Here is a 57,671-nt window from a genome sequence, read left to right as displayed (position 1 = left end):
ATGTAATGTCACTCATTTTTTATTACAAATATTTTGAAAAATCCTAACAAAGGAATTTTACCATGACAGATCTCCTACCGCTGTGGCAAAGATGCGCGTTTAATACTGAACGACTTTTAATTAAAAGTGTTAAGTCCCAAATATTAGACGATGACAGTAAACGACTATACACACTTAAAGTTTTAGAGTTACTAACGCCAGCTGTGACTAGTTCTCTACCTAGTGAGTGGCAAAACATAACAAGCTACAAAGGGGCAAGTAATTGGTGGAAACAGAGAATTGAAGAAAGCAGTTTTCTATCCATCCAACTAAAACCAAACAATAAGATTATTGGCTTTGTTTTTCTCTATGACGATGAGACGAAAAGAGGACAATTGGATTTACATATCAGCTATCTATTAGGTGAATCTTATTGGGCTAGAGGATATGGAAGTGAATTAATTAAAGGCCTAGTTAATTGGGCATAGTTAGATAAGCACATCCACTCTCTAATTGGAGGTGTTGAAGTCAATAATATTGGGTCAATTAAGGTAATGGAAAAAAATGGATTTATTCGTTCAAAGCTGGATAGCCCTGATAAAAACGTTATATTTTTAGAGCATGTAATTAATAAGAGCAGATATTAAGAGAACATTTATTGTCCCCTTTTGTCCCTTTCTGAAAACACCATTCAAATTAAACCATTGAATTACATAGGCATTATATAATCAATCGCATCCATCAAGCATCGGGGCCACAGAAAAGCGTCTATTCAAAGTAAAATCCTCAGGTAATTAATAACAGTTAGGGCTAAATAAAAGCCCCACATTTTACATAAATGCAGGGCTTCCATCAATCTTAAGCATTCAAATCAAAAAACATCGATCACAAACTTATGAAAACACCTGCAACCCGAAGTAATGAGCAATGCCATCTAATATATTCGTAACGGCAACTGATGTAAGAATCAATCCCATGATCCGACTAATAATGCTCGCGCCGCTATCACCTATTAACTTATGAACATGAGTCGCTAGCAATAATAAAACTAACACCACCGCAAGTACTGCAAGCATGACAGCTGAAGTAATTGATTGTTCGACCCATGTATACTCATTATTACGTGTCATAAGCACAGCCCCGAGCATTGCCCCAGGACTAGCAATTGACGGAATTGCCAAAGGAAATATAGCCGTTGCCGTACTATCTCTCACACTTTTGATTTCGGTTTCAGGCTTACTTTCACCAAAAATCATAGATAGTGCAAACAAAAGTAGGACAATACCACCTGCAATCTGAAAAGCGGACAGTGGAATTTTGATTGCATTTAAAAGCAGCTCTCCCGCCAGAACAAAAAACAACAACACTACTGCAGAAACCGCAACAGCCTTGTAAGCTACTTTACGCTTAAACTGCTCACAGTCGCCACGCGTAGTAGCAATAAAAACAGGAACAGTGCCAATTGGATCGATAACCGCAAAAAAGAAGATAAATATCGCTAATAATTCATTCATTGCTAGACTTCCTAGAATAAAACTGTCTAATAAAAACGCTGCAAGTACAACACAGTATGTTAGTATATCACGGTAGCGTAAGGATAAGAGAATGATGAATATAGAGTCACTCGTTAGTAAAGCAAAACAAGTATGCGACAATCGTGGCGCCCGATTTACACCGATCCGTGAAAAAGTATTTCGCCTACTGGCTAGCGCCCAAGGCGGCGTTGGGGCTTATGATTTATTAGAACAACTTAAAATCACTGAGTCAGGGGCTAAACCTGCGACGATATATCGTGCATTAGACTTTTTAGCAGAACTAGGCTTTATCCACAAAATTGAAAGTACTAACGCATTTATGCTGTGTCATCATTTTGACCACATTCATCCTGTACAACTTTTAATATGTGATAAGTGCGGTTTTGTCAAAGAGTTACACTCAACTGTGATTTCACACGAACTTAACAGTCTTGCCGCCGAAAGCGAATTTACTGTATCAGGGCAAACAATAGAAGCCCATGGTATTTGTGGTTCATGTAAGGAATAATTAAGTGCAGAGCTCAAATTAGCCGCTACACTTTAATTTATAACAGCAGTATAAACTGCCAACTCAAGGGATAAGTAACAATGAATGTAGAGTTCATCAATCCTTTTTTAACGTCTCTGTTAAATGTACTAGGTACAATGGCTCAAACCGAATTAAAACCGGGTAAGCCTAGAATTAAAAAAGATGAAGTTGCCTGTGGTGATGTTTCAGGTTTAATAGGTATGGTAGGCCCGCAAACTAAAGGTTCATTTTCTATTACCTTTGATGAAAGCTTAGCGCTGACTATTATGGAACGTATGCTAGGTGAGCGCCCTGACTCAATTGACGAAGAAGTAACTGACATGGTTGGTGAAATAACCAACATGGTTACCGGTGGTGCAAAAAACCTACTGGGTGAAAAAGGTTATGACTTTGACATGGCCACACCTATAGTTGTATCTGGTAAAGGCCATACTATTACGCATAAAAGTGATGGTGCAAAAATACTCATCCCATTCACCTCTGATGCAGGTAATGCAAATATTGAAGTCAGTTTCGATAAAATATGAGTTGGTTACAAAAACAACTGGTTTTGAAGCCTCGCTCTCGAGGCTTTCATATTATTGATAATGAAATACTCACTCAACTCCCTGAAATCTCCCATTATAAAATTGGCTTACTCCACCTTTTTATTCAACACACTTCTGCCAGCTTAACGATTAATGAAAATGCTGATCCTACCGTACGTATGGATATGGAGAGTCATTTCAATAAGTTTGTACCCCAGTGCCAACCTTATTATCGTCATGATTATGAAGGCGATGACGATATGCCAGCACATATCAAAAGTAGTACCTTAGGGTGTGAGCTTACAATTCCTATTAATCAAGGATGTTTACAATTGGGGACATGGCAAGGCATTTATTTAGGTGAGCATCGCGACCATGGCGGCACAAGAAGACTTATAGCGACACTGCAAGGGCAAGTTTAAAGCCATCAGCCATCAGCCATCAAGAAAAGCATGCAGTTCTGTAAGGTTTAAGATAATTTACTTAATAGAGTATTTTGATTTGTTTAATAAAGATTGGAGCGGTACACGAGGCTCGAACTCGTGACCTCGACCTTGGCAAGGTCGCGCTCTACCAACTGAGCTAGTACCGCTTTATAAATTGTATTTTTAAAAATAATTCAACTTCTTATGGTTAGAAATTGGAGCGGTACACGAGGCTCGAACTCGTGACCTCGACCTTGGCAAGGTCGCGCTCTACCAACTGAGCTAGTACCGCATTAATTTTTAAATCACTCTAATTTCTTTGGTTAGAAATTGGAGCGGTACACGAGGCTCGAACTCGTGACCTCGACCTTGGCAAGGTCGCGCTCTACCAACTGAGCTAGTACCGCATTAATTTTTAAATCGCTCCAATTTCTTTGGTTAGAAATTGGAGCGGCACACGAGGCTCGAACTCGTGACCTCGACCTTGGCAAGGTCGCGCTCTACCAACTGAGCTAGTGCCGCATTTAAATAGTCAGTAATTCGTCCGTTGTCACGCGACTAGTCGCAGTGAACGTTCAGGCAACTGAGCTAGTGCCGTACTACATGTTTATTTCAAGCAACTTAAACACAGTAACCCCGCAGGGGTTATCGTCTTAAGCGGGGCGGGATTCTACAATAATTCCATGTGTTTGCAAGTGTTTTTTACAATTTAAAGAATTTTTCTTGATAGACTTTTAATTCCATAATGGAATCTTTAATATCATCAAGAGCAAGGTGTGAGCCTTTTTTGTTCACTTGCGCTAAAACTTCAGGTTTCCAGCGTCGTGCGAGCTCTTTAATTGTACTGACGTCTAAATTGCGGTAATGAAAGTAATCTTCCAGTTCGCGCATGTATTTATTCATAAAGCGTCTATCTTGCCCTATCGAGTTACCACACATAGGTGAGGCACCTGCTGGAACCCACAACTTTAAAAATGCCAATGTTTGCTCAACGGCATCTTGCTCTGTGAATTTACTCGTCTTACAACGAGCTGTTAGACCTGATTGACCGTGCTGGTTAGTGCACCATTCATCCATACCATCGAGCAACTCATCACTTTGATGAATTGCAATAGTTGGACCTTCGGCCAAGATGTTTAGCTCACTGTCGGTGACAACGGTGGCGATTTCGAGTATTTTGTCTGTACTTGGTTCTAGACCTGTCATTTCGAGGTCGAGCCAAATCAGATTTGATTTATGAAAAGACATAATTACCTTGCGGTGCTTTCCTTTAGATCTAACGCATTTAGATATATCATATTAGTATCATCAGTCGACCTAAAGCTTTTTTTTCAAAAAGCACGACATTTAACTAAGTTATGGGCCAAAAGTGGCAAAACAGAAGAAATTAAGTAAAGGTCAATCCCGTAGGATTAAGGCCAATCATGAAAAACGCTTATCTAATGCAGATTCTGCACCAGCCAAAAGTAAGGCTGATAAGTGGCAAACCGATAATTTAGGTGCGCCTGAAAATGCTGTAGTGATCAGTCGTTTTGGTCAACATGCCGATATTGAAACCGATGACGGTGACGTATTGCGCTGTAATATTCGCCGTACTGTTAAAGGTATTGTTTGTGGCGATGAAGTGCAATTTCGTCGCGCTAAAGTAAGTGAAGGTGATTTAGCCGGCGTTATTGAAGCAATGCATGAACGCCGTTCGCAGCTTACACGCCCTGATTTTTACGATGGTGTAAAAGTCATTGCCGCCAACATCGATCAAATTTTGATGGTGTCAGCAGTATTACCTGAATTTACCCCCAGTATTATCGACCGCTACCTTATTGCCTGTGAAGACATGGGCATAGAGCCTATTTTAGTGCTCAATAAAATAGACTTAATTGATGAGCAAGGGCTTGCCAATATTAATAAAATTTTGGATATTTATAGAGCACTTGATTACCAAGTGTTACTGGTTAGTAATATTACAGGCAAAGGTATTGATGAGCTCAAAGATACTCTGGTCGATAAAAATAGCATTTTTGTTGGTCAAAGTGGTGTCGGTAAATCAACGCTCGTGAACACGGTATTACCTAATGCCGAAATACTTACCAAAGAAGTCTCTGAGAACAGCGGCCTTGGTCAACACACAACAACTGTGTCACGACTTCACCACTTACCTTCTGGCGGTAACTTAATTGATTCTCCTGGTATTCGTGAATTTGGCTTGTGGCATTTAGATGTAGAACGCGTTACTTGGTGTTTTAAAGAGTTTCGTGAGTTTATTGGTGGTTGTCGCTTTAGGGATTGTAAACATTTGAATGATCCTGGCTGTATAATTCGCCAAGCAATCGATGAAGGTGATATTTCACAGCTACGTTTTGATAGCTACCACAGAATTTTAGAAACTATGGCCGATGGCCGCGCCGGAGCGCGTGCTCCTCGTATTTAATTTTTAGGAAGAAACTTGTGAGTTTAGATAAATTCAAAATCGCAATGCAGTACGCAATGCCAAAACATTTTGTATCTCGTATGGTAGGCAAGTTAGCCGCGGCTAAAGCTGGTGCATTAACCACTACTTTGATCAAATTGTTTATTAAACAATATAAAATAGATATGAACGAAGCGCAGTATAGCGATCCGGCTCACTATAAAACCTTTAATGAGTTTTTTACTCGCCCATTAAAAGAAGGTGTGCGCCCATTAACAACCGATGATAGCATCATTACTCATCCCGTTGATGGTGCAATTAGCCAGCTAGGCGCTATCGTAGACGGTCAGCTTATTCAAGCTAAAGGACATGATTACAGCTTACAAGCGCTACTAGGTGGCTCTGAGCAGGATACAGCACCATTTTTAGGTGGCGAGTTCGCAACGATTTACCTTGCTCCGAAAGACTATCATCGTATTCATATGCCGATTGATGGCACCTTGAGCAAAATGATTTACGTTCCGGGTGATTTATTCTCAGTAAACCCACTGACCGCGCAAAATGTGCCTAACTTATTTGCACGTAATGAGCGTGTAGTGGCGATTTTTGATACTGAAATTGGCCCTCTTGCTATGGTGCTAGTGGGCGCAACAATTGTTGCCAGCATCGAAACCATTTGGGCTGGTACAGTTACCCCACCAGCAGGTAAAGATGTCTTTAGCTGGAATTACCCAACCTCAGGTGACAACAGCATTACCTTGAAAAAAGGCGATGAAATGGGCCGCTTTAAATTAGGCTCAACCGTTATTTTAGCCTGGGGTGCTAATAAAGCAGGTATTTTAGATGATCAAAAGCCGGAAACGGTAACGCGTATGGGCACACCATTTGCCGAGATTAATTGTTAATTATTAATTATTAATCTTAAATAAAAACGCGGAAGACTAATTCAGTCATTCCGCGTTCTATTATTTCAAGCCTCTTCACAGCCACACTCTGCACACTGCGGCGCTTTACTTAATTTAAACTGCTGCTGCACTAAACCTAAGCCATCAAAGCGAACAAATTTACTTCCCTGATGATGACCTAAAATTACATTAACCGCTAATAATGCCTGCATTGAACCAATCACACCTAATAACGGACTTAACACACCAGCATTACTGCAGTTAAGCGTCTGCTCATCAGCGGTTCGTGGAAACACACAACCGTAACATGGGCTGTGTTGATCACGAAAATCAAAACACATTAGCTGTCCATCGGTTGCGATTGCTGCACCAGAAACCAAAGGGATAGCGAGCTTTAAACAAAAATGATTAACCACATAACGAGTATTAAAGTTATCACTGCAATCAAGCACTAGGGTTGCGTCTGTAAAAATCTGCTCGGCATTTTCAGCACTAAGCTGAATGTTTAAGGTGTTAATCGTAATTTGATTATTTAAGCTACTCAGTACTTTACCCGCCGCACTGACTTTCTGTTGCCCAAGGTGATTTACTTTATAAAGCACTTGGCGCTGTAAATTTGAAAGCTCAACGTTATCATCATCCAATAAAGTAAGCTTGCCAACGCCAGCAGCAGCTAAATACAACAAGGCAGGACTGCCTAAACCACCAGCGCCAACCACCACAACGTGAGCTGCCTTGAGCTTTAACTGCCCTTCAAGGCCAACTTCTTTAAGCATTAAATGGCGACTGTAACGCAACTGCTCTTTGTCAGATAAAGCGCCCTCGATTACCTCAGCCATCGCTGTTAATCGCCATTTGTAATTCTGCTATCGCCTGTTGATAATCACTTGCCTCTGTAATGGCTCTAACAACAGCCACACTGCCCACGCCAGTTGCTGCAACCTCACTCGCGCGTGCTAAATCAATGCCACCGATCGCCACTGTTGGGTAATCGCTCATTAACGGCACAAAGTGTTTTAGTTTTTCAAGACCTTGTATTTGCCCTGTCATATCTTTAGTGGTGGTTGGGTATATTGCCCCAAACGCCATATAACTAGGACGATAATTATGAGCACGAAGCATTTCATAAAACCCATGCGTCGAAAGTCCCAAACGCAGCCCAGCTTCTTTAATGGCGACTAAATTAGCCTCAAGCAAATCTTCTTGACCTAAATGTACACCGTACGCGCCATGCTTAATTGCTAACTGCCAGTGATCGTTTATATATACATGACCATCGTATTTTTTACCCAGCATCACCGCAGCAGCCACGGCATCATCAAGCTCACGCTCTGTACCTTGCTTCATTCTTAGCTGGACGGTTTTAATACCTTGCGCCAGGCATTTCTCTAACCAATCAACAGTATCAACAACAGCATATAAACCAAGCTGTTTGCTCTCACAAGCAGGAAAACCAGCAGCCATAGTAAATTCATTTGGCGCATCAAAGTCTAATTCGTCAGCAAGCCAACTCCCGGCTTCAATCACTTGTGGGTAATCATCAAGGTTTTCAGGGAAACACGTTTGTGCCACAGGGCCAATCCCTTCACCATAACGTACTGCGGCTTTTAAGCCTTGGTTGATATACGCTTTTGCTAAAATAAAGGCATCTTTTAAGGGGTATTGTTTTGCTAAACACGCCGCAATAACAGAGGCCATACTACAGCCAGTCCCATGGCTATGTGGTGTTTGAATTTTTTCATTGCCGAGCCAATACTCACTCCCCCCATCGGTGCTGCCATCGATACAATAATCAATACAATAACCGCTCGGGTAATCCCAATGACCGCCCTTGATCACCACGGCTTTTGCGCCCCAGCTTTGTAACTTTGCTGCGGCTTCTCTTACGGCGCTTGGTCCAATTAAATACACACCCGTTAACAGCTGCGTTTCGTGCGTATTCGGGGTGATCACATCTACCAGCGGCAATAAACATTCTTTAATTGCACTAACGGTGTCTTCTTCGGTAAGTAAATCACCACTGCTGGCAATCGCAACGGGGTCATACACTACTAAAGGCGGCACAGGCCAAGTACTTTGATAATGCTTAATATGTTCACTGACAAGTTGAATTTGCTGTACATTTGCTAACATGCCGATTTTAATTACTGCGGCTTTCATATCATGCTCAAGCGCAAGTAACTGCGATTCAATAACCTCTGTAGAAATAGGATTTAGTGCTTCAACGCCTAAACTATTTTGTGCAGTGAGTGCGGTAATTGCTGTACAGCCATGCACACCAAAGCTTTGCATCGCTTTAATATCAGCCTGAATACCTGCACCGCCACCTGAATCTGAGCCTGCAATTGTCCAAACAACCTGTTTCATAAACACATTTATCCTAAATTTTATCTTGATGCCAAAATGGCATACCCATTGTTGGTGTTGAGGGAGCCGCAACCTCTTTTTCAGGCATTGCTTTAGCCAAATAACCAAAACGTCCAGCTTCAACCGCAGCTTTAAATGCACAACTCATAGTGACAGGACAACCCGCCCCCGCAATGGCTGAATTTAATAATACCGCATCATACCCCATTTCGAGTGCTTGGCAGGCATGTGAGGGGAGACCAAGGCCCGCATCAACTATTAAAGTCAGCTCTGGCAATCGTTCTCGAATAGTTTTTAAATTATATTGATTTAACAACCCTTTACCTGTGCCTATTGGCGCACCCCATGGCATTAACACTTCACACCCGGCCTGCGCTAAGCGCTGGCATAGCACTAAATCATCCGTGCAATACGGTAGCACTTTGAATCCTTCAGCTAAAAGGATTTTAGTCGCTTCAAGCAGTGCAAAGGGATCGGGTTGCAGGTTGTATTCGTCGCCGATTAACTCTAATTTAATCCAATCGGTGGCAAACACTTCTCGGCACATTTGCGCCAATGTAACCGCTTCTTTAACACTGTGGCAACCTGCGGTGTTAGGTAATATTTTTAAGCCAGTGTCTTTTATTAATTGCCAAAAATCATCCCCCGCAGCAGCACTTTGCTGGCGGCGTAAAGACACAGTGACAATCTGCGAACCAGACGCCTCAATCGACTCAGCCATAATCGCCGGTGAGGGATACAGTGCAGAGCCAATTAATAATCGACTATTAATCTGTTCGCCATAAATATTAAAACTGTCGTCGATACAATCTTTCATACTATCCCCCTTGAATTGGCGAGAGTAACTCAAGGCTATCACCTTCATTCAATTGTGTATCTGCACATAAGCTACGCGCGATAAAAACCCCATTTAATGCCACTGCAAATGGCTCTTTCGCGCCAAATTGGCTAAGCGCATCGAGTAACGTGTGCTTATCACTTAATACAAATGGCTGTCCATTTATCATTATATTCATAGTTTTATTCATCTTATTCGATTTTAGCTACGGCATCAGCCACTAGACTTGGCGCTAATAAATAACCATGGCGATACAGGCCATTAATGCTGATCACCTTACCTTGCTTGCTTACTTGTGGGCGGTTATCGCTAAATGCTGGGCGTAAACCAGTTTGAATATTTAACAGTCTCGCTTCAGCAAAACCACTGTGAACGGTGTATGCAGCAGAAAGTAACTCAAGCGTTGAACGCACTGTGGCTGGACCATTATCTTGTGATTCAATTTCGGTCGCGCCAATAACATATTCATGCTTAGGTTTAGGTGCAATATAAATGGGATAACGTGGATGCATTAGTCGTATGGGCCGAGTAAGTTTAACCTCAGGCGCATATAAACGCGCAACTTCACCACGGACTCCACGTAATTTACAACTGACGCTTTTTGCCCCAAGCCCTCGACAATCAATTATATAGTCAAACGCGCCTTGTATACTTTCTGAACTTATATCAATTGTTTTACCAAATTCAAAACTCACGCCTCGTGCTTGTAGTGTTTTATAACTTGCCTGATAAAATGCTTGGTTATCAATTTGCCCTTCGCAAGGTAAATAAAGCCCTTGGTTAAAACGCCCAGATAACTCAGGTTCGAGTTCATTAATATGTGTACTGGTTAGTGAATGAGCCTGATGCCCCAGCAAAGGTTTTAGGCGCTGAGCAAAGCTTTGTAAATCGCCTTTATCTTGCTGATGAGCAACCACTAATGTGCCCTGCTGTTGAAAAAACACCTCATCATCTAACTGCGCTAAAATAGCAGGCCAACGGGCTATCGAATCAAGCCCCATTAATGCTAAATCTTGTTCACACAAAACAGACTCAGCAAGTGGTGCAAGCATTGCCGCTGCAACACGGCCTGCACTATCAAGCGCTTGCTCATCACCCGCTTCAAATACAGTTATCTGATGCAGCATACTCAATTCAAGCGCCGCCAAACGCCCAGTTAAACCAAAACCTATTACCGCAATTTTGTAAGACATAATAACCTCTCAGCTATAAGCTGTAAGCCATAAGCGGTGCTCTGCTTACAACTTAAAGCTTATCGCTTACAACTAGCTTTTAAACCGCTTTATGGTAAATCTCTGAGCCAGTTTGTTTAAACTCGTCAGATTTAGCTTTCATCTCAGCTTCCACATCAACCATTTTTATTTCAATACTCTCACCAACATTGTTTGGATCGATACCTCTGGCTTCTAGGTCTTTGGCATATTCGCGCACTTCTTGGGTGATTTTCATTGAACAGAATTTTGGCCCACACATAGAGCAAAAATGCGCTACTTTTCCTGACTCTTGCGGTAGCGTTTCATCATGGTATTCGCGGGCGCGAACTGGGTCTAAACCAATATTAAATTGGTCATGCCAGCGGAACTCAAAACGCGCTTTTGACAATGCATTATCACGCTCTTGTGCTCCCGGGTGACCTTTTGCTAAATCTGCAGCATGGGCCGCTATTTTATAAGTGATCAGCCCTTCTTTTACGTCTTCTTTATTTGGCAGACCTAAATGCTCTTTGGGTGTTACATAACACAACATTGCACAGCCATACCACGCAATTTGTGCCGCACCAATACCGGAGGTAATATGGTCATAACCTGGTGCAATGTCAGTTGTAAGCGGGCCAAGCGTATAAAATGGCGCTTCATCACAATGCTTAAGTTGCTCTTCCATGTTTTCTTTGATCATGTGCATTGGCACATGGCCTGGACCTTCAATAAAGACTTGTACGTCGTGCTTCCATGCTATTTTTGTCAGCTCACCAAGTGTGCGCAATTCACTAAATTGTGCATCATCGTTGGCATCAGCAATTGACCCCGGACGCAGGCCATCACCTAATGAGAAACACACATCGTATTGCTTTAAAATCTCGCAGATATCTTCAAAATGCGTATAAAGAAAGTTTTCTTTATGGTGCGCTAAACACCACTTAGCCATAATTGAACCACCACGCGATACAATACCGGTAACACGCTTTGCCGTCATAGGTACATAGCGTAGTAAAACACCAGCGTGAATAGTAAAGTAATCTACGCCCTGCTCAGCTTGTTCAATTAGGGTGTCGCGGAAGATTTCCCATGTTAGGTCTTCTGCTACACCATTTACTTTTTCAAGTGCTTGATAAATTGGTACGGTACCAATTGGCACAGGCGAGTTACGTACTACCCACTCGCGGGTTTCGTGAATATAACGCCCTGTTGATAAATCCATTACGGTGTCAGCGCCCCAACGGGTTGACCACACCATTTTTTCAACTTCTTCTTCGATAGATGAACTTACTGATGAATTACCTATATTTGCGTTTACTTTCACTAAAAAGTTACGCCCTACTATCATCGGCTCGGTTTCAGGGTGGTTAATATTGTTTGGTAAAATTGCACGTCCGCGAGCAATTTCATCACGTACAAATTCAGGAGTAATAAACTCAGGAATGCTCGCGCCAAACGATTCACCTTTATGCTGCTGCGCTAATAACTCTTTTTGGATTTGCGCACGACCCATATTTTCGCGTACTGCGACATATTCCATTTCTGGTGTGATAATACCTTGGCGAGCATAATGCATTTGCGTGACGTTTTTACCCGCTTTAGCGCGACGAATTTTAGGTAAGTGTTCAAAACGAATGTGGTCAAGACCTTCGTCAGCCATACGTTGCTGTGAGAATTGTGATGTAACTGATTCCAGCACCTCGGTATCGCCGCGGTTTTCAATCCACTGTTCACGGTATTTATCAAGGCCTTTTCGCACATCAAGAGTGAAATCTGGGTCTGTATATGGGCCCGATGTATCATAAACACGCAGTGGTGCATTTGACTCGTAAACTGGGTTTTCATCAGTGCCACCAATGAAAGTATCGCTTAACGTAATTTCTCGCATACCAACGCGTACATTCTCTTGGGTACCTTGTACATACACTTTGTGTGAACTTGGAAAAGGTTGCCCAGTAAGGTTATAAATATAATCTGATGCAGCCGCACGGGTTTCGCGGCGAGACGGTTTATTTGATGTATTTGACATGACTTACCTCATTGCTAAAGGGTTGTCTCGTCAGATATTGCAATGCAATAGAGAGTAGCAAATGCTACATGGATCGTAGATTGGTGTTACAAAAAAGCACTACCAACCTTGGCAGCCAGAGTACTTATACGCCAAACAGGCGCACAAGCACCCGTTTATGGCAGCTTGTTCCCTACGCAGGTGTTAGCCTGATCAGGTTCACGGATCCCGCTTTCGCGATCTCAGCCTTTGAGCTAAAACTCAAGGCACTCCGACAAGTAAAAATTCTATATATTGTTCGCTGACGAGTGTACGTCAGATGTAATTAGCCTGCAAGGGGTTAACTTGCAGGAATAAACGCAAATGTCTGTTCGCCATTTAAAACTAATTGTTGATTTTGGATTTGTAACGGCACACCCTGCTTCAACGCATTTAAAAATTGCTGCTCAAACGCATCTAACTCATCACCACATGATTTTCGGGTCATGCCTAACTTATTAACCGTTAAATGATTATCATCCAGCAAGCCTTCGCCAAAAAATTTATTGCAACCCGCAAAACCATTGACTTGCAACGCTTCAATAAAACTTAATGATGCAGTGTAAGATGTCGGGATCGCTAAACCATCAACATGTGATAGTTGCCACTTAGTGTATTTCAATTGCTCACTTGTGACTGTCCCTGTCGATGAGCAGCCAATACAAAAACCGATAACAAGCATCGGTATTGCTGCTAATTTCATGTGATTCTTAACCTAAAATTCAATCAACACATAGTAACAATAATTAACAGTTTTTACCGTTAATAATGCATGTTTTAAATGTAAAAAATTGTTCTAAGATAGTAAAAAACATTCGCACTAATGAATTATTCACTTTTAAATAGCTGATTAACTTGCTCTGGTAAAAATGGTCGCCCTTGCTCGTTGACACTAGTTCCTATTACTAATGCTTTAAGCATGACTTTATCATCACTTTTACGTATCACGGTTTGCCTAAATCCGAATTTTAATCTGCTAATACGCTCCGGCTCTACAACAACATAAAACTCATCGCCAGGCACTAAAGACTGTTTATAGTCTATCTCACTACGCATAACCACTAAATTAATTTTATCTCGGGCAAGCTGCGCGAAATCAATGCCGTTGGCGTATAAAAATTCATGGCGAGCATGCTCTAAATAATTAAAATAAACACTGTTGTTTACTATACCCTGTAAATCACATTCATAGTCGCGCACTTTAAAGTCTACTTTAAATGTCATATTCGTAATCCTAATTATGTATACTGTGCGCGTTTATAACATATAGACACCCAAAAGTTGAATAACGACTTTAATGAGAATAGTTGTTATCATACAAGTCCCTGAAATGGAGTTAAGCAACCGAATGAAACTACGTCTGTCTTTAATTACCGCTGCGCTACTACCTTTATTAAGCGCCCCAGCTTTTGCTGAAGATACTGATCTTGAAAAAATACTTGTTACTGGGGACTTTCAAAAAGAGAGCATTCAAACCCTCAGTGCCAGCGCCAGTTTATTTAGCCAGCAAGAAATTAATGACCGAGGCGCTAACTTTTTAGATGAAATGTTGGCCAGTGCCGCTAATGTTAACTTTTCATCTGGTGCATCTCGCGGACGCTTTATCCAAATTCGTGGGGTTGGTCTGCGCTCACAATTCGTTGATCCAATTAACCCATCGGTTGGTTTAGTGATTGATGGCATTAACTATTCAGGTCTTGGTGGCAGCTCATTACTTTTTGATGTAAACCAAATTGAAATTTATCGCGGCCCACAAGGTACGCGCTTTGGTGCTGATGGTTTGGGTGGGATGATCCAAATGGAATCAGCTGATCCTACATTTGATCCTAGTGTAAAGGTTCAACTAGGTGCTGGTAACTATAATAGCTACGAAGCAGGTATTGCTGCCGGCATTGGTATTACTGACAGCACTGCGGTACGCGCCAGTATTTACCAACGTGAATCTGATGGCTTTATGGATAATGAGTATTTAGGTAAGCCAACACAACAACAAGATGAAATGATCAGCCGCTTTAAGCTACACAGCCAATTAAGCGATCATTTACGTACTGAATTAAGCGTTCACTATATTGATATTAACAATGGCTATGACGCATTTACCCTTGATAATAGCCGTAATAGTGTAGCGGATAGCCCAGGACAAGATAACCAAGAAAGTATTGCTGTAGGGCTTGCCAATATTTATACCGGTTTTGATCTATTTGATGTGAGCTTAAACTTATCAGGCATAGACAGTGAATTACTATATAGCTTTGATGAAGACTGGGTATGTAATGATACCAGTAAGCCAAAATTATGTGGTGCAGGTTTACATGAGCAAAGTTATAGCTACAAAGATGCATACTATCGTGATCGCAAAGATAAAACGGCAGAGCTGCAATTTAATGGAAAAGCCCAAGACTGGATTACCGGAATCTATTATCAAAACCGTAATGTAGGGCTTGATCGTCAACGCATAGAAAATTCTGATTTAGCTTTATTTAATTCTACTTATGAAGTTAGTAATGTTGCTGTTTATGGTCAATTAGCCACTCCAATAAATGCTAAAACAACATTGATTACTGGTCTACGTGTTGAAGAGCACAGTAGTGATTACAGTGACAGTAATGGGTTTATTGTGAGTAGTGATGATGTAATGGTCGGTGGTAAAGTAGCCCTTGAATATCAAGTAATTGATCGAACAATGATCTACACAAGTATTACTCGCGGCTACAAAGCTGGCGGCATTAACTCTGAAGCCCTCGCCAAAGCACAAGAGTTCGGCCTCGGCGCTGACTTTTTTCAACAACACACAACTTTTGATCCTGAGTACTTATGGAATGCCGAGTTCGGCGTTAAAGGCAGCTCATTGGATGACAAATTTGTACTGCGCTTAGCGGCATTTTATATGTACCGTGAAGACATGCAATTAAAGTCTTGGTTGGTAGAAGGTCAAAACTTTACTAGCTATTTTGATAATGCAGGATCTGGTGAGAACTACGGTCTAGAAATTGAAGGCAGCTACCAGCTAACCGATGATTTATTTTTTACTGGTAGTGTTGGTTATTTAGATACTAAGATTAATGATTATGTAGCTAGAACAAGCCTCTATTCACCTCCATTAGATCAAGACGGTCGTGAGCAAGCTCAAGCACCTAAATACCAGTACGCATTTACCGCTCGTTATAACTTTACTGATGAGTTATTTGCTACGGTAGGTATTGAAGGTAAAGACGACTATTACTTTTCTGATAGCCACAATTCACAAGCGTCCAATGTTAATCTAGTTAATTTTACTGCTGGATATGAGGCCGACCAATGGTCAATCCGCGCTTGGGCCCGTAATGTATTTGATGAAGAGGCACCTACCCGCGGTTTTGAATTTGCAAACGATCCTCGTGATGGCTGGGTTACTCATACATATACACAGCAAGGCGAGCCTATGGTCGCTGGTGTTACCTTTATTTACGAATTATAGATAATAGGTTCTAGGTAATTAGGCTCTAGGATTTTCTAGCACCTAGTTACCTAGCTCTTTAATTAAGCCCTTTCAACATCAAACGCGATAACTTCTTTGATGCTATTTTTATCTGTCGCTAGCATCACTAATCTATCAATTCCTAATGCGACACCGGCACATTGTGGCAAGCCATGCTCAAGCGCGGCAATTAAACGCGTGTCTATAGGCACCGCAGTTAAGTTATTTGCATTACGGTACACATTGTCATCATTAAAGCGCTTTGCTTGCTCCTGTGCGTTTGTAAGCTCATTAAAGCCGTTTGCAAGCTCCATGTTCTGATAATAAAGCTCAAACCGCCCAGCAACTCTTGTATCATGCTCACAAATACTCGCCAGCGCAGCTTGTGATGCGGGAAAGTGATACACAAAACACGGTTTATCTTGGCCTATAGTCGGCTCTACTTTCATACAAAACAATAACTGCAATAATGTATCGCGATGCGTTTCATGCTTAGCTATATCGGCAAAGCCCTGCTCGCAGGCAATGTTTTGCAGTTGTGCAATTGTAGCTGTTAGCGGGTCGATCCCTAGCGCTTGCTCAAAAACCTGTTGATAGGTTAAACGTTTTGCAGGCTGCACATTTAAAATTAACTGTATCAGCTCATCCATTTCGTCCATTAAGGAAAATTCATCAAACCCCGGTCGATACCACTCAAGCATAGTAAATTCTGGATTATGATGATTGCCAGCTTCTTCATTACGAAATGCTTTACAGATTTGATAAATCGCGCCGCTGCCCGCAGCCAATAAACGCTTCATGGCAAATTCTGGGGATGTTTGTAAATACAAAGGTAAACCTTGCGCGTATCCTGGACCAATAAATTGCGTTTTGAAACTCGCTAAATGCACGTCGGTAACACTTGCACTACTTAAACTAGGTGTCTCAACCTCCATCACCTGACGCTGATAAAAAAACTCACGAATAGCTCGTAAGATTGTAGCTCGTTGCGCCAAAGTATTTACTTGTGCGCTTGGCTGCCAAAGATCGATTGACATATTTTCTCCAAAAAAAATCCCAGCTTAAAGCCAGGATTTAGTTAAGTCGTATTTTTAAAGCTTACTTAACACGGCTTACGTATTCACCGTTACGGGTGTCGACTTTAATAACTTCACCAATTTGCACGAATAAAGGAACACGTACGACTGCGCCAGTGCTTAAGGTCGCAGGTTTACCACCAGTACCCGCCGTATCACCCTTAAGGCCAGGATCTGTTTCTGTGATCTCTAGCTCTACAAAATTAGGCGCAGCAACAGCAATTGGGCTGCCATTCCATAACGTAATAGTACATACGTCATTTTCAACTAACCACTTAACAGTATCGCCAAGTGCTTTTTCATCTGCAGCAATTTGCTCAAATGTTTCGTTGTTCATGAAATGCCAAAACTCACCATCAGTGTAAAGATACGCAAGATCGGTATCCATTACATCAGCACCTTCAACTGACTCACCCGATTTAAAGGTTTTTTCAAGTACTTTACCTGAAATAAGCTTACGAATACGAACACGGTTAAACGCTTGGCCTTTACCAGGTTTTACCATTTCATTTTCTAAGATACTGCAAGGCTCGCCGTCCATCATAATTTTTAGGCCGCCCTTGAACTCGTTGGTGCTATAATTCGCCATCGTTTCCTCTATCTAATAATTTTTCGAGTAATTTACGTGCCAATGATACAAAGAAATGAAGCAAATTTGCATAAAAACTGGCAAAAAGAATTAGCAAATGTCGTTACTTGCCCAAAAGTACTATTAGAAATGCTTGGCTTATCAAGCCAAGTCCATGAAAACGACATAAAAGCTCGCAGTTTATTCCCTGTTCGTGTGCCTGTCCCTTTTATAAAAAAAATGCGCCATGGTGATGTAAATGACCCTCTTTTATTACAAGTCATGCCACGCCACCAAGAATTCATTGCAAAAACAGGCTTCAATAAAGATCCCTTAGAAGAACAAGATAACAAACAACCTGGGCTATTACACAAGTATCGTTCTCGTGTTTTAGTGATGTTTAAAACAGGCTGTGCTGTAAATTGCCGTTACTGTTTTCGTCGCCACTTTCCGTATCAAGAGAACCAACTAAACAAACGCAGTTTAATTGATGCACTCGATTACATTAAATCGGACACGAATATTAACGAGGTGATTTTAAGTGGTGGTGATCCATTAATGGCCAAAGACGATGCGATTAGTTGGTTTATGGATGAACTTGAACAATTACCACAAATTAAGCGGATGCGAATTCACAGCCGTTTACCTGTTGTGATCCCATCTCGGGTTACTGATGAACTATGCCAGCGCTTGGCTGACTCACCGCTAAAGATTATATTTATCAATCATATTAATCATGCCAACGAGATCGATAATGAATTCAAAACGGCTATGCAAAAGTTAAAAAAAGCAGGTGTTACATTACTCAATCAAGCGGTGATTTTAAAAGATGTAAATGATAGCGCTCGGGCTCAAATTGATTTAAGCGAAGCATTATTTGATGCCGATGTACTACCTTACTACTTATACCTGTTAGACAAAGTTGAAGGTGCGAGTCATTTTGATATCAAAGAGGAGCAGGCACGCAAAATTGTGGGCGAAATGCTACTCGCATTACCTGGTTTTTTAGTGCCCAAACTGGTGCGCGAGATCGGCGGACAACAAAGTAAAACCCCTATCGATCTCAAGCTTACATGAACGTAGAGTCTATACGTATACGTTTACGTTATTACCCAGTGATGCTGTAACCGACTTAGTAGGCGTTTGTGCTGCACTAGAGCTTGCTGCACCTTCAATTAAGGCTAATGCAGCGGCGCCATCAGCTTGTTGCTGCTTTTTAGCTAAAGCAGCGCTGTATACTTCGCCGCTTTGTGCTGTGCCACTCATGGCTGGTAAACTTCCACCTGATATATTCATAGTTCAATACCTGACTTTTATATGCAATCCACGTAATATATCGGCATCGCAGTTTAAAGCTTTAGGAAAAAAATGGATTCAATTATTGAGCAACTAAATGAAAACTTAAAAGTTGTTTATCGTCAATCACTTGATGCCGATAAAAAATTAGATGAGCTTCAACAACAAGGCCACGGTAAATTTAAGGCTCTCTTCCCAGCCGATGCAGGCTTTGATTTTGAAGCTAAGCGCTTCAAACCATACGTACTTGATGTTGCAGCCGATGTCGAAAGCTTAAGTAGCGATGGCTTTAGTGAAGAAAAATTAAAAACAACCGTGATTAAATTACAACAAATATTGCAATTATTAACAACGTTTAAATAATAACTAAAGGCACTAATACTTGAATATTCGTGCCTTTTAAATTTACTTATTGAGGCACAACTGCTGGAATTAATTCTTTTTTAAACCAATCTGTTAGCAAACGCTTATCGTAATAAAATGCATCATCACGGCCCATTTTAATTTTATCCATAAAACCCATATCTTTTAACGATACTTTGTCACTTTCAGTCAAAATCTTTCCATTTTTATCTGTCACAGAGTATGTAAATTCAATACGTGGAAAGTAGATAGGTTTTATAATACGTAACTCATTCATACCACCAAAACGAACATCTCCGGCTAAATCTAGCTCCGTTACTTCTACATTAAACTTATAGCCTTCAGGTAAATTTTCGGCGAGCTTAGTAAAGTGCTTTTCAAAACTCGATGCTACGCGTTTATGAAAAGACCCTCTCACTTCATTTGATGGACGAACATCACGATAATCATTAAAATCTTGCCATTTAACTACGGCCTCACCTGCTTGGGCAAACACAGGTAGTGCGACTAAGAAAGTAAGTGCAATTTTTTTGACCATATTCATAATTTTCTCCAATAGGTAACTAACCAAATATAAGTAAGATACTAGCAGTAACGACTTAACTATAGCTTAATATATGCACATCAAGTTGTTATCATTTACATCAATTATGTAATCAAATATACCTCTATTCGCCAAAAAGATATACATATCAAATAAACGGACTAAATTTAACGATAGCGCATGCAATTCATCACTATATATGATGGAATTACGTCAACTTAAAAGCTTGCCCTATATGGAGATTACATGACAATTTTAGTAACAGGTGGTGCTGGGTATATTGGCTCGCACACAGTATTAGAGCTTCTACAGCAGGGTAATGACGTCGTCGTCATTGATAATTTAAGCAACTCGTCAAAAGAATCGCTTACAAGAGTAAAAAACATAACAGGTAAAGAGATCACTTTTTATCAAGGTGACATTCTCGATAAGGCGTTTTTAGCTAATGTGTTTTCAAAGCATACTATTAAGAGTGTTATTCACTTTGCAGGACTGAAAGCTGTAGGTGAATCTGTAGTAAAGCCTATCGAGTATTATCAAAATAATGTGCAAGGTACACTTACCCTTGTAGATGCTATGCGAGATGCTGATGTTTTTAAACTCGTCTTTAGCTCATCCGCAACAGTATATGGTGATCCAGCGAGCTTACCTATTCGTGAAGATTTCCCAGTAGGTGGCACAACAAATCCATACGGTACATCAAAACTCATGGTGGAAATGATGCTGCAAGATATAGCAAAATCAGATGAACGCTTCGCTTTTGCTATACTGCGTTACTTCAACCCCGTTGGCGCACATGAATCTGGTCTGATTGGCGAAGACCCTAATGGTATCCCAAACAATCTACTCCCTTATATTTCACAAGTTGCGGTTGGTAAATTAAAACAGTTAGGCGTATTTGGTGATGATTATGACACCGTTGATGGTACTGGTGTACGCGATTATATTCATGTTGTTGACTTAGCTCTTGGCCATTTAAAAGCATTGAATAAAATTAATCAAGATACTGGTGCACATGTATACAACCTTGGTACAGGTAATGGTTACTCTGTACTACAAATGCTCAATGCGTTCAGTAAAGCCTGTGGAAAAGAAGTTCCCTATCAAGTGTCTCCACGCCGCCCTGGTGATATAGCATCTTGTTATGCTGCACCTGAAAAAGCACTCACTGAGCTTAATTGGCAAGCAGAACGTGGACTAGAGGTAATGATGCAAGACGCGTGGCGCTGGCAAAACAATAACCCTAACGGATATAAATAAGCTTTCTTATACCAATCTGGATAGATATGGGGTCTATTTAATAACAAGAAAATTGCGCTATAACTAGGCAAAATTTTTTTGTATCTAGTTGTTCTAAATAAAAATTTTTAACGACGTTATAGCGTGATTTAATTCGTTAAATTGTTCAAATATTTATGCAGATTGGTATTACACACACTATTTGAGTTCACTCAGTGTAGGTCGTGATTTATCGCGACAACCTATATATGGGGGTGTGTTGCTTTCAGGTGAACGCCTGAGCGACACTCGCCACCTTGCACCTTGCTCACTTTTTCACTTTCCTGCAGACGTAAAAAAGCCCGACTCTATGAGTCGGGCTTTCTTTATTTGGAGCCTGGCGATGACCTACTTTCACATAACAAATGCTACACTATCATCGGCGCTGTTTCGTTTCACTACTGAGTTCGGCATGGGATCAGGTGGGTCCAAAACGCTATTGTCACCAAGCAAATTATCAGCTATCAGCTATCAGCTATCAGCTATCAGCTATCAGCTATCAGCTATCAGCTATCAGCTATCAGCTATCAGCTATCAGCTATCAGCTATCAGCTATCAGCTATCAGCTATCAGCTATCAGCTTTGATTTTTTCCTTTAGAGCTGTCAACATTTTTGATAGCTCTATTGTTTCATTTATCCACTGAACGCCGATATTTTTATTTATATAATTAATGTCTATCCCGATATAAATTTGTGTTCTCGCTTCCGCTAACGAAGATCTAGAAATATCTAAGAATCTAACTCGCTCTTTGTTACTTTCGCGAGTCATTCCTTATTCGATAAGTCCATTTATCTCACCTCTTCGAGGCCGCGCAAGCGCGTTCAAAATTTGCTCCTGCAATTTTGTCGGCTATGTTACTAGGTACAGACAAACTCGATCTGGTTAATTGATTCCTAAAACCATAATCGGTTAGCTCTACCGTAAATTTATAAATATCAGCGCTTAATCTTGCTGAGCGCTTCCATACAGCTAAATTTTCAAAGTTCATTATATTTCCAGTCCATAGACGATAAGTTGAATATATAGGAACAAAAACCATAGAATGCAAATTTATGGGCTGACGGCTGACGGCTGACGGCTGACGGCTGACGGAAAACAATACCAACAAACCTTATCGTAAACAATAACGTATAAAAAACACACAAAGTTATTTAGGCTTTATTGTTTACTTTGTGTCAAAAATCGCTAGAATATGCCGGCTGAAATATATAAACGTTCTTTTACAACCCAAGGGTATACCATGCATCCAATGTTAAACATTGCGGTTCGCGCTGCGCGCAACGCAGGCAAAATTTTACTTCGCGCAAGTGAAGATTTATCAAAAGTTGAAGTGCAACAAAAAGGCACTAACGATTTAGTAACTAATATTGATAAAGAAGCCGAAGCCGTAATACGTGACACTATTTTACAGTCTTTCCCTGCTCACTCTATTGTTGGTGAAGAGTTAGGCGAACATGTAGGCAAGGATGCAGATTACCAATGGATTGTAGATCCTATTGATGGCACAACAAACTTCATCAAAGGTCTTCCTCATTATGCGATTTCTATCGCACTTAAAGTAAAAGGTCGTTTAGACCAAGCTGTTATCTACGATCCTATTCGTGGTGAGCTTTTCACTGCCTCTCGTGGTCAAGGCGCACAGCTAAATAGCAAGCGTCTTCGTGTAAGCAAAACGACTGTACTTTCAGGTACTGTACTTGCCACTGGTTTCCCATACAAAAACAAACACCACATTGATGCATACACTGAAGCATTCAAAGCCTTGTTTGTACATACTGCTGATATTCGCCGTGCAGGTAGCTCAGCATTAGATATGGCTTATGTTGCAGCTGGGCGCGTTGATGGTTTCTTTGAAATTGGTTTAAAACCATGGCATAGCGCTGCGGGTGAATTAATGGTTAAAGAAGCTGGCGGTATGGTTGTTGATTTTGCAGGTGGTAATAACTATAACCACAGCGGTAACATTATCTGCGGCTCACCTAAACTTACGCAAGCAATTATTCGTGAGATTCGCCCTGTATTAACTGAAGCTTTACTTCGTTAATAGCGAATTAAAACCTGGTTAATACTAAAAAAGGAGCTTTGGCTCCTTTTTTATGGCTTAAAATAAGGGTTATCTAGCTTTATTTCGATGACACCCTCTGATTCAAAAGGTAATGCTTTTAAATCAGCTGAGAAGTACTTCATAAATAGCGCATCAAAAGAACCATTTTTTTGCATGATTTCAAGCCCTTTATATAATGCATCAGCAAGCTCTGGTTTTCGCTTTGTAACAAAGTAATAAAATGCACTAGGATAACTAATATATATATTGGGCACTATCACTAATGCTTTATTATTAACTTGTATTAGCTCAGAGCTGACCTCAATAAAAGAACGTGGAAAATAGTCGACACGGCCATTTGCGACCAAACCAAACATGGCTTCATAGTTAGCCAATGGGCGAACTGATAAGCCATTGCTTGCTAAAATTTTTGTATCTGGCCAATCATGCCCTTGCACTGCTGTAAACGATGCTAATTGATCGAGCGTTGTTATATTCTCAAATCTATTTAAAAAAGCCTGTTGTGTAACCAAGGCACGTTTTCCTATATATCCTTTAAATAAAGGAACTTTAATAGGGATTGCTAGCGTTTCACGATCTGGACTAGTCATGCTCCAATACAAGTCAATTGCGTCGCTATCTAACGCAATAAGAGTACGCTGCTGGTGTGGATGCACATTAACCGTATTGAGTTTGGCTGGCTGTTCAGCCGCATTGAGCGCGAGAGTGAGCAATGTTGTTAAATATTCATCGCGCTTATATTGTGGGCGTTGCTCTTGAGCTATATTAATAGCTTGTTGAGCCTGCGTATTATTTACATACAGCATTACGAACAGTGAAACTAACGAGAAAAAATATTTAGTCATCAGAGTTATATTCTAGTGTTTTTTTTAAGCTACACCTTGATGAGTAAATACTCAAGTAAAATACGTACCTATTAAGTAAACTTTATACTGCTTGTTTATCTGAACTTAAGCGTACAACAGCAGGCGCAGGGCCTCGTCGATTACACACAAATAAATAGCTATGACGATATCGCTTAGCTTCTTTTTTCGCATCTGTTGCTAAGGCCGCAACTTGATGACTATTAATGCATTGATCCAAATCAGGTTCTACAACACCTATCGATAATGTTAATAACGGTACAAACTGTTTTTCACCTTCTCGATTCGAGGCCCAATATCCTCCACTGGCGATATGCTCCGGCGTAAAAAAAGCACGTGATTGCAACTCAAAGTTGCTGATAATGGTATTACAAACAGCAACTGCCTGATCATTATCAAACACCACCATAAAATCATCGCCACCTATATGACCCACAAAACTGGGAACATCTTTACAAGCTTGAACGGTTACATCTGCCAGTAATTTTATTACGCTGTCTCCGCTGGCATAACCATATAGATCATTAAATTGCTTGAAATGGTTTAAATCTATATAGGCAAGTGAGAACCCATTTTTCACACGTAAACGGCTCTCTATTGCCTCATTAATCGCCACATTTCCAGGTAACATTGTAAGGGGGTTTGCATGCTGAGCATGGCGAATTTTCTCTGCTGTAATGTGTTTTAGAATATCACGTAACGGCGCTAATCCTAGATACCGACCTGTACGAGTAATTATAATATGGCGGCGAATGTCGAAGTCATTTTCTGTTATTTGTTGGCTTACGGTATCAAGTGGTTGATTTTCGTCAACAACTAAAGGTTGCTTGTGCATTAGCGCAGTAACAGGGCGTTTATCATAGAGGGCATGTCCATAAGGTGCCGCAAATACTTCAGTAAGCTGGTCTTTATGCAGTAAACCAATGGGGGCATTCTCTTCATTTACTACCGCTAAACTTATGATGGATTTATTTTTTTCAAAAATATTATGTGCATCTTTACAGCGTGTTTGCCAATCAATTGGTACATGCTCTACCGCTAGACGGCCTATTACTAATGATTGATCGAATTGATTACTAGGAGGCGTAAAACTTAACCCTTGTAATTGTTTAGAATTAAACTGTGTGCTGGGAGATTGACTGGGTCTTTCTAACAAAAAACCTTGAGCATGCATAATGCCCAGCCCTTCAAGTAAACTGAGCTCTTCAACACGTTCAATGCCTTCGGCTATTACTGCGGTATTTGTTACTTTTGCCAGTTCAATAATCGATTTTAAAAATTCTTTTTTAACAACGCTCTCATCACAATGATCTATAAAATAACGATCAATTTTTACGTAATCAGGGCATAGTTCTGACCATTGTTTTAAACCAGAGTAGCCCGCACCTAGGTCATCTATAGCAATTGAAAAACCAAGTTTTCGATAATGCCCGATGGTTTTTAAGAGTAAAAAACCATCATCCACCTTTTCTTGTTCGGTGACTTCAATAACAACTCTATTTGCAGCTAAACCAAAGTGTTCAACAAGATGTAACGTTTCCCCTTTTGGATGGCAAGGATCTAAAAGTGTTTTAGGACTCACATTTAAGAATAATTTACCTTGCAGCTTTAAGTTTACAAAGTTTTCAATTGCTTTAGAGCGACATAGTAACTCTAGCTCGGAGATTTTTTCAAAATATACGGCGGTACTAAATAAGGCACTTGGCATCTCTAACACGCACGATTTAGGCCCGCGACTGAGTGCCTCATAGCCTAAAATTTGTTGTCCTGAAATATCAAAAATGGGTTGGAAAAGCGTTGTTATTGCACTGTTTTGTAGTATATCTTCGAGTATCGCTAGCTGATAATTCACCTTGACCGACCAATACTTAAATAGGGAAGCGGCTAAAGTATCAAGGGTGTATGACAATTTCATGTCAGAGCCCACCCTCATTTGTATTATCCGTTATTTATTCAGTGCTTTTTGTACCTGATCAAAATGAGCTATTACTTCAACAATTTCAAGCTCTGCATCTTGAAATGCTTGTTCATCAACAAAACCTAAACGTGCAATTGCCTGTACTGTTGCAGGGTGTACAAGTAAGTCTTTCGCATGATAGCAAACTGGGTCATCAAATTTTGGTAATTTGCCATCAGCATGATAACCCGTTTCAATTTCTTCTATCGGCAACGTTGGGATCAATTTAGCTGCAGCATTAAGTGCATTTAAATACTCAGTACATTGCGGGTACTTAACCGTAAACTCACTCAACAGTACTTGTGAAACCGTGACTAAGTCAGCTGATTCAACCTCTAAACTTGCTGCATCTTTTTTTGCTCGTATGTTAGCCAATAAAGTCTTGGCTTGTAAATCATACTGCTCAAGCGAAGTTAATGGACCTTTTTCGGTCGCCGCTGATTGTTTTGGTTCTGAATCATTACATGCTGCGAGTGTGAACAGACTGCTTACTAACACAAGTTGCTTTAACATACTTTTATTACATCCATATTTAATAATGATTCTCATTATATATAATGCATCGCATTTTAGAAATAGGAGATTTAAGAGATTTTACACGCCCGAGTTAATCACGCCCGTAGGCGGGAGTTTACCTCGCGCAGGTTTGATATGTTATCTGAGCTTGATTTGTGCGGCGTAAGGGTCAGCCCTAAAAATTTAATACCCAAAAACAAAAAACCGCTCAATGAGCGGTTTTTAAACGAAAACTTAGTTGTTCTATTAAGAACCAGCCTACGGCATAGGGTCTAAGTCTGCGCCTTCTTTTTCGATTACTTCTGGTATTAAATCTTCTTTGCTTACACCCATTGCAATAGCAACGGCGCTGGCAACATAAACAGAAGAGTAAGTACCAATGAACACACCAAACAATAGCGCGGTTGCAAAACCGTGAATTGTTTGCCCGCCCCAAGAAAACAAAGCAATCAATACTAAAATAGTGGTGATTGATGTTACTAAGGTACGGTTAAGTGTTTGCGTTAACGAAATATCAATGATCTCAACAGTGTCATCTATACGCACTTTACGGAAGTTTTCACGAATACGGTCAGATACAACGATCGTATCATTAAGTGAATAACCTATTACCGCTAGTATTGCTGCCAAAATGGTTAAGTCAAACTCTAAACCTAATACTGAGAACAAACCTAAAGTAAGAATAACATCGTGTAAGAGGGCAGCTACAGCGCCAACGGCAAAGCGCCATTCAAAACGAAACGCCACGTATATTAAGATACAAATAAGTGCAGTAAGCATGGCAAGGCCACCCTGCTCTTTTAAGTCTTCACCTACGCTTGGCCCAACAAACTCGATACGGCGCATTACTACACTACTATCGGCTATTTTTAACGCGTCAATTACTTGGTTACCAATAACTTCAGCTTTTACATCATCACCACGAGGGGCAAGACGTACTAAAATTTCTTGGCTTGAACCAAATAATTGTACTGATGCATCTGCGAAGCCATTTTCAGCTAATACTGAGCGTACTTTCTTTAAATCCGCTGGCTGTGCAAAACCGACTTCAACGGCTGTACCACCCGTAAAATCTAAGCCAAAGTTTAAACCTTTCACAAAGAAAGAAGCAAACGAAGCTAAAATAAGTAGCGTTGAGATGCTCATTGCAACTTTGCGAAGTGACATGAAACCTAACGTTCTGCCACCTAATTTTAAAATTTGCATATATGCTCCTTAGATTGACAGCTTATCAATTCGCTTACCGCCAATGAATAAGTTGATCACCGCACGGGTACCAACAATGGCTGTAAACATTGAAGTAAGAATACCAATTGCAAGTGTTACTGCAAAACCTGCGATCGGACCTGTACCAACAGCGAATAAGATAACTGCTGCAATTAAGGTTGTAATATTAGCATCAAAAATTGTACTAAATGCACTGTCATAACCATGATGAACGGCCTGCTGAGGACTACGTCCATCAGCCAATTCTTCACGAATACGTTCAAATATTAGTACGTTCGCATCGACCGCCATACCAACCGTTAATACGATACCGGCAATACCAGGCAGTGTTAATGCAGCACCAGGGATCAGCGACATTACACCCACTATTAGTACTAAGTTAGCTGCCAATGCAAGGTTAGCGACTAAACCAAAGCCTTTGTAGTAAACCAACATGAATATCAGTACGAAAAGAAAGCCTAATGCAACCGCAGTCATACCAGCTTCTATATTTTCTTGGCCTAAGCTTGGTCCTACTGTACGTTCTTCAACGATTTGAATTGGTGCTACAAGTGCACCCGCACGTAGTAATAAACTTAAGTTATGCGCTTCTGCTGGGTTATCAATGCCGGTAATACGGAACGAACGATCAAGGCGGGCTTGAATGGTTGCTACGTTAATTACTTCTTCCACTTTAATTGGCGGTAATGCTTTGCCGTTTTCGTCAGTTTTACCTGATGGCTTATATTCAATAAATACAGTTGCCATACGCTTGCCAATAGCACGCTTGGTAAAGGCATTCATTTTTGCGCCGCCTTTGCTGTCAAGGCTGATACTTACTTGTGGACGTTGATACTCATCAGCACCTGATTGCGCGCCAGTAATGTGGCTACCTTCAAGAATGATGCGTTTTTTTAATACCACAGGGTAACCATCACGGCTCATAATCATTTCGGTGCCAGGTGGAATGCGCCCTTGTGCTGCGGCACTCGGATCTGCATTTTCATCCACTTCACGAAACTCAAGCGTTGCCGTTGCACCTAAAATTTCTTTGGCGCGGGCTGTATCTTGTACACCTGGTAGCTGAACAATAATACGCTCTGCACCTTGGCGTTGAACATTAGGCTCTGCAACACCAATTTGGTTGATACGGTTACGAATAATTGTTTCGTTTTGCTTGATAGCGTAGTCACGAATTTCTTTTAGTTTCTGATCACTAATATTCGCGTAAAACGCATTATCGTTAGAGCTATCATCGATGAAGTTATGTAGAGGGTAGCGTGATTGTAAGAAACGCTCAGCAGCGTCTTTGTCTTCTTCGTTACGCATTTCAACACGAATACGTTCAGTACCCGCTACACGGCGAACCGTGCGATAGCGTAACTTTTCTTCACGTAGGTCACTTTTGTAATCTTGGTTCATTTGCTCAAGCGCATTATCAACCGCAGTGACCATGTCGATTTCCATCGTAAAGTGAACACCGCCACTTAAATCCAAGCCCAATTTCATTGGGTTACCGCCAAGGGCTTTTAACCAATGAGGTTGCGCCGGGGCCATATTAATGGCTGAGATGTAATCTTCGCTCAATCCATCACGCAATAAATCTTGCGCTTTAAGCTGCTCTTCAACATTTTTGAAACGGATCAATACTTGACCGTCTTCCAGTTTTGCTGATTTTACAGTAACGTTTTGATCTTTAAGTATGGAATTTACTTTATCTACTACACTGAGATCAGCGTCAGCGCCTTTAGTGCCTGAAATTTGTATGGCCGGATCACGACCATACAAATTAGGAGAGGCATATAAAAGGCCAATCGCAATCACAGCTAGAACAAGTAAATACTTCCATAATGGAAACTTGTTTAACACGTGGGCGTCCTTATTTTTATTATTATAGTGACTTCATTGTGCCTTTAGGCAGCACAGCTGACACTGCTGATTTTTGTACAGTGACTTCTGCTTGGTCATTCAATGAGATAACGATGAAGTCTTTATCTTCAGAGATCTTAGCAATTTTACCGACTAAACCACCTTGTGTAAGTACTTCGTCACCTTTAGCCATCGCGCTCATTAAGCTTTTATGCTCTTTTACGCGCTTAGCTTGTGGACGGTAAATCAAGAAGTAAAATACTAAGCCAAAAATAGCTAGCATAATCAACATCTCATAACCACCACCGGCTGGAGCTGCACCTGCCGCACTTGCGTGGGCGTTTGAAATAAATAAACTCATAACACTTCCTCTTTAATTTTTATAAAATTTAATTTTTTAATTTTCTGTATCAGCAAGCTCTGGCACTTCTTGGCCGCGGCGTGCATAAAAATCATTTACGAATTCATCTAATTTGCCTTCACTAATGGCATTACGCAAACCTTCCATAACACGCTGGTAATAACGTAAGTTATGAATAGTATTTAGTCGCGCACCTAATATTTCATTACATTTATCAAGGTGATGTAAGTAAGCGCGAGAGTAATTTTTACACGTATGGCAATCGCATTCTGGATCTAAAGGGCCGGTGTCTGTTTTATGTACTGCGTTACGTATTTTGACAATACCACCAGTAATAAATAAATGGCCGTTACGTGCATTTCGAGTTGGCATCACACAATCAAACATGTCGATACCACGGCGTACCGCTTCGACTAAATCTTCAGGCTTGCCCACACCCATTAGGTAGCGAGGTTTGTTCTCTGGCATTTTATAAGCACAATGATCAAGAATATTAATCATATCAGCCTTTGGCTCACCTACTGATAAACCACCTAGCGCATAACCATCAAAACCAATCTCTTCAAGACCAGCTTGTGATTGAGCACGTAGCTCTGGATACATGCCACCTTGGATAATACCAAACAAAGCTGACGGGTTATCACTATGACCTTCTTTAGAACGTTTAGCCCAACGAAGTGATAGCTCCATTGAGTCTTTCGCTTCTTTTTCAGTCGCTGGGTAAGGCGTACATTCGTCAAAAATCATCACGATATCTGAGCCTAAATCACGCTGTACTTGCATCGCTTTTTCAGGTGATAACATAATTTTTTCACCGTTAACTGGCGAGCTAAATAAAACACCTTCTTCAGAGATCTTGCGCATTGCGCCTAAGCTAAATACTTGGAAACCACCTGAATCGGTTAAAATTGGTTTATCCCAATTCATAAAACCGTGTAAACCACCATGTTGCTTGATGATTTCTGTCCCAGGGCGAAGCATTAAGTGAAAAGTGTTACCAAGGCAAATGTGCGCACCAGTATCTTTAACTTCATCCGGCGTCATGCCTTTGACTGTGCCGTAAGTCCCTACAGGCATAAATGCAGGCGTTTCTACTACGCCTCTATCAAAAATCAAGCGGCCGCGGCGGGCTTTACCGTCTGTACGGTCTAATTCAAATTTCATATTTACCTCAATGTCGGAAAAACAGTCCAACTACTGATGTTGGTCACGAACACCAACAAGCTATAATTTAACCGCTCGATTCTATCATTACTTACTACTGCAATACCATTAATTGGGCTAAAAGCGGCGATTAAAAGTGTAAAACTAAAACTAAAAAACCCAACACTGAGTTGGGTTTTATCTACTTTAACAATAAAAACTATTTGCGAGTTAAAAACATTGCATCGCCATAACTGAAAAAGCGATATTTTTGCTCAATAGCGGTTTGATATGCACCCATAATATTATCTTGCCCCGCAAATGCGCTCACTAGCATAATCAGTGTTGATTCTGATAAATGAAAATTAGTTACCATGGCATCAACTACATTAAACTCATAACCTGGGTAAATAAATATATCGGTATCACCAAAGTAAGTGGCTAATTGGCCACCATGGATCTTTGCTGCTGATTCAAGTGAGCGTACAGACGTTGTACCCACTGCAATAACTCGCCCACCTTTGGCTTTTGTTGCGGCTACAGCAGCGACAACATCATCAGGCACTTCAATGTATTCTGAGTGCATTATATGATCATCAACCGAATCTACACGTACAGGCTGAAATGTACCTGCGCCTACGTGTAATGTAACAAATGCCATACTCACACCCTTTGCTTTTAAAGCCGCCATTAAAGCGTCATCAAAATGCAGACCTGCGGTAGGCGCTGCAACAGCACCAGGCTTTTCACCGTAAACAGTCTGGTAGCGCTTACGGTCTTCGTCTGTGTCTGGGCGGTCAATATAAGGTGGTAATGGCATGTGGCCAATGTCATTCAATATTTCTAGTACATTTTGGCTATCAGTAAATTGCAATTCAAATAACTCACCATGACGACCCACCATAGTTGCCTCAGCTTTACCTTCAAGGATGATGGTGGTCCCAGGTTTTGGTGATTTACTGGCTCGCACATGGGCCAACACACGATGCTCGTCGAGTACTCGTTCAACTAATACTTCAACTTTACCACCAGAGGATTTCTGGCCATACATACGCGCAGGGATTACTTTTGTGTTATTAAATACAAGCAAATCATTTTCATTAACTAGATCAAGTACATCACTAAATATCTTGTGTTCTAGGTCGCCACTGGGGCCATCTAAGGTGAGTAATCGACTACTGGTTCGATCCTGTTTAGGAAAACGAGCAATTAATTCATCAGGAAGGTCAAAGCTAAAATCGGCCACGCGCATAAGAGGGAACATCCACATCAAAAAAGTCGCGCCAAGTTTAACTGTATCGCGCTATTTGCTCAACTAAGGAGGTGAATAAAAATACCCTGTAATGTTCTCTTGTGGTTCATGGCAAATGGCATTATCCTAATCAACTGAATTAATCATGACTGAAAAAGAGGTATGACGTTATGGCTAAGCAGCTAAAGTTGCTGATCTTAAACGCTAGTTTGTCTGAACGTCAAACCATTAAGTCCACCCTCAATAGACTCAATGTATTTACTTTCATTGAAGTTAATGACAGTCAACAAGCACTCGACATTTTAAAAAATCAAGCTGTTGATATCATTATTACAGGGCTTGATGTGGGTAAAATTGATGGCTGGCGGTTCTCGAGAATGATACGCTCGGGCCTGCTTAGCACCCCTAAAAACACCCCAATATTACTTACCCCTCCTATCTATTGTGAGCGAATTGCAGAAACAACAGCCCGTAGTTATGGTATTGATGCTGTTTTGCCTTTTGAGCGCCAAGATATGTTGCCACAAGTATTGGCCAATGTGCTCTCTACTCACCTTGAAAAAAGCAGTCGATTAAATCTATTACTTCTAGAGACTGATGACAATAGAGCCGCTGAAATTGAGCAACATTTACAACTTAATTTTGCTTGCACACATGTCATTAATAATAAGCAAGCGCTGTCTATTTACTTGCAGCAAAAGTTTTCTATCGTGTTGCTCGATGCCACCGCTGCACAAGCAGCATCTGCAAATCAACTAGTCAAAGAAATACTGCAGCATAATCCTAAGCAAGCAATAGTAACAATAATAGATACGCATGATGCTGATTACGCTGAGCAGCTACTACTGTCTGGCGTGACTGACTTTATCCGTGCGCCTTATGAGCAATCTTTTTTAACCAAAGTATGTGATCATGCTGCTCGTCGTGAAGATTTTATGGTCAGCTATGCTGAATTTGCGCAAAAAGTAGAACAATTAAGCCAAAGTCAGAGTCGCTACAAAGAACTATTTTCAGCACATCAACGAATTTTACTGCATTTAAATACTGTCGTACTTGAATTTGATCAGCAAGGACGTATTCGTTTTATCAACCCAGCTTGGGAAGCCTTAACAGGCTACGGTATTAAAGAAACACTAACTAAATCATTAACTGATTACTGCCATGTTGATGATAAACCCAAATTACTCGATACAATTAGCAGTATTTTGAACGCAGGTATTGAACAGCAACAAATTGAAATTCAAATAAGCCATAAAGATGGCAGAACAATTTGGGTAGAGTGCCGCTTACAATTGATAAAAAACAGCAGTAATGCAACTACCATTACTGCAACTATTGATAATATTCATGAACGTAAGCAAGCTGAGTTACAACTTCGTCATTTAGCACTGCATGATACTTTAACGGGCTTACATAACCGCTATTATTTTGATCAGCAGCTCAATCATATATGCCAAACAGAGCTCACTCATGGCGAAATTGAGCATGCACTTATTTATATCGATCTTGATCACTTTAAAATTATTAATGACAGTAAAGGTCACCAACAAGGTGATATTGTCTTAAAGGAAGTGGCGCAATTATTTATTGCCAATATTAGCGATGAGCATTTGATATGTCGTATTGGTGGCGATGAGTTTTCGATCATTTTAAAAAATATTAACTTGCTTGATGCACACTTAGTTGCTGAGGGTATTTGTATGGCAATTGAAGGCCATCAGTTCCAGTCAGAAGAGCAAATCTATTCCATTAGTTGCTCTATTGGCCTAACCCAAATTACAGCAGCAAATAACGATCCGAGTGAATGTTTAAAACAAGCTGATATCGCGTTATATGTTGCCAAAAATTTAGGCCGAAACTTAGTCCATTGCTACTCAAAAGACGATTCAGATAACAACACTATGCAAGCAGGCCTTGAATGGGGGCACAGCATTCGTCAAGCACTGCAACAAGATCAAATTGAATTACACTATCAACCAATCTGGGACTTTAAGAGAGGTAACATTGCCTATTTTGAAGCGCTATTACGATTAAAACTCAACGATGATTTAATTTACCCTAACCAGTTTATTCCGTCTCTTGAGCTGCTTAACGATACGTACTTAATGGACCAATGCGTGATCCGAAATGCTATAGCTGCAATTTCGCAATACCCAGAGCTTAATCAAGTCGCTATTAACTTATCTGCACAATCATTTTTAGATGAACGTTTATTACCACACATAGAATCTAGCCTCGAAGAATATAAGGTATCGCCAACGAGAGTAATCTTTGAAATAACCGAATCTGCAAGTATTAACAACCTAGTAGCTACTCGCGCAATGATTGAAAAGCTTAACCGTCTAGGTTGTCATTTTTCGATAGATGATTTTGGCACCGGCTTTAGCACCTTTAATTACCTTAAACAGCTTCCCGCTCAACATGTCAAAATAGATGGCTCATTTGTTCGGGATATGCTCAATGATCCAATTGATTTAGCACTCGTTAAAGCTATTAATGATATTAGCCGCTCCCTCGATAAGCGCTCTGTAGCTGAATACGTTGAAAATAAAGAGATCTTTTTAGCACTAAAAGAAATTGGTGTTGATTACGGCCAAGGGTATTTTATTTCTCGCCCAGTACCAATTGAAAGAATCCCTTACGAACTAGAAAAAATTTCTCAGAACAAAACTTTTTACGAACAAGCACCTAAGTAAACATGGTTGATTTTTGAAGCTTACCGATGAAAATTTTACTTCCATCCGCTGAAATCTCATCTATACTTTGCTCATACAGATTTTAAATGTCACTGTTTTTGTAAGACAAACAAAAATAAACAAGACATCACCAATCTACGACAACATACCCAATAAACACAAATGTGTTATTTATTATGCTATTGTCTACTTATGGAGAAGGTTATGGTGCAATTAATTGTATTATTGTTGGCAGTAAACTTAGGGATAGCTTACCAATGCCACCGTTATGCTAATATCAAAGGTTATCCTATCAGCACATTTACGTGCTTAGGTTTAATACCCTATTTCAATTTAGTGGTGTGGGTGTATTTATTATTTTTGCCAGACATTACCCCTTTCAATAAACAATTTGAATATGAAAGACATAATGAAAAGCAGCCTTTGTAACAACGACTGCTTTGTTGGTCAGGGATAAGTTTTTATCAAATTAAAACTGATAGGTAATTGCCTTAAGTGCTAAATCGCTGGCTTTTATGTCGCCTACTACACATTTTTTAATATCTGATTTATCAAACACTTTAATTAAGTTGGTGTTTTTATCACCGAGCCCTTTCAGAACAAAGCTAACATGTTCGTCATTAGGTAAACTACGTAGCCCACTGCCGTAATCACACAGAGTAAGGCTGATACTCGTACTTACTTGAGTGAGTAATTTTTGCTGCTCCGCGGCTTGCTGCCTCTCACGTTCAACCTGCTTTGCCTGTATATCTTGGCGTAATTGCTGTTGCTGCTTAGTAAGCGTAGTTTGTTGCTTTTCAAGCTTCGCAATATCTTTTTCTAATGCTTTTTTACGTTGCTCAAGCTCTTTTGCTGCGGCGCTATTATCGTGACGATTAGCAAACTCTAAGTCACGTTTTTCACGTTCTAACTCACGTAAATCACGGCTCACATCACGTTCTTGCTCAGCGATTTCGCGTACTTGCTCAGCGCCCTCTCGCATGACTTCCATTGCTTGTTGATAAGCTTCTCGTGATGATTCAACGGCCTGCTCACTGAATACTTCAACCTTATCACTGATGAACTCAATATTCATATTGGAAAAGTCAATATTAGCCAAAGGTGGTAACGGCGCGTTAGGCGCATTACTAAAAATAGTTTGCCAACGGCTAGTGCCTCTGACATCTAATTCAAATACCACACCTTGTTTGACAAAATAGTTAGCTTGCATGGCACGAATTTTTTTATTGGTATCTTGCTTTAAAGCAGTACTTAAAATGTTTTCCATAATGCTCACTTCACGCTGGATTGCAGCCAATTCTAATGGGGTTTGCGCCTGTAGATTGCCACTTGCACAACCAATAATGGCAATAATGGCGCTGCTGATAAGTTTTTTGTTCATTGCTCTATACTCCTAGTTTTTGGCGATAGCGGCCATTGGCTGCTCTTGTACTTGTTCGGCTAAATCATTTAATTGCATCCGCAAATACGCTTGGTCTTGGGCGCGCTGGGTTTTGATATAGGTAATTAAACTATTTATGTCTTCTTGGCGTTCAACCCGTCCAGTTGCTATAGCCTCTTTAGCTAATTGGTACATCTGCTGCTGCTGTAATTCATTTTGTGCAGTGATAATTTTTTGCAGTTGATCAATTTGCTTTTGTTGCGACTCCAATAACTGTGTTTGTTGCGCTACCTGCCCCAGCAGCTCTGGCGTCTGCTGTTTTGGCATAACTAAAAAAATGAGCGAACAAATCATCACTGATGCAGCAACGGCCCATACGCCAGCCATATTAAACACGCCAGCCATATTAAACACGCCAGCCATATTAAACACGCCAGCAGAGCTGATCTTAGACATGCTTGATTGGCGATCCCATGTTGGCACGGCTTCAGCTTTGTAATCTCGACTATGCTGTTGCCATATTTGTGCTTGGTTCATTAAAGCTTTATATTCAGGATCATTCTCAAGCCGCTGTAACTGCGCATCACTCAAAACCTTCCCATCTAACCATTGCTCAAAAAGCGTCTCTAAATTAGCCATCGACGGCCTCCAAATGAACTTTCAATTTACCTAATGCACTGTATAACCGTGATTTGGCGGTATTGGTGGAGATATCTAGTTGCTCTGATATTTCTTCAAAAGTGCAATGCTGAAAAAACTTCAGTTCCACCACTAAGCGCTGCTCCCACGGTAAGTTATTCAGCATCGTCTTTAATTGCTGATGCTGAACTTGCACTAACTGGTTACTTTCCAGCTCACTGTGTTCACATGCCTGCTCAGGCACTTCATCAAGACTTTGGTAGTACTTGCGACGACGATAATATTCAACACTGCGCCGGTGCACAATTTGGAAGATCCAAGTATTAAAGCTCGACTCACCACGAAAACTTGGCAAGCTCTTATAGACAGAGATAAACACCTCTTGCATTAAATCCATGGCATCATCCGGGTTACTGAGCATCCGCAAGCAATGGTTATAAACTCGGCTCTCGTGCTGCTTAACCAGCTTAAGCCAGGCTCGCTTATTACCTTGCTGTGCTTTGGCGATTAATGTTTCTGTTGATTGAAAAAACACGATTCTCGATGCTTAGTTATTTTACTTATAAGATTAGTCGATAGGAGCGCGAGGATAGTTTGGAAAAGATGAAAATAAATTAAAAAATAAATAGCTCACCTTGATGAGCTATTCCTGCATACCAATCGTGTTAAGTTACTGACCATTTAGCTCGCTAGAATGGTTAAATATTTAAGTCGATTGGTATTAAACGGCATTGCTGTTTTAAAAAATTTTCTAGCATTTGGCTAAATAAACGAAAATCACGAATTCGCCCTGTGGTTTTGCGCCATAAAATACCAATGTCACGATAAGCATCACCTTGAGAGGCCGTGGCTAACATGTTTTTGTTATCTAAAATCCCCGCATTAATTGCCATTTGTGGCAAAAAGGTCACCCCGAGCTGATGTTCAACCATACTCAATAGTGTGTGTAAGCTTGCCGCTTCAAACGGGTTAATACAGCTTGAACGGTTTAAGTGACAAGCACTCAATGCATGACCTGTCATGCAGTGCTCTCGTTCAAGTAGGAATACGCTTGCATCCGGTAACAGATTAAAGTCTTCTACCCCTGTTGCTGGCAAATAATCTTTGTGATGCACTAAGCTAAAATGATCTTGTGCAAGTACTTGTGTATGAAACTTGTCGGTCTCATAGGGTAAAGCGAGTAATGCCATATCTATATGGCCGTGCTCTAACTTATTTAATAAGCTGTCACTTGTATCCTCAACCAGTACTAATTCTAAATCCACATATTGTTGTTGGCATAGTGCGTATAAAGGCGCAGCTATGAAACTAGCAATAGTAGGAATTACACCAAGCGTTAATTTGCCGCTAAGTGGGCTTAAATGGCTTTTTGTAAGCTCTTTAACACTGAGAGTATCATCTATAATTTTGCGCGCTCGCTCTACGACATCTTCACCAATGGCGGTAAACATGAGGCTACGATTTTCACGCTCAATAAGCTGACATCCCAAAGTTTCTTCAAGCGTTTGAATTGCACTACTTAATGTGGATTGACCAATAAAGCAGGCACTTGCTGCTCGACCAAAATGCTGATATTGATGAACCGCTAATAAGTATTGCAGTTGTTTTATACTTGGTAAATTAGTCATAACTTTTCTTACCCACAAATAAAAAGACCCCAACACCATGGGCATTGAGATCTTTTCAAGCTAAAAGTCTGTAATACTTAAGCCGTAGGAATTAAACTCCAAAGGCAAATCTTAGTATGTAGAAAATAACAATAGCAAGGGCTGCGCCAACTGGCAATGTTATTACCCAAGAAACAGCAATGTTTCTGATCACGCCCATGTTAAGTGCAGCAATACCACGCGCCATACCTACACCTAAAACCGCGCCCACTAACGTTTGTGTCGTTGAGATAGGTAAACCAGTTCCTGATGCGATAACAACAGTAGAAGCAGCGGCTAATTCAGCAGCAAAACCACGGCTAGGTGTTAAATGTGTAATACCTTCACCAATGGTTTTTATTACTTTTTTACCTAAAATAGCTAAACCTGCAACAATACCAAAACCACCCAGCGGTAAAATCCACCATGCAATAGCAGCTTGTTTAGCAATTTCACCATTATTCTCTACAATGTTAACAACAGCAGCAAGAGGACCAATCGCGTTAGCTACGTCATTAGACCCATGTGCAAATGCCATACAACATGCTGTTAATACCATTAAGATAGCAAATACTTTCTCAACATTATTAAATTGCATGTTCTTGTCAGCTTTTGGATCTATCTTCAAGCGGGAAATAACTATTTTACCAATAATACCAACTACAACAGCAATACCAATTGCTAATGCATAGCCTTCCACTGCACCTAAATCAATACCAATGTGCTTTAGGCCTTTTTTGATCGTAACCAAAGACATGATAAAACCCGCAAGACCCATGTATATAGGTACATAACGTTTAGCATTTTTAAGTGGTGACTCGGTATCAAATATAAGTTTTTGTGCACTCATAAATATTAAGTACGCAATAAAACCTGAAATTAATGGTGTTACTATCCAGCTACCAACAATTCCAGCCACTTTATTCCATTGGATTGCTTCGCTGCCAACTGCAACTAACGCGAATCCGATGATAGCACCAATAATTGAGTGAGTAGTTGATACTGGCCAACCAAGAAAAGAAGCAATTAATAGCCAGCTACCTGCTGCAAATAACGCTGAGATCATACCCAACACCATTAATTCAGGTATATCCATAAATGGGGCAGAGTCAATAATGCCTTTGCGTATCGTCGATGTTACTTCACCACCGGCTAAATAAGCACCTGCAAACTCAAAAATCATCGCAATAAAAATTGCTTGTTTAATTGTAAGCGCTTTAGACCCTACTGAAGTACCCATAGCATTGGCAACGTCATTTGCGCCAATACCATAAGCCATAAAAAAACCGACTGCTGCGGCAATTAAAATTAATACCGTGCCATAAGATGCAATGATATCCATTGTGTAACCTTAATCTTTCGTTATTGAACTGAGTGTAAATTAACGAGCTAACATCAGCTCAAGACGTGAACCTACGCGCTCTGCGATATCCGCAAGCTCGCCAACCCATTCAATTATTTTATATAAAAACATAACATCAACTGGGTTAAGTCCATCTTCAACGGCGCGCAATTGGCGGCGTATAATGATTTGCATATCATCCGTGTCTTGTTCAATTGCATCCAATTCAACGAGCATTTTTTCTACCAAGGTCACTTCGCGACCTTTAAAACCAGTTTCTAATAACTCATCTAACTCGTTAATTGCATTTGACGCTTGTTTAGTCGCATCAACACACCGTGTTACATAGGCTAAGAAATTGACTTGAATCTCTTTTGGAATGGTCATCTCACGACCAATTACACGACCAGCAATGTCTTTTGCTTTATTAGCAATTTTGTCTTGCTGGGTGACGAGTTCGAGCAGATCTGTACGCTCTACCGGCATGAACAATCCACGCGGCAGTTGTAAACGTATATCTCTTTTCATGTCGTCGGCTTCACGCTCTAAAGTACGAATTTCCAAGCGAATCACTTCTGCTTGTACCCACTCTTCTTTAAATACGTGATTGAAAAAAGGGATCAAAGCTTTACTAGCTTGATGTACCTTCTTGATGTGATCTTCCATTGGCTTTATAGGAGATTTTGCGAATACTCCTAAAAATGCGTTTGTAGGCATAGCTGACCCTTAAATCAAATTAGTATGCTTTGCGGCGTGAATTTTACAGCATTCACCACGATTGTGAATGCTTTTATTGCTTCACTAGTGCCTGAACATAATATTAATTATAACGAGAACATGAAAAGCGACCATTGGTCGCTTTAATAAAAAAAAAATCACCAAAAAAAATCACAATGATTTTTCTATATCTTCTTGAGATGTATGACGAATATCTTTGCCATTTACGAAGTAGATTATATATTCAGCAATATTTTGACAGCGATCACCGATTCGCTCTAAAGAACGCACTGACCAAACTAAATCCATAATTTTTGGGATTGAACGTGGATCTTCCATCATATAGGTCATTATTTGACGTGTAATGGCTTCGTATTCACGATCGACCTTGGCATCTTCCTTATGTACCTCAAAAGCTTTTTGTACATCCATACGTGCGAAAGCATCTAAAACATCATGCAACATCTTAGATACTTGACGCCCCATGTTTTCAATGTTTACCAATAAATCTTGCTGATCTTTAGTAAATGAATCGAGGGCAACTTTAGCTATTCGTTCAGCTTCATCACCAATACGCTCTAAATCAGCAATGGTTTTAGCAATCGCAACCACTAAACGTAAATCGCTGGCTGCAGGTTGACGACGAGCAATAATACGAGTGCACTCTTCGTCAATGTTCACTTCCATGGCATTTACTTTATAATCATTTTCACGCACTTTTCGCGCTAATTCAGCATCACCATTACTCACAGCATCAAGTGCGCTATTAAGTTGCTGCTCAACTAATCCGCCCATACTTAAAACATGATTACGTACGTTCTCTAACTCTTGATTAAAACGGCCAGAGATATGCTTATTAATATTGTGTTCCATTGTCTACCTTCTTATCAGAATCGCTAACATCACCTAAACAGTACGCCCACTATACTAACCATATCGGCCGGTAATGTAGTCTTCTGTTTTCTTTTTGTTCGGCGTAGTAAATAACGTATTTGTATCTGAGTACTCGATTAACTCACCCATGTACATAAATGCGGTTTGATCAGAAACGCGCGCCGCTTGTTGCATGTTGTGCGTTACAATAACAACGGTAAACTGATTTTTTAAATCATTGATTAACTCTTCAATAACCAATGTAGAAATTGGATCAAGTGCTGATGTTGGCTCATCCAGCAATAATACTTCTGGTTCAATCGCAATTGAACGAGCAATAACTAAACGTTGTTGCTGACCACCTGATAAACCAAATGCACTGTCGTGGAGTCTGTCTTTTACTTCATCCCACAGCGCAGCCCCTCGCAGTGACTGTTCAACTACTTCATCTAACTTACGCTTTTCTTTAATACCTTGTAAGCGTAGGCCATAAACTACGTTTTCGTAGATAGATTTTGGAAATGGATTTGGACGTTGGAATACCATTCCTACATTTCGACGAAGCGCCGCAACATCTACTTTTTTATCGTAGATGTTTTGCCCATGCAGTAAAATTTCACCTTCAATACGGCAACTATCTACTAAATCATTCATACGATTAATACAGCGTAATAGCGTTGACTTACCACAGCCCGATGGCCCGATGAAAGCCGTTACTTGGCCTTTTGGTATATTCATACTTACTGAACTAAGCGCTTGTTTTTCACCATAGTAAAGATCTAAGTTTTTGATCTGAAGCGCCGTTTGCTCAGTGCTTAAATTTTCTAAGTCCAACTTCAAACTCGTGTTTGACTGGGTTACCTGTGGAGCGACTGTAATCATGTTTATTACCTTAAAATCTTTACTAATTATTGATCAAGCGATCTAAATTTTTCACGTAAGTGGTTACGTATACCGATTGCAGTGATATTCAGTGCGATAATCACTGATACCAATAAAAATGCAGTGGCATAGACTAACGGTCGTGCTGCTTCAACATTAGGGCTTTGGAAGCCAACATCATATATGTGAAAACCTAAATGCATGAACTTTCTATCTAAGTGAAAGTACGGAAAGTTACCATCAAGCGGTAAAGTCGGTGCCATTTTTACAACACCTACTAACATTAGTGGTGCAACTTCACCAGCAGCACGTGCAACAGCCAGTATTAGGCCTGTCATAATTGCCGGACTTGCCATTGGCACTATTATACGCCATAGAGTTTCTGCTTTTGTTGCACCAAGTGCAAGTGAACCATGACGTACCGTACTAGGAATACGAGATAAACCTTCTTCAGTTGATACAATAACAACAGGTAAGGTTAAGATAGCAAGCGTTAGTGCTGACCACATAACCCCTGGCGTACCAAATACAGGGCTTGGTGATGCTTCAGGATAAAATAATTGATCCAGACTCCCCCCGAGCACATAAACAAAGAAACCTAAGCCAAATACCCCATAAACAATCGAAGGAACACCAGCCAAATTAATTACCGCGATACGGATCATCTTTGTCACTGCATTTTTAGCTGCATACTCATGTAAATATATTGCAGCAATAACGCCAAAAGGAGTCACAATTACAGCCATTAGCATGACCATAAACACAGTACCAAATATAGCCGGGAATACACCGCCTTCGGTATTTGCTTCACGCGGGTCATCTGAAACAAACTTACCAAGCTGCACAAAGTAATGGCCAAGCTTAGCAAAGAATCCCATGTCATTTGGAAACCAAAAATCCAAAACTTGATATAAAGGCAATGTGACTATTTCGCCGCGCATATCTTTTACCGTTACTTGGTCACGCTTGGCCTCTTTACGAAGTGCAAACAATTGTTTTTCAAGCACGCCATATTCTGACCTTAATTGTGCACGCTGTTGCGCAAGCTCTGCAACGCGTTCATCCGTTAATGCATCATCAAGTAAATAAGATTTTTCTTTTAAACGTAAGCGCTCTAACTCAAAGTTAATATGCCCAATATCGCCATTTTGTAAATCAAGCGCTTGATCATTTAAGTCTACCGCGCGTTCAACGAGCTCATCTAGCACCTCTACTTTGTTGTCAGTGATGACTTGCCCATCTTTAATCACTTGGTCAACATAACCGTAAAAGTTACCGTTTTTACTTCGTTCAAACACCGCCAATGTTGCAGGTGCGGTATGAGAGTTAATATCTGTTTCTAAAACCCAACGAAAGTCCAAATCAACATATTCACGGTTACCGGTTTTAATTAATAAGCGCTCAAGCTCTTCTTTATCGTAATCAGATAAATCTACACCCATTGCCTCTAGGCGTGATTTTGGTACCATTTCTCGGTCATAAATCTCACCAATAACGGTTTGCTTTACCACTGAACCTTGCAACTCAAGTTGCACTACTTGTGAAGGCCAGAAAAAGCTTAACCCTTTCCAGGCAATCATTGCTAATAACCCTAAGACGGAAATCAAGCTGATACTAACTGCACCACCTGTCATCCATATCCAAGGAGAACCAGACTTAAACCACTGCTTTACCATGTCGTGTCTCTCCGCTTACATCGAGCTGTATTTATCACGCAACTGCTGACGAACAAACTCAGCAATTGTGTTGAAAATAAAAGTGAATATGAACAATACAAAGGCTGCTAAGAAAAGAATTCGATAGTGTGAACTGCCCACTTCAGATTCTGGCATTTCTACTGCAATATTAGCCGCAAGCGTACGCATACCTTGGAAAATGCTCCAATCCATTATTGGTGTATTACCCGTCGCCATAAGTACAATCATTGTCTCACCTACCGCACGCCCTAACCCCATCATTACTGCAGAGAAAATACCTGGGCTTGCTGTTAGCAATACCACGCTGACCAATGTTTGCCATTGTGTTGCACCTAATGCCAAGGAACCATTAGATAAGTGTTTTGGCACACTAAATACCGCATCTTCAGCAATCGAGAAAATAGTTGGAATAACCGCAAAACCCATTGCAATACCCACAACAAGCGAGTTACGTTGGTCAAATGTCATACCTAATTCATTGGTTAGATATTGGCGTACATTACCATCAAACATCCACTGCTCAATCACACCACTCATGGCAAATGCCAACCAACCAATACATAACACAACTGGGATAAGTAAAATTGAATGCGACCCTTCTGGTATGCGATGACGTATACTGGTCGGTAATTTCGTCCAACCAAATGCAGTGGCCAAAATCCCCAGTGGTAACATGATCAATAATCCAACTATCGCAGGAAGGTGCTCTTCAATTAATGGCGCAAGCCATAAACCAGCTAAGAAACCTAGGATTACGGTAGGTAATGCTTCCATTATTTCTACCGTTGGCTTTACCACTTTACGCAATGAACCTGACATAAAGTAGGCTGTGTAGATTGCGGCTGATAAAGCAATCGGCACAGCAAATAGCATTGCATACATGGCTGCTTTTAATGTTCCGAATGAAATTGGTACTAACGAGAATTTAGATTCAAAGTCATCACTGGCAGATGTTGATTGCCAAATATAACCTGGCTCAGGGTAACCTTCGTACCACACTTCTTGCCATAATGCAGACCAGGTAACTTCAGGATGCTCATTATGAATTTCAACAACGGTTAGCTTGTTATCTGCCAAAATAAGTGCCGCATTTGAACGTGGCGCTATTGCAAAGTTTTCAATCGGCCCTTCACTTACTTTACCTTGCCATAACTTTGCTTCACTGGTGGTGTAATACACACCTAACTCACCATTTGAACTGGTAGTAAAAAATGTACGACGATAAAATTCAGTAAAAATATCCAGCTTGCTTTGTTTTGATGTTTCAAAGGCACGAATTTTTTGATATTCACGACCTTCATCTGTATTAATTTCAAACCACTGGGATACTTCACCATTATCATTTGCTAGCATCAACGAGTTAGCACCTGCGAGCAACTGAGCTGAAACAAGATTGGCATTTTCTTCATTGGCTGCCAGCATTTGAATCAGTTCGACTTCACTGGGGTCACGCGTATCATAAACATAAATTTGATTAGCTGAACGTACAAATGTACGCGTAGTGTCAGGCGACATAAGCAGTTGATCAACACGACCATCGACATCGAGTTCGGTGCGCTCAACGACCCACTCAACTTCACCGCTGAACATGTTTTCTTCAGCCACAAAACTACTAAATACAACACGCTTATCGGCTGTTTGCGCAACTACTGCCGTTTTTTCTTCGTAATGGCTAAATGCAAACTGCGTTAATGCAGCGCCTTCATCATCGACAACTAAAGGTGTTTCACCAAGAGGATAATCCAAGCGAGGTGTTAGCTTGCGAGTATTATTTGGAAAAGTAACTAAAAACTTTGGTGCCACGATCATCACCGCACCGTTTTTTAGTCCATAAGCATAAAGCCCTTGAAAAGGGGCGCTTTTTGCAAAACTGCTTACTCCACCGTCAAGTGTAACGGGCAAGCTTGCCAACTTTTTACCAAAGGTCGCTTTTTCTACACTATGAAAATCGACATTGCCCTGCTTACCAAGCAAAAAAGCAACTTCGGTTTGCTCTTCAACACCTAAGCCAACAATTTGCTCAGCATTACTTAAAGTAAAGCTGTTACGCGTTTCTACTTTTGCAGATTCAAAAATAGGCTGTACTACATAAAGTAGATAGAAAAAGATCAATAGCAACGCTATTAACACCATTATTCCACCGGCTGTAATACTAAATTGGGCAAACCGATCTTTAAATAGACGGCTTCTATCCGTATTAAAAGACGGTTTATTCGGATTGGAAGTCATCAAAACACCTTTAAATCTTAACGTTGCGAATAGTGTATTTCACCAAGATGACAGTAATGTTACAAACGTCATAATAGCGTTATTTTGTTTTAAGGTAGCTATCTGTATGAAAAAAATTCAACTTAATAAATTATCATTGAGAAACAGCAATTTACCCAATAAAGGTAATAACGCTAATACTATATTACTGTTTTTTAATTAATGAAAGCGCAAAAAAATTGGACAAACTCTAGGTCCGAGTCAATACTCAATTCGGTTCATTTTTAAATATAATAATCATTCAACTATTCTCATGCCTGAGCATTTATCACTTAATTACGGCATTTTAAGGGATTTACTTTATGAAGCAATTAGTTATAACTATTTTAGGGCAAGATCGTCCCGGACTTGTCGAAGACATATCATCCACTGTTTTAAACCACCACGGTAACTGGTTAAGCAGTAATTTAAGTCATTTAGCAGGGCATTTTGCCGGCATTTTAGAAGTGACAGTACCTGAAGAACATTTACAAGAACTACAAGATTCATTACATGCACTTCCTAAATTAGAAGTACGCATTGAAACGGGGAATGATGACACAACAGATAACAGTGCCGCCAAGCTTAATTTCGTTATCACTGGTAATGATCGCCCTGGTATTGTGCAAGAGCTTGCTAGTGTTATTCGCCACAAGGGCGCAAACATCACTCACTTAAACTCTAAACAACAAAGCGCCCCAAACTGGGGAGTGCCTATTTTTAGTGCCGTCGCAACAGTCTCTTTACCTGCTGGTATGAACAAAGATGAAGTTGTAGCTGCGCTTGAAGCGATAACCGCCGATTTAATTGTTGATATTGAAGATGTATAAATAATTTTTAAAAATCAGTAATTAACACAGACAAACATGTCACAAAAATGACATGTTTGTCATTATACTGTCATCTTTATGTTCTATATTTTATTCTGCTGCTATCAAAGGAATAGAACATGAACGCCTGCACTGAGTTGCCTCAAACAATTAGTTATTTTGCTCCAGAATTAAGTTGGTTGTCATTTAATGAACGCGTATTGCAAGAAGCCAAAGACAAAAGCAATCCAATTATTGAACGGATGCGTTTTTTAGGTATTTTTTCGAATAACCTTGATGAGTTTTTCAGGGTAAGAGTTGCAGATGTAAAACGTCGTATTTTACTAAATAAACTACCTGATACAAATTTTGATGAAGATGAGATCCTACTCACCCAAATACAACAAAAAGTACTGCAGTTAGGTCAAAAATTTAATCTTATTCACCAGCAAATTCTTCATGATTTAAACAGCCATAACATTCATGTTCAGCGTCCTGAAAAACTTAGTGATTTTCACATTGATTGGCTTAAAAATTTTTTTAATGACAATGTTTTGCAGCACATATCGCCCATTATGTTGGATGAAAACAAAGATTACTCTGATCATATAAACGATACTATGACTTACTTATTTGTAGAGATGCTTAACGACAAACGCCACTACGCGATGCTCGAAGTGCCTACTGATAGAGTGCCACGTTTCGTTATTTTACCTTCTGAAAAAACCCGTCGTCACAAGACTATCGTGATGCTAGATGACATTATTTTGTTTTTTTTAAGTGATGTATTTAGCAGTTTCTTTAGCTTTACTCAAATCCATGGTCACTCAATAAAGCTCACACGAGACGCAGAATACAACTTAGATGATGAGCTTGAAGAAGGCATTTTAGATAAAATGTCTAAAGGTTTAAAACAGCGTATTTACGCTGAACCTGTGCGCTTAGTTTACGATCAAGCGATGCCTGAACCTATGCTAAAAGTAATGAAAAAACGCTTAGGGGTCACCCACCATGATGCACTTATCCCAGGCGGACGTTATCGTAACTTTAGGGATTTTATCGGCTTTCCTAATATTGGTCGTCAATACTTAGAGAACAAATCACTCCCCGCGCTGCAATGCACAGCTTTTAATAATCATGCCAGTGTATTTGATGCAATTAGCCAACAAGATATTTTACTTTATTATCCATATCATACTTTTAACCATTTACTTGAATATGTTCGCCAAGCTGCTTTTGATCCAAAAGTAACGCAAATTAAGGTAAATATTTATCGTGTTGCGAGTAAATCTCGGCTTATTTCATCACTGATCAATGCCGCTAAAAATGGTAAAAAAGTCACTGTAATGGTGGAGCTAAAAGCCCGCTTTGATGAGCAAAACAACATCGAGTGGGCAAAAATACTCAGTAGTGCAGGCATTAAAGTTATATTTGGGATCCCTGCACTCAAAGTTCACAGTAAGCTGTGTATCATTCATCGTCGTGAGAAAGGCCAAATAGTAAAGTATGCACATATAGGCACTGGTAATTTTCACGAAAAAACAGCAAAAATATATACCGACTTTAGCCTATTCACTAAACATACAGGCATCTGTGATGAAAGTGATAGCGTATTTAAATTTATAGAAAGCAGCTACAAGCCGTTCACCTTTGAACACTTAATGATTTCACCCGTTAACGCCCGTGACGTACTTTTAAATTTAATTCAGCAAGAGATCACGCATGTTGAAAATGGCCACAGTGGTAAAATCACAGTAAAAATAAACAACCTAGTGGATAAAGCGCTGGTTGATAGCCTTTATTTAGCAGCCCGAAAAGGCGTTAAAATCCGTATTATTGTCCGCGGTATGTGCTCATTAGTTCCTGGGCTCAATAATTTTAGCGATAACATCCGTATTATTAGTATTGTTGATCGCTTTTTAGAGCATCCACGCGTTATGATTTTTGGTAACAATGGTGATGAAAAAGTCTATATTTCATCTGCTGATTGGATGACCCGTAACCTTGACCATCGTGTTGAAGTGGGCGTTCCCATTTACGATGAGCAACTAAAACGACTTATTGTAGATATTATTGAGCTACAATTTAAAGATCGCACCAAAGCGCGCATTATCGATAGTGAGCAAAAAAATAATTATGTGAGGCGTGGCAATCGTAAAAAAATACGCTCACAAATTGCTATTTATGATCACTTAAAAAAATGGGAAGGCAATTACAATAATGAATAATTATCCCTCAATTGCTGCGGTTGACTTAGGATCAAACAGCTTTCATTTAGTCGTAGCAAGAGAAGTGGATGGCAATCTACAAATTTTGCATAAAGAAAAACAACGCGTATATTTAGCTGATGGCTTAGACGACAAAAATCAATTAAGCCAAACTGCGATTGATAGAGCACTGGCGATACTGAAGCAGTTTGCAACAACGCTACAAGACTTCCCTGCCAGCAATGTAAAAATTGCTGCAACCTACACATTAAGACGCGCTAAAAACATTAACTCGTTTTTAACTCAAGCAAGTACTGTTTTTCCCTATCATATTGATGTGATATCAGGGCAAGAAGAAGCACGTTTAATCTATCAAGGCGTTGCCCATTACATTCATCACGATGAAAACCGCTTAGTGATTGATATTGGTGGCGGTAGTACAGAGCTCATTATTGGCAAACACTTTAAACATAAGCTGCTAACAAGTCGTAATATGGGCTGCGTAAGTTATACAAAACAATTTTTTGCCGATGGTATTATTAACGATAAACGCTTTAGCAAAGCACAAATAAAAGCAGAGCAAGAACTTGAAGTTATTTTTGCCACTTATATTAGCGCTGGCTGGCAATCAGTAGTTGGCACGTCAGGCACAATAAAGTCAATTTTAGCGATGATCAGCACAAATGATCCCGAGCAAAAACATATCACTTTAGAGCGGTTGCTCGAACTTAAAACCCAGTTCATTGCGGCAAAGACTGTTGATAACCTACTGATTGAAGGTTTAAGCCCAGAGCGCCAAGTGAGTATCTGTGGTGGTTTAGCCATTTTAATCGCAATCTTTGAGCTGTTTAATATTACTGAGATGAACTACAGTGACTTTTCGCTACGCGAAGGCCTACTTCATGAGATGCAACAAAAGCTGGCACTCAAAGATATACGCACCAATACCATTACTAATTTAAGCGAAAGAAATACAATAGATAAAGTACACGCACAACGTGTAGCTAATACCGCTGATTGGTTATTCTTGCAAGTGCAAAAAGAGTGGCAATTAGATTCATTAGATAATCATCAATTGCTCCTGTGGGCAGCGCAATTACACGAGATAGGTTTAGGTATTAACTCATCAGGTTTACATAAACACAGCGCATATGTAGTTGAAAACAGCCAACTACCGGGGTTTACTCAACAGCAACAAACGCTATTAAGCTGCATGATACGCTTTTACCGTAAAAAAATTCGCTTAGAAGAATTTCCTACTTTACTTTCGGTGCCGCACTTTCAAATATTACAATTAATTGTATTACTGAGATTGGCCATTTTATTGAACCAAAAGCGCCTTAACGATCAATATCAAGACCTAGCGGTTTCAGTAAAAGGCAACAGCATGCTTTTGCAGTTTCCACTAGGTTGGCTCAATGAACAAACCCTGCTGCATGCCGATTTACAACAAGAGCAAAGGTACTTGAAAAAGGTGGGTTTTTTAATCGACTTTGTATGATTTACAGACGTAGCTAAATTTGGATAGCCTTAGCTATCTAAATTTAAACGACAATTCGTCACATGGTTACATATCCATATGGCGATTAGAACTTTGTATCATCTGCTTTAAACTTTGCTGCTCAAGCTCTAGCAATTGTGCTAGCTTCTCTTTGCCAGCTGGTGTTTCTGCACGACTAAGTAAGTACTCATAAAGGTTAATTACCTTTTGGTGTTGATCTGATAAATAACCTTGCATCACTTGCTCATCAACACGCGTATTACGGTTTAAATCAGTAAAATTAATCAGCTCAGGGTTTTCAACAAAGTACTCATAGCAATACGTGTCTAGTGTATTGATTTCAGTGATGGCCTTAAAACCCACTAAATCTTCAGCTAGCTTTTTTTCGTACTCTACAAAATAGTCTGCGAGCATACGGTTATGCTCTGCTAAATCATCTTTTAAACTAAAAAAATTGGCAGCCATTTGCGTGTGAAAGAGTACAGTCCAATCGTACACTTCGTGTATTGTTTTAACTTGCATGTGCATTCCTTACTCATTTAATTTAAGTTAACGAATGCGTAAAACGTGCCACATAAAAAAGTGATTAAGATCAACAGTAAAGGTAATTATGGTGCAACTTATACTTTTCTTTTTAGTATAAGTTACACAAAAAATGTAAAGTTTATAGGCCTCGCTTTCTCCACAATAAATACACGGCGGGTAACACTAATAAGGTCAGAACTATCGCGCTGAACATGCCGCCGACCATGGGTGCTGCAATGCGGCTCATTACTTCACTGCCGGTGCCATAAAGCACGGGCAGTAAACCAATTATAATAGTCGCGACTGTCATCATCACTGGGCGTACTCGCAGGCCTGCACCTTCTACTATGGCTTGTTTAAGCTCTACAAAATTAAGCGTAGTACCTGCTTGTTGTGCTTGGGCGCACTTTTCATTGTAGGCTTGGTTTAAGTACACCAGCATAATGACGCCTATTTCCACTGCGACACCGGCAAGGGCAATAAAACCAACCCCCACGGCGACCGAGAAGTTAAACCCCTCTAAGTACATGAGCCAGATCCCGCCTATCATCGCCAGCGGTAACGTGGCCATTATAATTGCCACTTCAACAAAGCTTCTAAAATTGAGATACAACAACACAATTATAATCGCTAAGGTTAGTGGTAATACATAGGCGAGCTTTTCTTTGGCACGCTCCATGTATTCATATTGCCCTGCCCACGTTATTGAATAACCTGCAAGTAGCACTAGCTTTTCGTCAAGCACTTGGCGTGCATTATCGACATAACTGCCAATATCAATGCCATCAATATCAATAAAGCTCCAGCCATTTAAGCGGGCATTTTCACTTTTAATACCCGGTGGGCCATCTTCAATAAATACATCAGCCACATCGGCAAGCGCAATACGCTGCCCTGTAGGGGTAACTATTGGCAATAGCATCAACTCTTCGGGTGAATCACGGTAATCTTGCGGGTAGCGTAGGTTAACTGGGTAACGCTCTTGCCCTTCAACCGTTTCGGTGACATTCATACCACCAATTGCGGTCGCGACCACTTGCTGCACATCGGCAATGTTTAAGCTATAACGAGCGGCTTTTTCACGGTTGATATCCACCTTGATATAACGCCCACCAGCAACACGCTCAGAGTAAACGGAAGCAGTGCCGGGTACATCTTTAAGCAAGATCTCAATCTGTTGGCCAATTTTTTGAATTTCACTCAAATTAGGCCCCGCCACTTTAATACCTACAGGGGTTTTTATGCCTGTTGCTAGCATATCAATACGGGTTTTTATCGGCATCACCCATGCGTTGGTAAGACCTGGAAATTTCACTAAACCATCAAGCTCTTTTTTCAATTTTTCTAAGGTCATGCCTTCGCGCCATTGATCCTTTGGCTTGAGCTGAATAAAAGTTTCAATCATAGTCAGTGGCGCAGGATCGGTAGCGGTTTCTGCGCGTCCAACTTTACCAAACACGGTTAACACCTCGGGCACTGTGGCTATGAGCTTATCTGTTTGCTGTAAAATCTCTCGCGCTTTACCAATCGACAGACCAGGGTAAGTAGTTGGCATATACATTAGATCGCCTTCATCCAGCGGCGGAATAAACTCACTGCCAATTTTGTTCACTGGATAAAAGCCAACAATAGCGACCACTACAGCCAAAACCAAGGTCACTTTAGGAAAACGTAAAACGAGATTCAGTAATGGCTTATATCCGTTAACTAATAAACGATTAACAGGGTTTTTCTGCTCTGAAATCACTTTGCCACGTATAAAATAGCCCATTAATACTGGCACTAAGGTAATTGCTAAACCTGCAGATGCCGCCATGGCATAGGTTTTAGTGTACGCAAGCGGGGCAAACATGCGCCCTTCTTGCGCCTCTAAAATAAATACTGGCATAAAGCTCACAGTAATAATCATTAAACTAAAAAATAGCGCGGGGCCGACTTCGCTGGCGGCATCGGTGACAACTTGCCAGCGATTTTCATCAGTCAGCGGTGTTTTTTCCATGTGTTTATGCATGTTTTCGATCATGACAATCGCACCATCGGTCATCGCGCCAATGGCAATGGCAATACCGCCGAGCGACATAATATTAGCGTTAATGCCTTGCCAATACATGATGATAAATGCCGTTAAAATTCCCAGCGGTAAAGTAATAATAGCCACCAAGGATGAGCGCACATGAAACAAAAACACGATGCAGATCAGTGCGACCACCACTAACTCTTCAAGTAGTTTGCTGGTTAGGTTATCCACTGCGCTTTTAATTAAATTAGAGCGGTCATACACAGGCACTATTTCAACGCCTTCAGGTAGACCTTTTTTGAGTGATTCGAGCTTTTCTTTAACCAGCTCTATGGTTTTTTGTGCGTTTTCGCCATAGCGCATCACCACGACACCACCTGCAACTTCACCTTCTCCGTTTAGTTCAGCAATGCCGCGGCGCATTTGTGGGCCAAGGCGAATATCGGCTACATCGCGTAATTGCAGCGGTGTGCCGTTGGCGTTCACCCCCAGCGGAATGGCCTCTAAATCAGCCACACTTTTTATATAACCGGTGCTGGTTACCATGTATTCGGCTTCGGCCATTTCCACGACCGAAGCGCCCATTTCTTGGTTACCTTGCTTAATAGCCGTTTGAATTAAGCTCAGTGGAATACCGTAAGCACGCAGTTTATCTGGCTCTACATTGACTTGATATTGTTTCACCATGCCGCCAACGGAGGCGACTTCTGACACTCCTGGCACAGTTTGTAATTCAAACTTTAAAAACCAATCTTGTAAGCTACGTAATTGGCTAATATCGTGCTGATTGGTTTTATCCACCAGCGCATATAAATAGATCCAACCTACACCGGTGGCATCTGGGCCAAGCTCCGCGGTTGCAGTGTCGGGCAAACGGCTAGCGACTTGGCTTAAATACTCTTGCACTCGACTACGCGCCCAATAAAGATCCGTTTTTTCATCAAAGATGACATACACGTAGGAGTCACCAAAAAATGAAAAACCACGGACCGTTTGTGCCCCGGGCACTGAGAGCATCGCGGTGGTAAGCGGAAAAGTAACTTGATCTTGCACCACTTGCGGCGCTTGCCCAGGATATGACGTTTTAACTATCACCTGCACATCAGATAAGTCCGGCAAGGCATCTATAGGGGTATTTTTAACGGCAAATAAACCGCCACCAATTAGTATTGCAGTTAGTAACAATACAAAAAAGCGATTAGTCACAGACCAACGAATAATGGCTGCTATCATAAGGCCTCCTAATGTCCGTTATGCGATGACAGGGTGCTATCGCTATTTGGTTGCATGATTGCTGCAGTCTTGATACGACTGATCACAAACTCACCGTCTTGCAAACTAAAGGTAAACTCCACTTGCTGCTGTGCAGATAAGTCAGTGAGGTCTACATCTGCTGCTAACATAAAATCTAATGTGGCAGCTTCGCGGTTCCATTTTACAATCTCACCACGGCTAATATTGGCGGTACGCGTTGTTTTATCAATATGGTTGATAGTACCTATTACGGTTGCCGTATTCGCAGGCTCGACCATCACATGTGTTGAGTCCATAATATGAATACCGCTCAGTAAGTAGCTATCATCAACTTGCTTAGTTAGCTCAAAATGCAGTGTTTGCCCGACTTGTAACGCACTGAAATCAACATCTTCTGTAACTATAAAATCCATAGTCATGCTTGGCCAATCGAGTTCGTCCATTGGTTCATGGCTAATATTCACCATACGGTGATCCGCCATAACGCTGTTAATAACGCCTTTACCCCACACGTGAGTGATAGTGTCTAGCGCTTGCATACGTTTAAAGTCGGAGCTTTTACTTGATTCAGAATCCAATAAAAATTGGGCTGAAGTCACCACGTGATCATCGGCTTTGAGACCCGATAAAATCACTGCGTCATTGTTATCACTACGACCAAGCTCTACCGCCACAGATTTAAAGCGCCCTTCACCTAATGCCAGCACAACACGGTCTTGGTTGCCGGTACGGATCACCGCTTCTTTTGGCACAATAAGCTGCTTGTCACTTGCTTTAGCGTGAATACTCACCTGCGCAAACATATTTGGTTTTAACTGGTGATTTTGGTTATTAAAGCGTAAACGCACCCGCAGCGTGCGATTTTTAGCATCCAGTGTTGGGTAGATATAATCAACGTTACCGCGCCAGCTTTGTCCTGCAATGTAATCTAAGGTCATGGTAACGGGTAAACCTATTTCTATTAGCTGTGCTTGGCGCTCAAATACTTCGGCTTCAACCCATACTTCATCCAACTGAGCTATGCTCATCATTGAAGTACCCGGCTTAACATAAAAACCTTCGCGTACATTGAGCTCATCAACCACCCCACTTTGACGTGCGTAAAAGGTAATGTTTTGCATCACTTTTTTATTAGCTTGTAAGCGCTCAACAAAGCCGTCCGACACATTCAATGCTTTTAAGCGCGCTTTGGCCGCGCGAATAAGCACCGTATTTTTACGATTAACGGCCAGTACAAATTCTTCTTGAGCATTAACCAATTGCGGTGAATACAAGGTATACAGTGGTTCGCCTTGCTTTACTTGAGCACCGGCCGCTTTAACGTAAAGCGTTTCTAACCAACCTTCAACCCGCGGGTGAATATGCACCTGTTGGTCTTGGTTATACTGCACATAGCCCACCGTGTTTACTTCACTTTGCAGTGCCTTAAACTGTACTTTCTCGGTTCTAACCCCCAAGTTATTAATCACCGCAGGAGATATCGTCACTGCGCCAGGACCATCTTGGTTATTACTGCTGCCCTCATCATAAACAGGCACTAAATCCATCCCCATCGGTGAGAGTCCAGGTTCATCACGGCGATAGTTGCTATCCATCGGGGCCACCCAATATAGTGGCTTTTTCTCTGTACTGTTAGCAACATGCTCATTACTGCTCCCCAGCAAAGACAATGCACCAACGGAGACTCCCGCACCTAATAGTGCTGCGATAAGAAGCTTTATATTAGTATTCACTTTGATCTCCTGCGAACTGCTCAGCCATCACAGCAGCATCTTGGCTACTGGCGTAATAATTCAGGCGAGCAATAATAATTTGTTGATCGATTTGGATATTTAACGCATCTATTTTGGCATTGAGCTCACTAATACGCGCGCGCATTACTTCTGAAAAGTCACCATCATCGCGGGTGTAGGCGTTTAATGTGGCTTGCGCTTGTTCTGCCATTTGTGGCAGCAGTTTAGTTTGATAAAGCCCACCGCGCTTAGCTAACCGTGCTAACTGGCTAAACTCTTTAAAGTACATGCCTTTAAGCTTTTGTAGTGCGATCAGCTTTTGTGTTTTTACGGCTTCCGCTATGGCGATAGCCGCATTTACTTGTTGATCTTGACGGTTATCAGTAAATAGCGGTAAATCAACACTCAATCCTACCGAAAACAGATCCGCCCGCGAGTCTCCCATTGGCGTACCATCGCGATACCCATAGCCCATGTTTACCCCAAACTGTGGTTTATAACCTTGTTTGGCAATATCAATTTCAGTTTTTTTAGCGGCTGCCGTTTGGTCAATTGCGACAATTGCAGGATGCGCCGTCAGCAGCTGCATTAACTGTGTAAACTCAAGTTGTGCAAAATCGACTAGTGGTATTATGTCACTGCGCTTAGCACTCACAGGCTGAGTTAACATATTGATTGGCAACCATTGTGATAAACGCTTTTTAGCACTTTCAAACTGCTGTTCAAGCATCATTAATTTATCTTCAAGACGGGTTAACTCTAACTGTGCGCGGATAATATCTTGTTGGCGAGTGTTACCTATCGAGCTGGCATAACTTGATTCTGTAATATCAATCAGCTGCGAGAATAATGCTTTATCTTGCTCAATTAAAGCAATGCTTTGCTGCGCACGATACGCATTGAGCCAAGACTCGATCACGATGGTTTTAACCTG

Annotated in this window: 52 protein-coding genes, 4 tRNA genes, 1 rRNA gene, 1 pseudogene and 1 riboswitch (1 of these 59 cut by a window edge); of the genes and pseudogenes, 16 read left to right on the top strand and 42 right to left on the bottom strand. The window is 40.7% G+C overall.

The window, feature by feature from the left end; genetic code table 11:
• Positions 1-62: 62 nt before the first annotated feature.
• Entirely contained in the window at positions 63-467 is a 405-nt protein-coding gene (locus ACJJVX_RS06520) for a GNAT family N-acetyltransferase (RefSeq protein ID WP_054202989.1), read from the top strand.
• Positions 468-872: 405 nt separating this feature from the next.
• Here the strand turns inward: ACJJVX_RS06520 and ACJJVX_RS06515 are convergent, their stop codons facing one another.
• Positions 873-1,493 (bottom strand): MarC family protein, encoded by a 621-nt coding sequence (locus tag ACJJVX_RS06515; protein WP_054202988.1) that lies wholly within the window; start codon positions 1,491-1,493, stop codon positions 873-875.
• A 94-nt stretch (positions 1,494-1,587) separates the two neighbouring features.
• Here ACJJVX_RS06515 and ACJJVX_RS06510 point away from each other — a divergent pair, with 94 nt between their 5' ends.
• The 3 genes from ACJJVX_RS06510 (at position 1,588) to ACJJVX_RS06500 (ending at position 2,992) form a co-directional block, all read left to right on the top strand.
• Positions 1,588-2,022 carry a transcriptional repressor gene (locus tag ACJJVX_RS06510; protein ID WP_054203182.1) on the top strand — a complete coding sequence of 145 codons (435 nt, stop codon included), beginning with the start codon at positions 1,588-1,590 and terminating at the stop codon, positions 2,020-2,022.
• Between the two features lie 80 nt (positions 2,023-2,102).
• Positions 2,103-2,570: a chemotaxis protein CheX gene (locus tag ACJJVX_RS06505; RefSeq protein WP_054202987.1), complete on the top strand. Its 468-nt coding sequence runs from the start codon at positions 2,103-2,105 to the stop codon at positions 2,568-2,570.
• Positions 2,567-2,992 (top strand): secondary thiamine-phosphate synthase enzyme YjbQ, encoded by a 426-nt coding sequence (locus tag ACJJVX_RS06500; RefSeq protein WP_054202986.1) that lies wholly within the window; start codon positions 2,567-2,569, stop codon positions 2,990-2,992. The genes ACJJVX_RS06505 and ACJJVX_RS06500 overlap by 4 nt, the downstream gene beginning before the upstream one ends.
• Before the next feature lie 94 nt (positions 2,993-3,086).
• Here the strand turns inward: ACJJVX_RS06500 and ACJJVX_RS06495 are convergent.
• The 5 genes from ACJJVX_RS06495 to orn all read right to left on the bottom strand — a co-directional run bounded on the left by ACJJVX_RS06495 (position 3,087) and on the right by orn (position 4,243).
• Positions 3,087-3,162: transfer RNA gene (locus tag ACJJVX_RS06495), tRNA-Gly, on the bottom strand.
• A 49-nt stretch (positions 3,163-3,211) separates the two neighbouring features.
• Positions 3,212-3,287: transfer RNA gene (locus ACJJVX_RS06490), tRNA-Gly, on the bottom strand.
• Positions 3,288-3,326: 39 nt separating this feature from the next.
• Positions 3,327-3,402 (bottom strand) — tRNA-Gly (locus tag ACJJVX_RS06485).
• A gap of 39 nt (positions 3,403-3,441) precedes the next feature.
• A tRNA-Gly gene (locus ACJJVX_RS06480) sits at positions 3,442-3,517 on the bottom strand.
• Between the two features lie 180 nt (positions 3,518-3,697).
• Complete coding sequence (gene orn, locus ACJJVX_RS06475; RefSeq protein ID WP_169327574.1) at positions 3,698-4,243, bottom strand: oligoribonuclease; 546 nt, start codon at positions 4,241-4,243, stop codon at positions 3,698-3,700.
• A 121-nt stretch (positions 4,244-4,364) separates the two neighbouring features.
• Between orn and rsgA the strand changes: the two genes are divergently transcribed.
• Together rsgA and asd are read left to right on the top strand one after the other, a co-directional pair.
• Positions 4,365-5,423 (top strand): small ribosomal subunit biogenesis GTPase RsgA, encoded by a 1,059-nt coding sequence (gene rsgA / locus ACJJVX_RS06470; RefSeq protein WP_054202984.1) that lies wholly within the window; start codon positions 4,365-4,367, stop codon positions 5,421-5,423.
• 17 nt (positions 5,424-5,440) lie between these two features.
• On the top strand, positions 5,441-6,307 hold the full coding sequence (gene asd, locus ACJJVX_RS06465) for an archaetidylserine decarboxylase (protein WP_197279048.1): 867 nt from the start codon (positions 5,441-5,443) through the stop codon (positions 6,305-6,307).
• A gap of 65 nt (positions 6,308-6,372) precedes the next feature.
• Here asd and ACJJVX_RS06460 read toward each other — a convergent pair whose 3' ends face one another.
• From ACJJVX_RS06460 to ACJJVX_RS06425, 8 genes are all read right to left on the bottom strand, one after another.
• Complete coding sequence (locus tag ACJJVX_RS06460; protein WP_054455864.1) at positions 6,373-7,146, bottom strand: HesA/MoeB/ThiF family protein; 774 nt, start codon at positions 7,144-7,146, stop codon at positions 6,373-6,375.
• A complete protein-coding gene (gene thiE / locus ACJJVX_RS06455) occupies positions 7,139-8,674 on the bottom strand; it encodes a thiamine phosphate synthase (protein WP_169327572.1) in 1,536 nt (511 codons plus the stop codon). The genes ACJJVX_RS06460 and thiE overlap by 8 nt, the downstream gene beginning before the upstream one ends.
• A gap of 13 nt (positions 8,675-8,687) precedes the next feature.
• Positions 8,688-9,491, bottom strand: coding sequence for a thiazole synthase (locus ACJJVX_RS06450; protein WP_054455861.1), 804 nt, complete (start codon positions 9,489-9,491; stop codon positions 8,688-8,690).
• Between the two features lies 1 nt (position 9,492).
• Positions 9,493-9,690 (bottom strand): sulfur carrier protein ThiS, encoded by a 198-nt coding sequence (thiS, locus tag ACJJVX_RS06445; protein ID WP_054203180.1) that lies wholly within the window; start codon positions 9,688-9,690, stop codon positions 9,493-9,495.
• 13 nt (positions 9,691-9,703) lie between these two features.
• Positions 9,704-10,705: an FAD-dependent oxidoreductase gene (locus tag ACJJVX_RS06440; RefSeq protein ID WP_405630678.1), complete on the bottom strand. Its 1,002-nt coding sequence runs from the start codon at positions 10,703-10,705 to the stop codon at positions 9,704-9,706.
• A 79-nt stretch (positions 10,706-10,784) separates the two neighbouring features.
• Positions 10,785-12,737, bottom strand: coding sequence for a phosphomethylpyrimidine synthase ThiC (gene thiC, locus ACJJVX_RS06435; protein WP_342884677.1), 1,953 nt, complete (start codon positions 12,735-12,737; stop codon positions 10,785-10,787).
• A 152-nt stretch (positions 12,738-12,889) separates the two neighbouring features.
• Positions 12,890-13,000, bottom strand: a riboswitch (TPP riboswitch).
• A 56-nt stretch (positions 13,001-13,056) separates the two neighbouring features.
• Entirely contained in the window at positions 13,057-13,458 is a 402-nt protein-coding gene (locus ACJJVX_RS06430) for an META domain-containing protein (protein ID WP_064435819.1), read from the bottom strand.
• Between the two features lie 125 nt (positions 13,459-13,583).
• The gene (locus ACJJVX_RS06425; RefSeq protein ID WP_405630676.1) at positions 13,584-13,979 is read right to left on the bottom strand and encodes an acyl-CoA thioesterase; all 396 of its coding nucleotides are present in this window, start codon (positions 13,977-13,979) and stop codon (positions 13,584-13,586) included.
• Positions 13,980-14,103: 124 nt separating this feature from the next.
• On the opposite strand from ACJJVX_RS06425, the gene ACJJVX_RS06420 reads away from it, so the two are divergent.
• Positions 14,104-16,212, top strand: coding sequence for a TonB-dependent receptor (locus ACJJVX_RS06420; protein WP_054202977.1), 2,109 nt, complete (start codon positions 14,104-14,106; stop codon positions 16,210-16,212).
• A 62-nt stretch (positions 16,213-16,274) separates the two neighbouring features.
• On the opposite strand, the gene epmA is transcribed toward ACJJVX_RS06420, so the two are convergent.
• A complete protein-coding gene (gene epmA, locus ACJJVX_RS06415; protein WP_054202976.1) occupies positions 16,275-17,249 on the bottom strand; it encodes an elongation factor P--(R)-beta-lysine ligase in 975 nt (324 codons plus the stop codon).
• 61 nt (positions 17,250-17,310) lie between these two features.
• A complete protein-coding gene (gene efp, locus ACJJVX_RS06410) occupies positions 17,311-17,877 on the bottom strand; it encodes an elongation factor P (RefSeq protein ID WP_054202975.1) in 567 nt (188 codons plus the stop codon).
• A gap of 42 nt (positions 17,878-17,919) precedes the next feature.
• Between efp and epmB the strand changes: the two genes are divergently transcribed.
• Positions 17,920-18,933 (top strand): EF-P beta-lysylation protein EpmB, encoded by a 1,014-nt coding sequence (epmB, locus tag ACJJVX_RS06405; RefSeq protein ID WP_054202974.1) that lies wholly within the window; start codon positions 17,920-17,922, stop codon positions 18,931-18,933.
• A gap of 9 nt (positions 18,934-18,942) precedes the next feature.
• Here the strand turns inward: epmB and ACJJVX_RS06400 are convergent, their stop codons facing one another.
• Positions 18,943-19,152: a hypothetical protein gene (locus tag ACJJVX_RS06400; RefSeq protein WP_054202973.1), complete on the bottom strand. Its 210-nt coding sequence runs from the start codon at positions 19,150-19,152 to the stop codon at positions 18,943-18,945.
• Between the two features lie 72 nt (positions 19,153-19,224).
• Here ACJJVX_RS06400 and ACJJVX_RS06395 point away from each other — a divergent pair, with 72 nt between their 5' ends.
• On the top strand, positions 19,225-19,515 hold the full coding sequence (locus ACJJVX_RS06395) for a hypothetical protein (protein WP_054202972.1): 291 nt from the start codon (positions 19,225-19,227) through the stop codon (positions 19,513-19,515).
• A 46-nt stretch (positions 19,516-19,561) separates the two neighbouring features.
• On the opposite strand, the gene ACJJVX_RS06390 is transcribed toward ACJJVX_RS06395, so the two are convergent.
• Positions 19,562-20,059, bottom strand: a complete 498-nt coding sequence (locus tag ACJJVX_RS06390; RefSeq protein WP_054202971.1) for a DUF3016 domain-containing protein — start codon at positions 20,057-20,059, stop codon at positions 19,562-19,564.
• Between the two features lie 246 nt (positions 20,060-20,305).
• On the opposite strand from ACJJVX_RS06390, the gene galE reads away from it, so the two are divergent.
• Positions 20,306-21,319: a UDP-glucose 4-epimerase GalE gene (gene galE, locus ACJJVX_RS06385; RefSeq protein WP_054202970.1), complete on the top strand. Its 1,014-nt coding sequence runs from the start codon at positions 20,306-20,308 to the stop codon at positions 21,317-21,319.
• Between the two features lie 353 nt (positions 21,320-21,672).
• Here the strand turns inward: galE and rrf are convergent.
• Both rrf and ACJJVX_RS06375 read right to left on the bottom strand, forming a co-directional pair.
• A 5S ribosomal RNA gene (rrf, locus tag ACJJVX_RS06380) occupies positions 21,673-21,787 on the bottom strand.
• Positions 21,788-21,906: 119 nt separating this feature from the next.
• Positions 21,907-22,327 (bottom strand): annotated as a pseudogene (locus ACJJVX_RS06375) (four helix bundle protein).
• 252 nt (positions 22,328-22,579) lie between these two features.
• On the opposite strand from ACJJVX_RS06375, the gene suhB reads away from it, so the two are divergent.
• Positions 22,580-23,383, top strand: a complete 804-nt coding sequence (gene suhB, locus ACJJVX_RS06370) for an inositol-1-monophosphatase (protein ID WP_054452814.1) — start codon at positions 22,580-22,582, stop codon at positions 23,381-23,383.
• A gap of 50 nt (positions 23,384-23,433) precedes the next feature.
• Here suhB and ACJJVX_RS06365 read toward each other — a convergent pair whose 3' ends face one another.
• The 8 genes from ACJJVX_RS06365 to queA all read right to left on the bottom strand — a co-directional run bounded on the left by ACJJVX_RS06365 (position 23,434) and on the right by queA (position 32,571).
• Positions 23,434-24,249: a substrate-binding periplasmic protein gene (locus tag ACJJVX_RS06365; RefSeq protein WP_405630671.1), complete on the bottom strand. Its 816-nt coding sequence runs from the start codon at positions 24,247-24,249 to the stop codon at positions 23,434-23,436.
• 82 nt (positions 24,250-24,331) lie between these two features.
• A complete protein-coding gene (locus ACJJVX_RS06360; protein ID WP_169327909.1) occupies positions 24,332-26,182 on the bottom strand; it encodes a bifunctional diguanylate cyclase/phosphodiesterase in 1,851 nt (616 codons plus the stop codon).
• A gap of 30 nt (positions 26,183-26,212) precedes the next feature.
• Complete coding sequence (locus ACJJVX_RS06355; RefSeq protein WP_054204468.1) at positions 26,213-26,737, bottom strand: hypothetical protein; 525 nt, start codon at positions 26,735-26,737, stop codon at positions 26,213-26,215.
• A gap of 261 nt (positions 26,738-26,998) precedes the next feature.
• Positions 26,999-27,946 carry a protein translocase subunit SecF gene (secF, locus tag ACJJVX_RS06350; RefSeq protein WP_054204469.1) on the bottom strand — a complete coding sequence of 316 codons (948 nt, stop codon included), beginning with the start codon at positions 27,944-27,946 and terminating at the stop codon, positions 26,999-27,001.
• Positions 27,947-27,955: 9 nt separating this feature from the next.
• Entirely contained in the window at positions 27,956-29,815 is a 1,860-nt protein-coding gene (secD, locus tag ACJJVX_RS06345; protein ID WP_054204470.1) for a protein translocase subunit SecD, read from the bottom strand.
• Between the two features lie 22 nt (positions 29,816-29,837).
• Entirely contained in the window at positions 29,838-30,176 is a 339-nt protein-coding gene (yajC, locus tag ACJJVX_RS06340) for a preprotein translocase subunit YajC (RefSeq protein ID WP_054204471.1), read from the bottom strand.
• A gap of 36 nt (positions 30,177-30,212) precedes the next feature.
• Positions 30,213-31,340 carry a tRNA guanosine(34) transglycosylase Tgt gene (gene tgt, locus ACJJVX_RS06335; protein WP_054204472.1) on the bottom strand — a complete coding sequence of 376 codons (1,128 nt, stop codon included), beginning with the start codon at positions 31,338-31,340 and terminating at the stop codon, positions 30,213-30,215.
• 199 nt (positions 31,341-31,539) lie between these two features.
• A complete protein-coding gene (gene queA, locus ACJJVX_RS06330) occupies positions 31,540-32,571 on the bottom strand; it encodes a tRNA preQ1(34) S-adenosylmethionine ribosyltransferase-isomerase QueA (RefSeq protein ID WP_054204473.1) in 1,032 nt (343 codons plus the stop codon).
• A 170-nt stretch (positions 32,572-32,741) separates the two neighbouring features.
• On the opposite strand from queA, the gene ACJJVX_RS06325 reads away from it, so the two are divergent.
• Both ACJJVX_RS06325 and ACJJVX_RS06320 read left to right on the top strand, forming a co-directional pair.
• A complete protein-coding gene (locus ACJJVX_RS06325; RefSeq protein ID WP_054204474.1) occupies positions 32,742-35,267 on the top strand; it encodes an EAL domain-containing protein in 2,526 nt (841 codons plus the stop codon).
• A gap of 204 nt (positions 35,268-35,471) precedes the next feature.
• The gene (locus ACJJVX_RS06320) at positions 35,472-35,696 is read left to right on the top strand and encodes a hypothetical protein (protein WP_054204475.1); all 225 of its coding nucleotides are present in this window, start codon (positions 35,472-35,474) and stop codon (positions 35,694-35,696) included.
• Between the two features lie 40 nt (positions 35,697-35,736).
• On the opposite strand, the gene ACJJVX_RS06315 is transcribed toward ACJJVX_RS06320, so the two are convergent.
• The 10 genes from ACJJVX_RS06315 to ACJJVX_RS06270 form a co-directional block, all read right to left on the bottom strand.
• Positions 35,737-36,648, bottom strand: a complete 912-nt coding sequence (locus ACJJVX_RS06315; protein WP_405630667.1) for a hypothetical protein — start codon at positions 36,646-36,648, stop codon at positions 35,737-35,739.
• A 12-nt stretch (positions 36,649-36,660) separates the two neighbouring features.
• A complete protein-coding gene (locus tag ACJJVX_RS06310; protein ID WP_405630664.1) occupies positions 36,661-37,287 on the bottom strand; it encodes a hypothetical protein in 627 nt (208 codons plus the stop codon).
• Positions 37,280-37,822 (bottom strand): RNA polymerase sigma factor, encoded by a 543-nt coding sequence (locus ACJJVX_RS06305; protein WP_054204478.1) that lies wholly within the window; start codon positions 37,820-37,822, stop codon positions 37,280-37,282. The genes ACJJVX_RS06310 and ACJJVX_RS06305 overlap by 8 nt, the downstream gene beginning before the upstream one ends.
• Before the next feature lie 163 nt (positions 37,823-37,985).
• On the bottom strand, positions 37,986-38,915 hold the full coding sequence (locus ACJJVX_RS06300; RefSeq protein WP_054204479.1) for a hydrogen peroxide-inducible genes activator: 930 nt from the start codon (positions 38,913-38,915) through the stop codon (positions 37,986-37,988).
• 91 nt (positions 38,916-39,006) lie between these two features.
• On the bottom strand, positions 39,007-40,275 hold the full coding sequence (locus ACJJVX_RS06295) for an inorganic phosphate transporter (protein WP_054204480.1): 1,269 nt from the start codon (positions 40,273-40,275) through the stop codon (positions 39,007-39,009).
• A 39-nt stretch (positions 40,276-40,314) separates the two neighbouring features.
• Positions 40,315-40,992 carry a TIGR00153 family protein gene (locus tag ACJJVX_RS06290; RefSeq protein WP_054204481.1) on the bottom strand — a complete coding sequence of 226 codons (678 nt, stop codon included), beginning with the start codon at positions 40,990-40,992 and terminating at the stop codon, positions 40,315-40,317.
• Between the two features lie 171 nt (positions 40,993-41,163).
• Positions 41,164-41,865: a phosphate signaling complex protein PhoU gene (phoU, locus tag ACJJVX_RS06285; RefSeq protein ID WP_054204482.1), complete on the bottom strand. Its 702-nt coding sequence runs from the start codon at positions 41,863-41,865 to the stop codon at positions 41,164-41,166.
• 54 nt (positions 41,866-41,919) lie between these two features.
• Positions 41,920-42,747 (bottom strand): phosphate ABC transporter ATP-binding protein PstB, encoded by an 828-nt coding sequence (pstB, locus tag ACJJVX_RS06280; RefSeq protein WP_054204483.1) that lies wholly within the window; start codon positions 42,745-42,747, stop codon positions 41,920-41,922.
• A gap of 26 nt (positions 42,748-42,773) precedes the next feature.
• Positions 42,774-44,423: a phosphate ABC transporter permease PstA gene (pstA, locus tag ACJJVX_RS06275; RefSeq protein WP_054452824.1), complete on the bottom strand. Its 1,650-nt coding sequence runs from the start codon at positions 44,421-44,423 to the stop codon at positions 42,774-42,776.
• Between the two features lie 15 nt (positions 44,424-44,438).
• Entirely contained in the window at positions 44,439-46,673 is a 2,235-nt protein-coding gene (locus ACJJVX_RS06270; protein ID WP_054452826.1) for an ABC transporter permease subunit, read from the bottom strand.
• Between the two features lie 341 nt (positions 46,674-47,014).
• On the opposite strand from ACJJVX_RS06270, the gene ACJJVX_RS06265 reads away from it, so the two are divergent.
• The 3 genes from ACJJVX_RS06265 (at position 47,015) to ACJJVX_RS06255 (ending at position 51,208) form a co-directional block, all read left to right on the top strand.
• On the top strand, positions 47,015-47,521 hold the full coding sequence (locus tag ACJJVX_RS06265) for a glycine cleavage system protein R (RefSeq protein WP_054204486.1): 507 nt from the start codon (positions 47,015-47,017) through the stop codon (positions 47,519-47,521).
• 119 nt (positions 47,522-47,640) lie between these two features.
• Entirely contained in the window at positions 47,641-49,728 is a 2,088-nt protein-coding gene (gene ppk1, locus ACJJVX_RS06260; RefSeq protein ID WP_054204487.1) for a polyphosphate kinase 1, read from the top strand.
• Positions 49,721-51,208, top strand: a complete 1,488-nt coding sequence (locus ACJJVX_RS06255) for an exopolyphosphatase (RefSeq protein ID WP_054204488.1) — start codon at positions 49,721-49,723, stop codon at positions 51,206-51,208. The genes ppk1 and ACJJVX_RS06255 overlap by 8 nt, the downstream gene beginning before the upstream one ends.
• Before the next feature lie 66 nt (positions 51,209-51,274).
• Here ACJJVX_RS06255 and ACJJVX_RS06250 read toward each other — a convergent pair whose 3' ends face one another.
• From ACJJVX_RS06250 to ACJJVX_RS06235, 4 genes are all read right to left on the bottom strand, one after another.
• The gene (locus ACJJVX_RS06250; RefSeq protein ID WP_054204489.1) at positions 51,275-51,730 is read right to left on the bottom strand and encodes a hypothetical protein; all 456 of its coding nucleotides are present in this window, start codon (positions 51,728-51,730) and stop codon (positions 51,275-51,277) included.
• A gap of 142 nt (positions 51,731-51,872) precedes the next feature.
• The gene (locus tag ACJJVX_RS06245) at positions 51,873-54,983 is read right to left on the bottom strand and encodes an efflux RND transporter permease subunit (RefSeq protein WP_405630656.1); all 3,111 of its coding nucleotides are present in this window, start codon (positions 54,981-54,983) and stop codon (positions 51,873-51,875) included.
• Between the two features lie 8 nt (positions 54,984-54,991).
• The gene (locus ACJJVX_RS06240) at positions 54,992-56,737 is read right to left on the bottom strand and encodes an efflux RND transporter periplasmic adaptor subunit (RefSeq protein WP_054452836.1); all 1,746 of its coding nucleotides are present in this window, start codon (positions 56,735-56,737) and stop codon (positions 54,992-54,994) included.
• Positions 56,727-57,671, bottom strand: the 3' portion of a protein-coding gene (locus ACJJVX_RS06235; RefSeq protein ID WP_405630653.1) for a TolC family protein. It continues 381 nt past the right edge of the window; only the last 945 of its 1,326 coding nucleotides appear in the window; its start codon lies off the right edge, out of view; the stop codon is at positions 56,727-56,729. The genes ACJJVX_RS06240 and ACJJVX_RS06235 overlap by 11 nt, the downstream gene beginning before the upstream one ends.

This window comes from Pseudoalteromonas sp. Ld20 (genome assembly GCF_045064175.1).
Classification (GTDB): Bacteria; Pseudomonadota; Gammaproteobacteria; order Enterobacterales; family Alteromonadaceae; genus Pseudoalteromonas; species Pseudoalteromonas neustonica.
The sequence above is the reverse complement of the archived record's forward strand: the minus strand, read 5'-3'. Positions and strand labels throughout refer to the sequence as shown.

What these genes read in the sequence shown, in the direction of transcription:
- orn (WP_169327574.1), bottom strand. Translation starts at nt 4,243, where the DNA reads ATGTCTTTTCATAAATCAAATCTGATTTGGCTCGACCTCGAAATGACA.
- ACJJVX_RS06325 (WP_054204474.1), top strand. Translation starts at nt 32,742, where the DNA reads ATGGCTAAGCAGCTAAAGTTGCTGATCTTAAACGCTAGTTTGTCTGAA.
- ACJJVX_RS06440 (WP_405630678.1), bottom strand. Translation starts at nt 10,705, where the DNA reads ATGTCTTACAAAATTGCGGTAATAGGTTTTGGTTTAACTGGGCGTTTG.
- yajC (WP_054204471.1), bottom strand. Translation starts at nt 30,176, where the DNA reads ATGAGTTTATTTATTTCAAACGCCCACGCAAGTGCGGCAGGTGCAGCT.
- suhB (WP_054452814.1), top strand. Translation starts at nt 22,580, where the DNA reads ATGCATCCAATGTTAAACATTGCGGTTCGCGCTGCGCGCAACGCAGGC.
- tgt (WP_054204472.1), bottom strand. Translation starts at nt 31,340, where the DNA reads ATGAAATTTGAATTAGACCGTACAGACGGTAAAGCCCGCCGCGGCCGC.
- thiS (WP_054203180.1), bottom strand. Translation starts at nt 9,690, where the DNA reads ATGAATATAATGATAAATGGACAGCCATTTGTATTAAGTGATAAGCAC.
- epmA (WP_054202976.1), bottom strand. Translation starts at nt 17,249, where the DNA reads ATGTCAATCGATCTTTGGCAGCCAAGCGCACAAGTAAATACTTTGGCG.
- ppk1 (WP_054204487.1), top strand. Translation starts at nt 47,641, where the DNA reads ATGAACGCCTGCACTGAGTTGCCTCAAACAATTAGTTATTTTGCTCCA.
- ACJJVX_RS06520 (WP_054202989.1), top strand. Translation starts at nt 63, where the DNA reads ATGACAGATCTCCTACCGCTGTGGCAAAGATGCGCGTTTAATACTGAA.
- ACJJVX_RS06400 (WP_054202973.1), bottom strand. Translation starts at nt 19,152, where the DNA reads ATGAATATATCAGGTGGAAGTTTACCAGCCATGAGTGGCACAGCACAA.
- ACJJVX_RS06430 (WP_064435819.1), bottom strand. Translation starts at nt 13,458, where the DNA reads ATGAAATTAGCAGCAATACCGATGCTTGTTATCGGTTTTTGTATTGGC.
- ACJJVX_RS06355 (WP_054204468.1), bottom strand. Translation starts at nt 26,737, where the DNA reads ATGTTAAAGCAACTTGTGTTAGTAAGCAGTCTGTTCACACTCGCAGCA.
- ACJJVX_RS06365 (WP_405630671.1), bottom strand. Translation starts at nt 24,249, where the DNA reads ATGACTAAATATTTTTTCTCGTTAGTTTCACTGTTCGTAATGCTGTAT.
- queA (WP_054204473.1), bottom strand. Translation starts at nt 32,571, where the DNA reads ATGCGCGTGGCCGATTTTAGCTTTGACCTTCCTGATGAATTAATTGCT.
- ACJJVX_RS06420 (WP_054202977.1), top strand. Translation starts at nt 14,104, where the DNA reads ATGAAACTACGTCTGTCTTTAATTACCGCTGCGCTACTACCTTTATTA.
- ACJJVX_RS06360 (WP_169327909.1), bottom strand. Translation starts at nt 26,182, where the DNA reads ATGAAATTGTCATACACCCTTGATACTTTAGCCGCTTCCCTATTTAAG.
- epmB (WP_054202974.1), top strand. Translation starts at nt 17,920, where the DNA reads ATGATACAAAGAAATGAAGCAAATTTGCATAAAAACTGGCAAAAAGAA.
- ACJJVX_RS06310 (WP_405630664.1), bottom strand. Translation starts at nt 37,287, where the DNA reads ATGGCTAATTTAGAGACGCTTTTTGAGCAATGGTTAGATGGGAAGGTT.
- ACJJVX_RS06500 (WP_054202986.1), top strand. Translation starts at nt 2,567, where the DNA reads ATGAGTTGGTTACAAAAACAACTGGTTTTGAAGCCTCGCTCTCGAGGC.
- efp (WP_054202975.1), bottom strand. Translation starts at nt 17,877, where the DNA reads ATGGCGAATTATAGCACCAACGAGTTCAAGGGCGGCCTAAAAATTATG.
- thiE (WP_169327572.1), bottom strand. Translation starts at nt 8,674, where the DNA reads ATGAAACAGGTTGTTTGGACAATTGCAGGCTCAGATTCAGGTGGCGGT.
- pstB (WP_054204483.1), bottom strand. Translation starts at nt 42,747, where the DNA reads ATGATTACAGTCGCTCCACAGGTAACCCAGTCAAACACGAGTTTGAAG.
- ACJJVX_RS06450 (WP_054455861.1), bottom strand. Translation starts at nt 9,491, where the DNA reads ATGAAAGATTGTATCGACGACAGTTTTAATATTTATGGCGAACAGATT.
- ACJJVX_RS06255 (WP_054204488.1), top strand. Translation starts at nt 49,721, where the DNA reads ATGAATAATTATCCCTCAATTGCTGCGGTTGACTTAGGATCAAACAGC.
- ACJJVX_RS06250 (WP_054204489.1), bottom strand. Translation starts at nt 51,730, where the DNA reads ATGCAAGTTAAAACAATACACGAAGTGTACGATTGGACTGTACTCTTT.
- galE (WP_054202970.1), top strand. Translation starts at nt 20,306, where the DNA reads ATGACAATTTTAGTAACAGGTGGTGCTGGGTATATTGGCTCGCACACA.
- ACJJVX_RS06395 (WP_054202972.1), top strand. Translation starts at nt 19,225, where the DNA reads ATGGATTCAATTATTGAGCAACTAAATGAAAACTTAAAAGTTGTTTAT.
- thiC (WP_342884677.1), bottom strand. Translation starts at nt 12,737, where the DNA reads ATGTCAAATACATCAAATAAACCGTCTCGCCGCGAAACCCGTGCGGCT.
- secF (WP_054204469.1), bottom strand. Translation starts at nt 27,946, where the DNA reads ATGCAAATTTTAAAATTAGGTGGCAGAACGTTAGGTTTCATGTCACTT.
- ACJJVX_RS06515 (WP_054202988.1), bottom strand. Translation starts at nt 1,493, where the DNA reads ATGAATGAATTATTAGCGATATTTATCTTCTTTTTTGCGGTTATCGAT.
- ACJJVX_RS06265 (WP_054204486.1), top strand. Translation starts at nt 47,015, where the DNA reads ATGAAGCAATTAGTTATAACTATTTTAGGGCAAGATCGTCCCGGACTT.
- ACJJVX_RS06390 (WP_054202971.1), bottom strand. Translation starts at nt 20,059, where the DNA reads ATGAATATGGTCAAAAAAATTGCACTTACTTTCTTAGTCGCACTACCT.
- ACJJVX_RS06460 (WP_054455864.1), bottom strand. Translation starts at nt 7,146, where the DNA reads ATGGCTGAGGTAATCGAGGGCGCTTTATCTGACAAAGAGCAGTTGCGT.
- ACJJVX_RS06320 (WP_054204475.1), top strand. Translation starts at nt 35,472, where the DNA reads ATGGTGCAATTAATTGTATTATTGTTGGCAGTAAACTTAGGGATAGCT.
- ACJJVX_RS06270 (WP_054452826.1), bottom strand. Translation starts at nt 46,673, where the DNA reads ATGACTTCCAATCCGAATAAACCGTCTTTTAATACGGATAGAAGCCGT.
- ACJJVX_RS06300 (WP_054204479.1), bottom strand. Translation starts at nt 38,915, where the DNA reads ATGACTAATTTACCAAGTATAAAACAACTGCAATACTTATTAGCGGTT.
- ACJJVX_RS06295 (WP_054204480.1), bottom strand. Translation starts at nt 40,275, where the DNA reads ATGGATATCATTGCATCTTATGGCACGGTATTAATTTTAATTGCCGCA.
- ACJJVX_RS06425 (WP_405630676.1), bottom strand. Translation starts at nt 13,979, where the DNA reads ATGACATTTAAAGTAGACTTTAAAGTGCGCGACTATGAATGTGATTTA.
- ACJJVX_RS06505 (WP_054202987.1), top strand. Translation starts at nt 2,103, where the DNA reads ATGAATGTAGAGTTCATCAATCCTTTTTTAACGTCTCTGTTAAATGTA.
- ACJJVX_RS06290 (WP_054204481.1), bottom strand. Translation starts at nt 40,992, where the DNA reads ATGCCTACAAACGCATTTTTAGGAGTATTCGCAAAATCTCCTATAAAG.
- pstA (WP_054452824.1), bottom strand. Translation starts at nt 44,423, where the DNA reads ATGGTAAAGCAGTGGTTTAAGTCTGGTTCTCCTTGGATATGGATGACA.
- ACJJVX_RS06315 (WP_405630667.1), bottom strand. Translation starts at nt 36,648, where the DNA reads ATGAACAAAAAACTTATCAGCAGCGCCATTATTGCCATTATTGGTTGT.
- ACJJVX_RS06510 (WP_054203182.1), top strand. Translation starts at nt 1,588, where the DNA reads ATGAATATAGAGTCACTCGTTAGTAAAGCAAAACAAGTATGCGACAAT.
- ACJJVX_RS06245 (WP_405630656.1), bottom strand. Translation starts at nt 54,983, where the DNA reads ATGATAGCAGCCATTATTCGTTGGTCTGTGACTAATCGCTTTTTTGTA.
- phoU (WP_054204482.1), bottom strand. Translation starts at nt 41,865, where the DNA reads ATGGAACACAATATTAATAAGCATATCTCTGGCCGTTTTAATCAAGAG.